55 protein-coding genes and 3 tRNA genes (2 of these 58 cut by a window edge) are annotated in these 57,671 nt (G+C 32.8%); 25 read left to right on the forward strand and 33 right to left on the reverse strand.

The features are described from left to right. From DG435_RS07405 to tgt, 6 genes are all read right to left on the reverse strand, one after another. On the reverse strand, positions 1–1,082 hold the 5' portion of the coding sequence (locus DG435_RS07405; protein ID WP_369871770.1) for an asparagine synthetase B. Its footprint begins 244 nt before the window's first position; only the first 1,082 of its 1,326 coding nucleotides appear in the window; the start codon lies at positions 1,080–1,082; its stop codon lies beyond the left edge, outside the window. Continuing rightward, positions 1,057–2,604, reverse strand: coding sequence for a replicative DNA helicase (gene dnaB, locus DG435_RS07410; protein ID WP_106792628.1), 1,548 nt, complete (start codon positions 2,602–2,604; stop codon positions 1,057–1,059). Before dnaB ends, DG435_RS07405 begins: the two co-directional genes overlap by 26 nt. 170 nt (positions 2,605–2,774) lie before the next feature. Further along, positions 2,775–3,728, reverse strand: a complete 954-nt coding sequence (locus DG435_RS07415) for an acetyl-CoA carboxylase carboxyltransferase subunit alpha (protein ID WP_024768721.1) — start codon at positions 3,726–3,728, stop codon at positions 2,775–2,777. 51 nt (positions 3,729–3,779) lie between these two features. Further along, positions 3,780–4,712, reverse strand: coding sequence for a DMT family transporter (locus tag DG435_RS07420; RefSeq protein ID WP_106792627.1), 933 nt, complete (start codon positions 4,710–4,712; stop codon positions 3,780–3,782). Beyond that, positions 4,699–5,769, reverse strand: a complete 1,071-nt coding sequence (locus DG435_RS07425) for an LptF/LptG family permease (protein WP_106792626.1) — start codon at positions 5,767–5,769, stop codon at positions 4,699–4,701. Before DG435_RS07425 ends, DG435_RS07420 begins: the two co-directional genes overlap by 14 nt. 1 nt (position 5,770) lies before the next feature. Next, entirely contained in the window at positions 5,771–6,901 is a 1,131-nt protein-coding gene (gene tgt, locus DG435_RS07430; RefSeq protein ID WP_024768724.1) for a tRNA guanosine(34) transglycosylase Tgt, read from the reverse strand. Between the two features lie 176 nt (positions 6,902–7,077). On the opposite strand from tgt, the gene DG435_RS07435 reads away from it, so the two are divergent. The 4 genes from DG435_RS07435 (at position 7,078) to DG435_RS07450 (ending at position 10,508) form a co-directional block, all read left to right on the forward strand. Next, on the forward strand, positions 7,078–7,923 hold the full coding sequence (locus tag DG435_RS07435) for a transketolase (RefSeq protein ID WP_106792625.1): 846 nt from the start codon (positions 7,078–7,080) through the stop codon (positions 7,921–7,923). A 10-nt stretch (positions 7,924–7,933) separates the two neighbouring features. Next, positions 7,934–8,638 carry a hypothetical protein gene (locus tag DG435_RS07440; protein ID WP_159025572.1) on the forward strand — a complete coding sequence of 235 codons (705 nt, stop codon included), beginning with the start codon at positions 7,934–7,936 and terminating at the stop codon, positions 8,636–8,638. Continuing rightward, positions 8,635–9,588, forward strand: coding sequence for a transketolase family protein (locus tag DG435_RS07445; protein ID WP_106792623.1), 954 nt, complete (start codon positions 8,635–8,637; stop codon positions 9,586–9,588). Before DG435_RS07440 ends, DG435_RS07445 begins: the two co-directional genes overlap by 4 nt. A gap of 335 nt (positions 9,589–9,923) precedes the next feature. Further along, positions 9,924–10,508 carry a porin family protein gene (locus DG435_RS07450; RefSeq protein ID WP_106792622.1) on the forward strand — a complete coding sequence of 195 codons (585 nt, stop codon included), beginning with the start codon at positions 9,924–9,926 and terminating at the stop codon, positions 10,506–10,508. A 49-nt stretch (positions 10,509–10,557) separates the two neighbouring features. Here DG435_RS07450 and DG435_RS07455 read toward each other — a convergent pair whose 3' ends face one another. Next, the gene (locus tag DG435_RS07455) at positions 10,558–11,532 is read right to left on the reverse strand and encodes an FKBP-type peptidyl-prolyl cis-trans isomerase (protein WP_106792621.1); all 975 of its coding nucleotides are present in this window, start codon (positions 11,530–11,532) and stop codon (positions 10,558–10,560) included. A 90-nt stretch (positions 11,533–11,622) separates the two neighbouring features. Between DG435_RS07455 and DG435_RS07460 the strand changes: the two genes are divergently transcribed. From DG435_RS07460 to DG435_RS07470, 3 genes are all read left to right on the forward strand, one after another. Beyond that, a complete protein-coding gene (locus DG435_RS07460; protein WP_106792620.1) occupies positions 11,623–12,027 on the forward strand; it encodes an RNA-binding S4 domain-containing protein in 405 nt (134 codons plus the stop codon). Further along, positions 12,024–12,608 carry a methyltransferase domain-containing protein gene (locus DG435_RS07465; RefSeq protein ID WP_106792619.1) on the forward strand — a complete coding sequence of 195 codons (585 nt, stop codon included), beginning with the start codon at positions 12,024–12,026 and terminating at the stop codon, positions 12,606–12,608. The genes DG435_RS07460 and DG435_RS07465 overlap by 4 nt, the downstream gene beginning before the upstream one ends. Positions 12,609–12,697: 89 nt before the next feature. Continuing rightward, positions 12,698–13,198, forward strand: a complete 501-nt coding sequence (locus DG435_RS07470) for a phosphoribosyltransferase family protein (protein WP_106792618.1) — start codon at positions 12,698–12,700, stop codon at positions 13,196–13,198. Here DG435_RS07470 and DG435_RS07475 read toward each other — a convergent pair. Next, positions 13,190–13,711: a shikimate kinase gene (locus tag DG435_RS07475; protein WP_106792617.1), complete on the reverse strand. Its 522-nt coding sequence runs from the start codon at positions 13,709–13,711 to the stop codon at positions 13,190–13,192. The genes DG435_RS07470 and DG435_RS07475 overlap by 9 nt on opposite strands. Before the next feature lie 134 nt (positions 13,712–13,845). Here DG435_RS07475 and DG435_RS07480 point away from each other — a divergent pair. The 5 genes from DG435_RS07480 to DG435_RS26045 all read left to right on the forward strand — a co-directional run bounded on the left by DG435_RS07480 (position 13,846) and on the right by DG435_RS26045 (position 16,827). Further along, positions 13,846–13,918, forward strand: a tRNA-Lys gene (locus DG435_RS07480). 66 nt (positions 13,919–13,984) lie between these two features. Next, a tRNA-Lys gene (locus DG435_RS07485) sits at positions 13,985–14,057 on the forward strand. 64 nt (positions 14,058–14,121) lie between these two features. Then, positions 14,122–14,205 (forward strand) — tRNA-Leu (locus tag DG435_RS07490). Positions 14,206–15,104: 899 nt separating this feature from the next. Continuing rightward, complete coding sequence (locus DG435_RS07495) at positions 15,105–15,488, forward strand: BlaI/MecI/CopY family transcriptional regulator (protein WP_106792616.1); 384 nt, start codon at positions 15,105–15,107, stop codon at positions 15,486–15,488. Continuing rightward, positions 15,481–16,827, forward strand: a complete 1,347-nt coding sequence (locus DG435_RS26045) for a M23/M56 family metallopeptidase (RefSeq protein WP_106792615.1) — start codon at positions 15,481–15,483, stop codon at positions 16,825–16,827. The genes DG435_RS07495 and DG435_RS26045 overlap by 8 nt, the downstream gene beginning before the upstream one ends. Before the next feature lie 85 nt (positions 16,828–16,912). Here the strand turns inward: DG435_RS26045 and DG435_RS07505 are convergent, their stop codons facing one another. Together DG435_RS07505 and DG435_RS07510 are read right to left on the reverse strand one after the other, a co-directional pair. Then, complete coding sequence (locus DG435_RS07505) at positions 16,913–20,155, reverse strand: TonB-dependent receptor (RefSeq protein WP_234387093.1); 3,243 nt, start codon at positions 20,153–20,155, stop codon at positions 16,913–16,915. An 83-nt stretch (positions 20,156–20,238) separates the two neighbouring features. Next, positions 20,239–21,405, reverse strand: a complete 1,167-nt coding sequence (locus tag DG435_RS07510; RefSeq protein WP_106792614.1) for a FecR family protein — start codon at positions 21,403–21,405, stop codon at positions 20,239–20,241. An 88-nt stretch (positions 21,406–21,493) separates the two neighbouring features. Between DG435_RS07510 and DG435_RS07515 the strand changes: the two genes are divergently transcribed. The 5 genes from DG435_RS07515 (at position 21,494) to DG435_RS07535 (ending at position 26,026) form a co-directional block, all read left to right on the forward strand. Then, positions 21,494–22,051, forward strand: coding sequence for an RNA polymerase sigma factor (locus DG435_RS07515; RefSeq protein ID WP_106792613.1), 558 nt, complete (start codon positions 21,494–21,496; stop codon positions 22,049–22,051). Between the two features lie 216 nt (positions 22,052–22,267). Beyond that, positions 22,268–23,164 (forward strand): MerR family transcriptional regulator, encoded by an 897-nt coding sequence (locus DG435_RS07520; RefSeq protein WP_106792612.1) that lies wholly within the window; start codon positions 22,268–22,270, stop codon positions 23,162–23,164. Between the two features lie 19 nt (positions 23,165–23,183). Then, positions 23,184–24,680 carry an NAD(P)/FAD-dependent oxidoreductase gene (locus DG435_RS07525; protein ID WP_106792611.1) on the forward strand — a complete coding sequence of 499 codons (1,497 nt, stop codon included), beginning with the start codon at positions 23,184–23,186 and terminating at the stop codon, positions 24,678–24,680. A gap of 30 nt (positions 24,681–24,710) precedes the next feature. Further along, on the forward strand, positions 24,711–25,550 hold the full coding sequence (locus DG435_RS07530; protein ID WP_106792610.1) for a squalene/phytoene synthase family protein: 840 nt from the start codon (positions 24,711–24,713) through the stop codon (positions 25,548–25,550). A 26-nt stretch (positions 25,551–25,576) separates the two neighbouring features. Beyond that, positions 25,577–26,026, forward strand: a complete 450-nt coding sequence (locus DG435_RS07535) for a beta-carotene hydroxylase (protein ID WP_106792609.1) — start codon at positions 25,577–25,579, stop codon at positions 26,024–26,026. Positions 26,027–26,029: 3 nt separating this feature from the next. Here the strand turns inward: DG435_RS07535 and DG435_RS07540 are convergent, their stop codons facing one another. From DG435_RS07540 to DG435_RS07605, 14 genes are all read right to left on the reverse strand, one after another. Next, entirely contained in the window at positions 26,030–26,590 is a 561-nt protein-coding gene (locus DG435_RS07540) for a TlpA disulfide reductase family protein (protein ID WP_106792608.1), read from the reverse strand. A 237-nt stretch (positions 26,591–26,827) separates the two neighbouring features. Then, a complete protein-coding gene (locus tag DG435_RS07545) occupies positions 26,828–27,778 on the reverse strand; it encodes a hypothetical protein (RefSeq protein ID WP_369871772.1) in 951 nt (316 codons plus the stop codon). A 30-nt stretch (positions 27,779–27,808) separates the two neighbouring features. Continuing rightward, positions 27,809–28,477, reverse strand: a complete 669-nt coding sequence (locus tag DG435_RS07550; RefSeq protein ID WP_024768743.1) for a Crp/Fnr family transcriptional regulator — start codon at positions 28,475–28,477, stop codon at positions 27,809–27,811. Positions 28,478–28,610: 133 nt separating this feature from the next. Continuing rightward, positions 28,611–30,056, reverse strand: coding sequence for a nicotinate phosphoribosyltransferase (locus tag DG435_RS07555; protein ID WP_106792607.1), 1,446 nt, complete (start codon positions 30,054–30,056; stop codon positions 28,611–28,613). 110 nt (positions 30,057–30,166) lie between these two features. Further along, entirely contained in the window at positions 30,167–31,213 is a 1,047-nt protein-coding gene (locus DG435_RS07560; RefSeq protein WP_159025571.1) for a hypothetical protein, read from the reverse strand. Positions 31,214–31,397: 184 nt separating this feature from the next. Then, the gene (locus tag DG435_RS07565; protein ID WP_106792605.1) at positions 31,398–32,126 is read right to left on the reverse strand and encodes a metallophosphoesterase; all 729 of its coding nucleotides are present in this window, start codon (positions 32,124–32,126) and stop codon (positions 31,398–31,400) included. Position 32,127: 1 nt separating this feature from the next. Continuing rightward, positions 32,128–33,036 (reverse strand): ADP-ribosylglycohydrolase family protein, encoded by a 909-nt coding sequence (locus tag DG435_RS07570; protein WP_159025570.1) that lies wholly within the window; start codon positions 33,034–33,036, stop codon positions 32,128–32,130. A 35-nt stretch (positions 33,037–33,071) separates the two neighbouring features. Further along, a complete protein-coding gene (locus DG435_RS07575) occupies positions 33,072–33,620 on the reverse strand; it encodes a 2OG-Fe(II) oxygenase (protein WP_106792603.1) in 549 nt (182 codons plus the stop codon). Positions 33,621–33,683: 63 nt separating this feature from the next. Further along, on the reverse strand, positions 33,684–34,229 hold the full coding sequence (locus DG435_RS07580) for an RNA 2'-phosphotransferase (RefSeq protein WP_106792602.1): 546 nt from the start codon (positions 34,227–34,229) through the stop codon (positions 33,684–33,686). Continuing rightward, the gene (locus DG435_RS07585; RefSeq protein ID WP_106792601.1) at positions 34,216–34,734 is read right to left on the reverse strand and encodes an O-acetyl-ADP-ribose deacetylase; all 519 of its coding nucleotides are present in this window, start codon (positions 34,732–34,734) and stop codon (positions 34,216–34,218) included. Before DG435_RS07585 ends, DG435_RS07580 begins: the two co-directional genes overlap by 14 nt. Then, complete coding sequence (locus DG435_RS07590) at positions 34,731–35,366, reverse strand: DUF4291 domain-containing protein (protein WP_106792600.1); 636 nt, start codon at positions 35,364–35,366, stop codon at positions 34,731–34,733. The genes DG435_RS07585 and DG435_RS07590 overlap by 4 nt, the downstream gene beginning before the upstream one ends. After that, complete coding sequence (locus DG435_RS07595) at positions 35,363–35,821, reverse strand: nucleoside 2-deoxyribosyltransferase domain-containing protein (protein ID WP_106792599.1); 459 nt, start codon at positions 35,819–35,821, stop codon at positions 35,363–35,365. The genes DG435_RS07590 and DG435_RS07595 overlap by 4 nt, the downstream gene beginning before the upstream one ends. Positions 35,822–35,870: 49 nt before the next feature. After that, positions 35,871–36,698 (reverse strand): ribose-phosphate diphosphokinase, encoded by an 828-nt coding sequence (gene prs / locus DG435_RS07600; RefSeq protein ID WP_106792598.1) that lies wholly within the window; start codon positions 36,696–36,698, stop codon positions 35,871–35,873. A gap of 139 nt (positions 36,699–36,837) precedes the next feature. After that, positions 36,838–37,518 carry an NUDIX domain-containing protein gene (locus DG435_RS07605; protein ID WP_106792597.1) on the reverse strand — a complete coding sequence of 227 codons (681 nt, stop codon included), beginning with the start codon at positions 37,516–37,518 and terminating at the stop codon, positions 36,838–36,840. A gap of 239 nt (positions 37,519–37,757) precedes the next feature. On the opposite strand from DG435_RS07605, the gene DG435_RS25490 reads away from it, so the two are divergent. Then, positions 37,758–37,943 carry a hypothetical protein gene (locus DG435_RS25490; RefSeq protein ID WP_159025569.1) on the forward strand — a complete coding sequence of 62 codons (186 nt, stop codon included), beginning with the start codon at positions 37,758–37,760 and terminating at the stop codon, positions 37,941–37,943. 87 nt (positions 37,944–38,030) lie between these two features. Here the strand turns inward: DG435_RS25490 and DG435_RS07610 are convergent, their stop codons facing one another. From DG435_RS07610 to DG435_RS07635, 6 genes are all read right to left on the reverse strand, one after another. After that, entirely contained in the window at positions 38,031–40,298 is a 2,268-nt protein-coding gene (locus tag DG435_RS07610; RefSeq protein WP_106792596.1) for an aconitate hydratase, read from the reverse strand. A 323-nt stretch (positions 40,299–40,621) separates the two neighbouring features. Next, on the reverse strand, positions 40,622–41,056 hold the full coding sequence (locus DG435_RS07615) for a hypothetical protein (RefSeq protein WP_234420904.1): 435 nt from the start codon (positions 41,054–41,056) through the stop codon (positions 40,622–40,624). Between the two features lie 202 nt (positions 41,057–41,258). Next, a complete protein-coding gene (locus tag DG435_RS07620; protein ID WP_106792594.1) occupies positions 41,259–42,215 on the reverse strand; it encodes a MoxR family ATPase in 957 nt (318 codons plus the stop codon). A 6-nt stretch (positions 42,216–42,221) separates the two neighbouring features. Beyond that, complete coding sequence (locus DG435_RS07625) at positions 42,222–43,694, reverse strand: peptidylprolyl isomerase (protein ID WP_234387092.1); 1,473 nt, start codon at positions 43,692–43,694, stop codon at positions 42,222–42,224. Then, positions 43,687–44,535 carry a peptidylprolyl isomerase gene (locus tag DG435_RS07630; protein WP_106792592.1) on the reverse strand — a complete coding sequence of 283 codons (849 nt, stop codon included), beginning with the start codon at positions 44,533–44,535 and terminating at the stop codon, positions 43,687–43,689. Before DG435_RS07630 ends, DG435_RS07625 begins: the two co-directional genes overlap by 8 nt. 200 nt (positions 44,536–44,735) lie before the next feature. Continuing rightward, positions 44,736–46,724 carry a peptidylprolyl isomerase gene (locus DG435_RS07635; RefSeq protein ID WP_159025567.1) on the reverse strand — a complete coding sequence of 663 codons (1,989 nt, stop codon included), beginning with the start codon at positions 46,722–46,724 and terminating at the stop codon, positions 44,736–44,738. A gap of 136 nt (positions 46,725–46,860) precedes the next feature. Between DG435_RS07635 and DG435_RS07640 the strand changes: the two genes are divergently transcribed. The 3 genes from DG435_RS07640 (at position 46,861) to DG435_RS07650 (ending at position 48,207) form a co-directional block, all read left to right on the forward strand. Next, complete coding sequence (locus DG435_RS07640; RefSeq protein WP_106792590.1) at positions 46,861–47,313, forward strand: SRPBCC family protein; 453 nt, start codon at positions 46,861–46,863, stop codon at positions 47,311–47,313. Between the two features lie 42 nt (positions 47,314–47,355). Further along, positions 47,356–47,595, forward strand: coding sequence for a hypothetical protein (locus DG435_RS07645; protein ID WP_106792589.1), 240 nt, complete (start codon positions 47,356–47,358; stop codon positions 47,593–47,595). A 90-nt stretch (positions 47,596–47,685) separates the two neighbouring features. After that, positions 47,686–48,207 (forward strand): OmpH family outer membrane protein, encoded by a 522-nt coding sequence (locus tag DG435_RS07650; protein WP_106792588.1) that lies wholly within the window; start codon positions 47,686–47,688, stop codon positions 48,205–48,207. Positions 48,208–48,258: 51 nt separating this feature from the next. On the opposite strand, the gene DG435_RS07655 is transcribed toward DG435_RS07650, so the two are convergent. From DG435_RS07655 to guaB, 3 genes are read right to left on the reverse strand one after another with little or no spacing between them, the layout of a single operon-like run. Beyond that, entirely contained in the window at positions 48,259–49,098 is an 840-nt protein-coding gene (locus tag DG435_RS07655) for a tetratricopeptide repeat protein (protein ID WP_106792587.1), read from the reverse strand. Then, a complete protein-coding gene (locus tag DG435_RS25830; RefSeq protein ID WP_199852672.1) occupies positions 49,070–50,173 on the reverse strand; it encodes a hypothetical protein in 1,104 nt (367 codons plus the stop codon). Before DG435_RS25830 ends, DG435_RS07655 begins: the two co-directional genes overlap by 29 nt. A 9-nt stretch (positions 50,174–50,182) precedes the next feature. Next, positions 50,183–51,658 carry an IMP dehydrogenase gene (guaB, locus tag DG435_RS07665; protein ID WP_106792586.1) on the reverse strand — a complete coding sequence of 492 codons (1,476 nt, stop codon included), beginning with the start codon at positions 51,656–51,658 and terminating at the stop codon, positions 50,183–50,185. Positions 51,659–51,954: 296 nt separating this feature from the next. On the opposite strand from guaB, the gene DG435_RS07670 reads away from it, so the two are divergent. The 4 genes from DG435_RS07670 to DG435_RS07685 form a co-directional block, all read left to right on the forward strand. Beyond that, positions 51,955–52,722 carry a phosphatase PAP2 family protein gene (locus DG435_RS07670; RefSeq protein ID WP_106792585.1) on the forward strand — a complete coding sequence of 256 codons (768 nt, stop codon included), beginning with the start codon at positions 51,955–51,957 and terminating at the stop codon, positions 52,720–52,722. Positions 52,723–52,987: 265 nt separating this feature from the next. Continuing rightward, positions 52,988–53,323 (forward strand): hypothetical protein, encoded by a 336-nt coding sequence (locus tag DG435_RS07675; RefSeq protein ID WP_106792584.1) that lies wholly within the window; start codon positions 52,988–52,990, stop codon positions 53,321–53,323. Positions 53,324–53,768: 445 nt separating this feature from the next. After that, positions 53,769–56,606, forward strand: a complete 2,838-nt coding sequence (locus tag DG435_RS07680; protein WP_106792583.1) for a T9SS type A sorting domain-containing protein — start codon at positions 53,769–53,771, stop codon at positions 56,604–56,606. Between the two features lie 396 nt (positions 56,607–57,002). Then, on the forward strand, positions 57,003–57,671 hold the 5' portion of the coding sequence (locus DG435_RS07685) for a sensor histidine kinase (RefSeq protein WP_106792582.1). Its footprint extends 369 nt past the window's final position; only the first 669 of its 1,038 coding nucleotides appear in the window; it begins with the start codon at positions 57,003–57,005; its stop codon lies off the right edge, out of view.

Consider the following 57,671-nt stretch of genomic DNA (forward strand, 5'->3'; position numbering starts at 1 on the left):
TTAGGGTTATATGCTGTAGTTTGCCCCATAAATCCTTTAACCAAAGCCGTATGATTCTGGCAAAGCATAGTTGGGATAGGATCCCATTTTGCAGAGAAATCCATAAGCGTAAAATAATCTGTTGTTTTGGGGATACGGCGTTTTCTAGTCATATCTATTGAAGAAAACTCATATACATTTGGGCTACGCTCTAGTGTAAAGTTCTTAAACGCAAAAGTCTTACTATAATCTATCTTAGATTGGTATCCCGGTTCACTGGGATCTCCATCAAACATAGGCTCACAAACATCAACTCCTTCTGCAGCTATAGCAATCTCAAAACTATCTGTAGCACTACACATGGCAAACATAAATCCACCGCCAACAACATAATCTCTAATTTTTAAAGCGACTGCTAGTTTCTCTTGTGAAACTTTTGAATATCCAAGTTCGTTGGCTAATTTTTCTGCAGCAGCTTTTTCTCTAATATACCATGGAGCGGCTCTATATGTAGCATAAAACTTACCATATTGTCCTGTAAAATCTTCGTGATGTAAATGTAGCCAGTCATATAAGATCAGGTTGTCTTCTAGAACTTCTTTATCATAAATTGTTTTATAGGGAATTTCTGCAAATGTCAATACCATAGTAACCGCATCATCCCAAGGTTGGTTTCCTTTGGGAGAATACACTGCTATTTTTGGTGCTTTTTCTAAGACTACGGCCTCCATATTCTGTGAAGGACTACTTATTTCTTCTAAAATTTCGTTAGTTTCAGCATCGCTAAGTACTTCATACGAAACCCCTCTAATGGTACATTCTTTTCTAATATATTCTGTATCTGGCAATAAAAAAGATCCTCCTCTATAGTTTAGCAACCATTTCACTTTAAGATCTTTACTTAATGTCCAATAGGTAATCCCATAGGCTTTTAAGTGATTTTGTTGGCCATCTGCATCCATCGGAATTAACACATAAGATGCATAAGATTGAAATGTAAATAAAAAAACCAATATAACTACACCAGGGCGAAGCCATCTTTGTTGTAGTACGAAAGATTTAAATATCTGCGTTATTTTAGAAAGGTACTTCGTCGTCATCATCGCTAGAGTCATTTATGCTACTCCCAAAGGCTTCATCTGCACTAGGAAGATGACTTGTACTAAGTGGCTCATCTTCACTACCATCATTCATTTTTGAATGAAACTCAAAAGGAGTACTAAAGTCATCTAAGTTATCAAATTTACCCAAGTGACCAATAAATTTTAACCTAATATTTTCTAAACCACCGTTACGGTGTTTTGCCACGATGAATTCTCCTTGCCCTTGAGTAGGAGATCTTTCTTCATCATCCCATTCGTCAATTTTATAATATTCAGGTCTAAAAATAAAGGCTACAATATCTGCATCTTGTTCAATCGCTCCAGATTCACGAAGGTCACTAAGTAGTGGTCTTTTACTTCCTCCACGAGTTTCTACCGCACGAGATAACTGGGATAAAGCGATTACAGGAATACTCAATTCTTTTGCTAAAGCTTTTAAGTTACGTGAAATAGTCGAAATCTCTTGTTCACGATTTCCATTTTTCCCTGATCCTCCTGCCGTCATTAATTGCAAATAATCAATAACTATCATTCTAATACCATGCTGCGATGCAAGACGACGTGCTTTAGCTCGAAGATCGAAAATTGACAATGACGGGGTATCATCGATAAATAATGGTGCTTTTTCTAAATCTTTAACTTTTACATTAAGTTGTTCCCACTCGTGTTTTTCTAATTTACCGGTACGTAGTTTTTCTGAAGAAAGTCCTGTTTCTGAAGATATCAAACGAGTAATCAACTGTACAGAGGACATCTCTAAAGAGAAAAAAGCAACAGGAATATTGCTTCCTACTGCCATATTTCTTGCCATAGAAAGCGTTAAAGCGGTTTTTCCCATACCCGGACGGGCAGCCACAATGATTAAATCACTTGGCTGCCAACCCGAAGTAAGTTTATCCAGCTTATCAAAGCCAGATGGAACTCCACTCATCCCTTCTTTGTTTGAAATTTCCTGTATTTTTTTCTTTGCCTGTATAACCAGATTTTGTGCAGTCTCTGTAGATCGTTTTATATTTCCTTGTGTAACTTCATACAATCTGGATTCTGCCATATCGAGAAGGTCAAAAACGTCTGTAGTCTCATCGTAGGATTCTTCAATAATTTCATTCGAAATTTTAATTAAACTTCGTTGTATATATTTCTGAAGAATTATTCTGGCATGAAACTCTATATGCGCAGAGGATGCCACTTTTTGGGTTAATTGTACCAAATAATAATCCCCTCCGGCCAATTCTAATCTCGAATCCTTCTTTAGCTGGCTAGAAACCGTTAATAAGTCTATTGGCTCAGAGTTTTCGAATAGTTTAAATATTGCTTCAAAGATGTATTGATGTGCTTCTCTATAAAAAACATCGGGATTAAGTATGTCAATAATTTCGTCGACCCCTTTCTTATCAATCATCATTGCTCCAAGCACAACTTCCTCTAAATCAACCGCTTGAGGAGGTATTTTTCCTTTTTCAAGCGAAATTACGTTCCCCCGATCGTAATTTATTTGCTTAGTTTGCTTTACTTTTTCCATGACTACGAATGTAAAAAAATTGTAAAAAGATGTACCTAAATACAAAGATACGAATGTCCACCAGTCTTCAACAAATGAACTGTTAATAACTTAATTTTATTGTTAATAAGCATAAAAAAATCTGAAGCTTACAACTTCAGATTCAGGCAGTAAGTGATTTCCTTTAGGGGTTAGTCTTTAAAGACTCCCATATTAGCATACTTTTCCATTCGCTTTTCAACCAATTCTTCTGGTGATAAGTTTTTTAATTCTTCAAAAGATGCCAATATTTTATCCCGTACTGTTTTAAAGGTAGTTTCTCGATCACTATGTGCTCCTCCAAGCGGTTCTTTAACGATTTCATCAACCACTTTAAGATTAACACTATCTTTTGCTGTAAGTTTTAATGCTTCTGCTGCTTGTTCTTTCTGATCCCAGCTTCTCCATAATATAGAAGAGCAATTTTCTGGAGATATCACAGAGTACCATGCGTTTTCGAGCATCAATACTTTATCTCCTACTCCTATTCCTAATGCCCCTCCACTAGCTCCTTCTCCTATAATCACTACAATAACCGGTACTTTAAGGCGAGTCATTTCGAGTATATTACGAGCAATTGCTTCTCCTTGACCACGTTCTTCTGCTTCTAATCCAGGGTAAGCTCCAGGAGTATCAATAAAAGTAACTACCGGAATATCAAATTTTTCTGCACTTTTCATTAAACGAAGTGCTTTACGATATCCTTCTGGGTTTGCCATTCCGAAATTACGGTATTGTCTGGTCTTGGTATTGTATCCTTTTTGTTGACCAACAAACATAAAACTTTGGTCTCCTATTTTTCCTAAACCACCAATCATGGCTTTATCATCTTTCACATTTCGATCGCCATGCAGTTCTAAAAAGGATTCACCACAAATTGCATCTACATAATCTAGAGTATATGGTCTAGAAGGGTGCCTTGACAGCTGAACTCGTTGCCATGGCGTAAGGTTTTTATATATTTCTTTTTTAGTTTCTTTTAGCTTTTTTTCAATTTGCTTACACGTATCGGTAACATCGACTTCGCTTTCTTCACCGATAGCGCAAGCCTTCTCAAATTGTTCTTCGAGTTCCTTAATGGGGAGTTCAAATTCTAAATATTCCATATCAAGAATATATTTTATATTAACTAGGGTTAGCCGACAAATATAAAAACTTTACTTCGTAATGTTATGCAAAGTTCCTTCTCTTTTTCTTTTTTTAGCATTTTTGAATATTCCGTTTAAAACAACTGTGCCAAGAATAATCGCTGCACCATAGTAGAATTGGGGGTTCATCTTTTCTGCTTCTCCAAAAATCAGGAAAGCTAATAGTATCCCATATACAGGTTCTAAGTTAGTCGTTAACATTACTGTATATGGAGTCAAATATTTCATTACCTGTACAGAACCTATAAAAGCATAGGCCGTACAAACCGACGCCAATAATAACATATACATCCAATCTGAAGTTGTTAATTGAAAAAACGAAACTGTAAATCCATCGGATGTTGTGCCAAATATTGTTGCCCCTAACAAATATACAGTTACAACCCCTACACCACTTAATAATTCATAAAATGAGATTACAGATGGATTATATTGTTGTGCTACCTTACCATTTATCAAGGAAAAAACCGACGATAAAAAAGCAGAACACAATGCATAAACAATGCCTATAAAGTAATCTCCTTCAACTTTAAAAATAATATACAATCCTGTAATCACTAAAAGCCCGAAAAGAATTTCATACCATATTACCTTTCTTTTATAGAAAATGGGTTCCAAAATCGAAGTAAAAAAAGCTCCTGTAGACATCATGGATAGTGTTATAGATACATTAGAAACTTTGATTGCTGCAAAAAAAGTAATCCAGTGCAATGCTATGACAATTCCCGCCAAAAAAAGTGTGAAAAATAATTTTCTTGAAACCGCTATTGGTAATTTTTTGAAATAAATGTAAACATAAATAAATATTGAAGCCAGAAGCATTCTATACCAAACCAGTGGTAATGCTTCGATAGATATCAATTCTCCAAGAATAGCTGTGAACCCCCATATAAACACTATAAAATGTAAATGCAGGTAATTAAAAAGTTTAGCGTTTGGCATTGTATAAAAGATAAATCGCTAAGATTCCAAAGGATATATTAGGGAACCATACAGCAACTATTGGTGGAAAATCAGATTGGTTGGCCATTGTACCTAAAACTTTATCAAAAAAGATAAAAACGAATGCTAATGAAATACCAACAGCCAAGTTAACTCCCATTCCTCCTCTTCTTTTCATAGAAGAAACAGCTACACCGATAATGGTAAGAATAAATGCAGATACCGGTATACTCCATCTTTTATAAGCAACAACTTTATATCTATTAATATCAGACGACCCTCTTTTACTTTCTTTTTCGATAAATTTACTTAACTCTGCGTAATTAAGAGTCTCTGCCACATACGTAACCGGGGTAAATTCATCTATATTAAAAGGCAAGACAGTATCCTTTGTTTTAGCCTTTTCAATAATATCTTTATTTTCTAATACAGTTCGTTTTACATAATCTCTCAATTCATAGATACTATCTCTAAACACGATTCTTCTTGCCGAAATCTTTATCTTTAATCTATTACCATCAAAATATTCTAATGTAAAATTAGTAGCCGATTTATCTAGAGGTTTAAAGTTATTGGCATATAAAAACATACTATCATTAAGCTGTCGATATACGTTTTTAGTTTCCTGTACTTTTTTACCTTTTTTAAGGTAAGAATATTTAAATTCATTAAATCCCTGACTGGCTTTTGGAGCCAAAAACAATCCCATAGCTAATGCTCCAAAACAAATAATAATTGCACCTATCATATAGGGTCTAAGAAACCTCCAAAATGAAACTCCTGAGCTTAAAAAAGCTATAATTTCTGTTTTGTTAGCGAGTTTAGAAGTAAACCAAATTACAGATAAGAATACGAAGAGAGGAAATAGTAAATTGGCAAAATAAACGGTAAAGTCAAGATAATACTCTATTACGGCATCAAGAGGAACCTGATGTTCCAGCATATTATCTATTTTTTCTGAAAGGTCTACTATTATTCCTATAGGGATAAAAAGCAGAATCATTGTAAAAAATGTTCCCAGATATCTTTTAAGTATGTACCAGTCCAGTATTTTCAATCTATAATCTTTTATCCATTTGTTTAACCATCATATTCTTCCAGGAATTAAAATCACCGGCTAAGATATGTTTTCTAGCTTCGCGAACCAACCATAAGTAGAAACCTAAATTATGTATTGTTGCTATTTGTTTTCCTAATAATTCATTTACTGAAAAAAGATGTTTTAAATACGCCTTAGAATACTCTGTGTCTACAAAAGTGATAGCCATGTCATCTATTGCCGAAAAATCATCTTCCCATTTTTTATTTTTTATATTAATAGTTCCATGTGCTGTAAATAACATCCCGTTACGCGCATTACGAGTGGGCATTACACAATCAAACATATCTACACCAAGAGCAATATTTTCTAAAATATTAATAGGTGTTCCTACTCCCATTAAATACCTTGGTTTATCTTCTGGCAAAATATCCGTAACTACTTCTGTCATCGCATACATTTCTTCTGCCGGTTCTCCTACAGACAATCCTCCAATTGCATTACCAACGGCTCCAGCATTCGCAATATATTCTGCCGATTGTTTTCTAAGATCTTTATAAGTGCTTCCCTGTACTATTGGAAAAAAAGCCTGATCATACCCATACTTAACCGGAATTTTTTCTAAATGTTGCATACAACGATCTAACCACCTGTGTGTCATATGCATACTTCTTTTTGCATATTGATAATCACAAGGATAAGGTGTACACTCATCAAATGCCATGATGATATCTGCCCCAATAGTACGCTGAATTTCCATTACATTTTCTGGAGTAAACACATGAAATGAACCATCAATATGGGACTTAAACTTCACTCCTTCTTCTTTTATTTTTCGATTAGCTGATAAAGAATATACCTGATAACCTCCACTATCGGTAAGGATATTTCGGTCCCAGTTCATAAACTTATGTAATCCTCCCGCTTTTTCTAAAATAGGAGTTTGAGGTCGTAGATATAAATGATATGTATTTCCTAAAATAATATCGGGATTAATATCATTTTTTAATTCTCTTTGATGTACTCCTTTTACGGTAGCAACTGTTCCTACCGGCATAAAAATCGGTGTTTCTATAACACCGTGATCTGTACTTATTTTACCTGCTCTCGCTTTACTTAGAGAGTCTTTGGACAAAAGGTCAAATTGCATAATTCCTGTTTGATGGAGCGCAAAGATAACTAACTAAAATCACATTGGTGAACTTAGGTTTTCTAAAACTTTTTGTTATTAACATTAGTTTCTTAATTAAAAGCAGTCTATACATTTTGTCACCGCATACAAAACCTGTACTTTTGGGGCTTTATTATCAAGAAATTAGCAATATAATGCCAAAAACAAAACAATTAGAGGATTTTGCAACACAAGTACGTAGAGATATTTTACGACAAGTACACAAAGTTAATTCTGGTCATCCAGGAGGATCTTTGGGATGTACAGAATTTTTTGTTGCCCTGTTTCAAGAAGTTTTAGATCGAAAAGATGATTTTGATATGGATGGTATCGATGAAGATATCTTTTTCTTATCCAATGGTCATATTTCACCAGTCTATTATAGTGTATTAGCACGAAGTGGGTATTTCCCTGTAGAAGAGCTAAACACGTTTAGGCTAATTAACAGTAGATTACAAGGACATCCTACAACTCATGAAGGGCTTCCTGGTATTCGTATTGCTTCTGGATCATTAGGACAAGGAATGTCTGTAGCTTTGGGTGCTGCACAAGCAAAAAAATTAAATAATGACTCTCATCTTGTATATAGTCTGCATGGTGATGGAGAGCTTCAAGAAGGACAAATTTGGGAAGCTGCTATGTATGCTTCAGGAAAAAAAGTAGATAATCTTATCGCTACCATTGATTATAACGGTAAACAAATAGATGGTTCTACAGACGATGTTCTTCCGCTAGGAGATCTAAAAGCAAAATTTGAAGCTTTTGGCTGGGATGTTATGGAAATTAAAGAAGGTAACAATATTTCTGCTGTTACTGAAGGTCTGAAGGAAGCAAAAAGTAGAACAGGTAAAGGAAAACCTGTTTGTATATTAATGCATACTGTAATGGGGAATGGAGTTGATTTTATGATGCATACACATGCATGGCATGGTAAAGCTCCTAATGATGAACAGCTAGAAATTGGATTAGCACAAAATCCTGAAACCCTAGGAGATTATTAAAAATCATAAAATGAAAATAGCTAAACTAGCATTCTTTATATTGTGCTTATTGACATCTGTCTCTTCTTTTAGTCAAAAAATAGTAATCGATTATTTTGTTGATTATGAAATTGAAACTAAAAAAAAGAAAGATACTATCACTATAGGGTTTAGTAAAAACGGTGATTATTTGTATACTGACTCTGATGCTCTGGTAAAAAATTTCCAAAGGTCTGTGTTTAAAAGACGAGATGCAGATATTAAAAATTCTGAAATGCATATTGTTTTTGATATCAAACAACAGTTTGTCTATTTTCTAATGAGTTTTGATAAAAATGAGTTTTTCATGAAAATGAATGTTAATGATTTTATTCCTTCTACAAGAGATAAATCCCCATTTGATGGTATAACACAATTTATTCTTGAAAAAACAGAAGATAACATTCAAATTGAAAATACAGATTACAATATTCACCAATTGTATCCTGATAATGAGCCTGAAGAAAAAATCAAAATTGTTTATTCAGAAGATATGAAATTTAACAATTCTATCCTTATGAATTCAATTTATACTATGCTGTCGGGTTCTAATGTATCAGAAGATATTAAAATACCAAAAATTAATGGGGTTATATTATATCTTGCCAGTAAAAATAAAACTTTAATCAAGGCAGTAAAAACAGATAGTAATCCTAAAACTTTAGATATTAACTTTAGTTATAAAATAACAGAATGAAAAAATATATAGACACAGGAAAAAAAGATACTCGTTCTGGTTTTGGAGCCGGTTTAGAAGAATTAGGTAAAACTAATGAAAATGTAGTGGCATTATGTGCCGATTTGATCGGTTCTTTAAAAATGGATGCTTTTATCGCTAATCATCCCGAACGTTTTTTTCAGATTGGTATTGCTGAAGCAAATATGATGGGAATCGCAGCAGGGTTAACTATAGGTGGTAAAATCCCTTTTACAGGAACGTTTGCAAATTTCTCTACAGGACGTGTTTATGATCAAATTCGTCAATCTATAGCGTATAGTGATAAAAATGTAAAGATTTGTGCTTCGCATGCTGGTCTAACACTAGGAGAAGATGGAGCAACACACCAAATTCTGGAAGATATTGGCCTTATGAAAATGCTACCAGGAATGACAGTAATCAATACATGTGATTATAATCAAACTAAAGCTGCTACTCTGGCAATAGCGGATTACGAAGGCCCGGTTTATTTAAGATTTGGAAGACCAAAAGTTGCTAATTTCACTCCAGAAGATCAAAAATTCGAAATCGGAAAAGCAGTTCTACTACAAGAAGGAACCGATGTAACTATAGTTGCTACTGGTCATTTGGTATGGGAAGCTTTACTAGCAGCAGAATCATTACACAAACAAGGAATTAGTGCAGAAGTCATCAATATACATACAATAAAACCACTTGATGATGAAGCAATTCTAAATTCGGTAAAGAAAACAGGGTGTATTGTTACTGCAGAAGAGCATAATTTCTTAGGAGGTTTAGGAGAAAGTGTTTCAAGAGTTTTAGCACTGCACAATCCTGTACCACAAGAATTTATTGCAACAAATGACACTTTTGGAGAAAGCGGAACACCAGATCAGTTAATGGAAAAATATGGCTTAAATGCAGAAGCTATAAACAAAGCTGTGTTAAAAGTTGTAAAAAGAAAATAATACTTTTAAATAATATTAAGAAAACCTTCTGATTTATTTCAGAAGGTTTTTTGTTTTTATAAAAAATAAAACAAGAAGACATTCGTTCTCTATAGACTAGCCTTTATACCAAAATCACTCAAATTATTTATTAATCTTTAAATCTGGATTACGCAATAGATAATCTATTACAGTTTGAAGCAACTTCAAACCCTGATGATGCTATACCATATTTTTTTAGTGTAAATGCATCTAACGCTATGTAAAACTAAGAAAGCATCAGGTTTTATTGCATTTTAAACCCTAATAACAAAGTTCTATTATATAATCCCGATTGAAGCAAAAATTATTTTACAATGAAAAATGTATTTATCTTTTTTATGTTATTTACTTCTTGCGCCTTACTAGCACAGGAAAAAAGAGTAACTTTTGGAGTAAAAGGAGGGCTTAATTATGGAGATAATGGTAAAATCGAGATTACCGATGTCACAAGAACAACAGCAGATGATAGGGTTGGGTATCACTTGGGGGTATTCTTAAGAGGAAAATTAACCGATAATATTTATCTCAAACCAGAATTACAATACACAGTCAACAACAGTACCTACAAACTTGCAAATGCAGAGCTCGATTACACGATCAAGAAATTAGATTTACCCATTCTTTTAGGAATTTCTGTTTTGGGACCAATACATGTCTTTGGAGGCCCAGCATTACAGTATATTGTTGAAACAGATCTGGAAGATGTAAGGCTTGGTGATGTTAAAAACGAGTTTACTGTTGGATTACAATTTGGTGCCGGTGTACAATTTGGCAGATTTAACGCAGATATACGTTATGAACGTGGACTTAGTAAAAACACTGCAGAATCAATAGATAAAAGCATAAGAGTAGATTCTAGACCGAATCAACTCATTATAGGTCTTTCTCTGGACTTATAGATCTAAATTTGTTTAAAAAAAAACTCCGATTTTTCAATCGGAGTTTTTTTTATTCATTTTTTAAATCTCTATCATCAGCATCCAGATGATTCTTTATACCATCGCCGTCATCATCATAAAATGTAATTTCATCCAAGGTAATAAACCCATCATTATTACTGTCATTAACTGTTATCTCATCTTTGGTTAATGTACCATCTCTATCATCATCATTATCTAAATAATCTGGAGCAGTATCTTGATCTGTATCATCATTTGCATCCCTTAATAACAAACGATCACCATCTATATCTTCTAAATAAGACGGCAAACCATCTCTATCATGATCAGCCTGATTAACTTTATACAATTGAATGTTAAAAATTAATGGAGAATATGCTGGGATACTTGGACGAGCTTCATTAAAATAAGCTAAACCAGAAGGCATAAACACAACCAGGTTTCCATAACCTGTATGTGTAACTGAACCATCACCATTCTGAACAAAACTCGAAGCTCCTTTAAAATCTACTAACGATTCTCTAAAACCCTCTACAACAGACACTAAATCAAACCACACAGGATTTACTGCATTATCAAACACCCTATTAGAAGCCGTTGGCTTATACAGCAATTCTCCCTGATATGTCACCAGAGTAGAATCTGCAAAAGTTGGTTGATGTGTACCTTCGCCTTGATTTAGGTTTAAAATGTACAACGTGTATTCAACATCGTTCCTTGTAATCTTTTTAGTTGTTAAAAGAGGTGAATCCAAAATTGATTGCTCTCCTATATTTGCATCAGCTATTGTATCTAACTTTGCAAGTTGGTATTCTGGTGTAGCGTCATTATTTATAAACACATCTTCAAGAGTATAAAAATGTGTTCTCAAATAATCCTGAAGTGCTGCATCATCAGTTATTTGTTGTTCTCCCCTATCTCTTGGAGGAACGGCAGTTCCACCACCATCATCATCGTCTTTTTTACAAGCATATAAAACCACCAAAGCTAGCACAATGGCACAGCTATATTTTATTACATTCATGTATTTACTTTTTTGAAGGCGCAAGATACGATTTTCTTGTACTTTTGTTTCACAATTATTTAATATAAAAACGCATTTTAATTATTTTTTATGCGAGTTGACAAATATTTATGGTGTATTCGATACTTTAAGACACGAAGTATTGCTACAAAAGCATGCAAAGATGGTAAAATTCGTGTTAACGGAAATATCATCAAACCTTCCAGAGATATCTATCCTATGGATAAAATTACTGTTCGTAAAAATCAAATTAATTATGAACTTATGGTACTCGATACACCAGACAATCGAATTGGAGCTAAGCTCGTCGATATCTATCGTAAAGACACTACTCCAAAGGAAGCGTTGCAAAAATTAGATCTTTTAAAATATTCTAAAGATTATTATCGAAAAAAAGGTACCGGAAGGCCTACCAAAAAAGACCGAAGAGATATCGATGATTGGTATTCTGATGATGAAGTAAATGATGGCGAAATAAATGATAGTGAAGAATGATCCCGAATAAAGAATATTGGAAATATCGTTATCAAAATAGACAAACGGGATGGGATATTGGTTTTGCTTCTCCTCCTATAACCAATTATTTTGATCAGTTGAAAGATCGTGATCTTAAAATTCTGATCCCGGGTTGTGGAAATGCCTATGAAGCAGAATATTTGTTTAATCAGGGATTTAAAAACATCTATATATTAGACCTTGTAGAAGATGTATTACAAAGTTTTAAACGACGATTACCTGAGTTTCCTTCTGAAAAATTAATTTGTGCCGACTTTTTTAAGTATAAAGGAACATTTGATCTAATCATCGAACAAACTTTCTTCTGTGCTTTATCCCCAGAACAGCGAAGAGATTATACGAATAAAATCTCAAACCTTCTTTCTCCAAAAGGAAAACTGGTCGGAGTTTTATTTAATAAATATTTTGAGCATAAAGGACCTCCTTTTGGAGGAGATAAAAAAGAATATGAACTTTTGTTTTCTGAGTCTTTTACTATAAAAACATTAGAAAACTGTTATAATTCTATAGAACCACGTATGGGTAACGAACTCTTTTTTATATTTGAAAACCCGTTATAAATTTTTATAAAACTCTATTTATAATTAAAAACAATCATTAGTAATAGTTTATTTACACTATTATAAATAGCAATCAACAATTCTGAAATATGCAAACCGACAACAATATAATTCTTACCCACGAACAAATACAACACAAAATAAAACGTATTGCATATCAGATTTATGAAACTAATGTTGATGAAAAAGAGATTATAATTGCAGGGATAGCAGAGAACGGATATATATTTGCCAAGCGCTTAAAAATCATATTAGAAGATATCTCTGACTTAAAAATAACGTTATGTAAGGTTACAATGAATAAAAAATCTCCTCATAACACTGTAAAAACTTCAATAGAGGCATCTGATTATCAAAACAAACCTGTAATTCTTGCAGATGATGTACTAAATTCTGGTACTGCTCTTATTTATGGTGTAAAGCATTTTCTTGATGTTCCTCTTACCAGATTTAAAACTGCGGTTTTGGTTAACCGAAACCATAAGAAATACCCAATTAAGGCCGATTTTAAAGGAATCTCTTTATCTACTTCATTACATGAGCATATTATTGTAAAGTTTGGAGATGAAGATCTTGCTATTTTAAAATAAAAAAGTTTTAATTTCTTCACTTATTTGATCCTTACTTTTTTGATCAGTAATTACTTTGTAATCAGCTTGATTATAGTAAAAAGATCGCTCAAACAAGTGTTTACGAACAAAATCCTTAAGTTCGTTTGGTGTAGTAACATGAGAAATCAATGGTCGTTTGCTCCTTTCTGCAAATAACCTTTTTGTTAGTTCATCTAACGAGGTTTGTAAATATATACTTTTTGCATTTTCATTATTTGCTACAATTTCTAAGTTACCTGCAAAACAAGGTGTACCTCCACCAAGAGAAATAATGGTGTTTTTATATGTCTCTAACACCTCTTTAAAGTATAAAGATTCCTTTTTCCTGAAATATATTTCACCTTGATCGTCAAAAATCTTTCTAATTGATTTTTTTTCTTGAATTTCTATAAAATCATCCAAATCAAGATAACTCAATTTCATTTTAGCAGCCAAGTCTCTGCCTACCAGGGATTTTCCGCTTCCCATATACCCCATTAAAACTATATTCATACTGTAAAAATTAAATAGATATTGCTCAAAAAAAACATCATTTTAAACAAAATACAAATTTATATGAATTTCTTCTTGAAAAATAAATTAATGATAGTATATTTGCACCCGCATTCAAGGAAAAAAGAATGTCTGACCTGGTAGCTCAGTTGGTAGAGCATCTCCCTTTTAAGGAGAGGGTCCTGGGTTCGAGCCCCAGCCCGGTCACAAATAAATAATAGTTGATTATTATTTATTCAGTTCTTAAAAATATCTGATAATGAAATTATCAATGACCTGGTAGCTCAGTTGGTAGAGCATCTCCCTTTTAAGGAGAGGGTCCTGGGTTCGAGCCCCAGCCCGGTCACTAAAAAGTATCGTAATTTTTACGATACTTTTTTAGTTTTATGTTATATTGTAGTATTCATACTGCCCAGGTGCTGGAACTGGTAGACAGGCATGGTTGAGGGCCATGTGTCCATTAGGGCGTGCGGGTTCGACTCCCGCTCTGGGCACACTATACTGTATAGTGCACATCTTTAAAAGTAATAATACACAATATTCTTCCTTTCTTAGAGAATTACATTCTTCAAAACTACCAATACCATTTTTTTATTTATCAAAATATTCAATCACAAGAAAATCCTTTCTCTTTTATTCCATATACCTGAATATAAAATTACGTATTTCCACGTATTTGGAAAGACAATAACTCTAATTACCTTTGATTCATAATGTTATGATTAAAACTCATAACTATAGCCAATTAAATATTCAACACTAAAAAAAATATTATGAATCTTTTTAGAACCAAATTCAGATTTAATTTCAAAGTAGTCCAAAATTTTTTATCGAGTCTTCCTGGGGCCTGTAGTCATGCTATTCATAGATAAAGCTATTACGCTTATAAAAAATAGTTTTTCCGCATCTAATTTGTATAATACTAAAACGATCAATCATGAAAACTAACCTAAAAATTAATAGTTATTTCTTTGCAAAACTCTGCCTATTATTTAGTGTAGCTTCACTTCTTGCTGTTATAATGATGATTTAAAAAAATAGACAGGGATAAATTTATCTCTGTCTATTACTGTACTAAACTAATAATACAAACTCAACTATAGGCTAAAATTAATTCTTGCAAATAAGAATCTTCCGATATATCCAAATTGTGATGTTCTTCGGGAATACACTAATTGATCTCTGATAGCCCCTCCTACTCGATTCTCATCGGGATAGATATCTCAATAAATTACTGACTTCTATTTTAATATTAGTATTTTTTGTCATTCTAAAATCTATACAATACCTGACCCCTCTTTATACATGTGTTTTCTGAAGCTTCATTACTATAAAAATAGTAATAAAACTATATTTTTAGTAATATTACTAAAAATATAGTTACATTTGCCGTATGAGAGATTTAACAAAAGCTGAGGAGCAAATAATGCAATACCTCTGGAAGCTAGAAAAAGCATTCCTAAAAGATATAGTTGATGAGTTTCCCGAACCTAAGCCAGCATACACAACAATATCAACAGTTATAAGAACTTTGGTTACAAAAAAATTTATAAACTATAACTCATACGGTAGGATTCGTGAGTATTTTCCTTTGGTATCGAAGGAAGTATATTTTAAAAATCATTTTAAGCAGGTTATTGGTAACTTCTTTAGTGGCTCTATAAGTAAATTTGCTCTCCACTTTGCTAATGACGAAGATTTAAACTTATCTGAATTAGAAAAAATGAAGTTATTAATTGAAGAAAAAATAGAAAAACTAAAAAAAGAAAATGAATAATTACTTAATACACACATTAGAAGTAAGCTTTTGTTTTTCAGCTATGTATATAGCATTTCATTTCTTTTTACGGAAATTAACTTTTCATAAAATCAATAGAATTATACTATTAATTTTATTACCACTTTCGTTAATACTTCCTGTTTTAAACGAGGCTGAACTACCGTTTAAAAATAATCCTATTGACATCCCAAGTTTTGACGAATTCATATCATTTAATCATCTAACAGTACCAAATCATAAAGAGAAAATCATAACTCCGAAGAGCAATAGGAATATAATTGATTATCTATTTATATTTTACTGTATCGGCTTTGTAATATACATAATACGATTACTGATTCCTATACTACAATTATATCGTATAAAGAGAAAATCAAAAACTTATATCAAAGAAGGTTACCATTTTATCACTGCTGATGTACCTACAATATTCTCTTTTTTTAATTGGATCTTTATTCCAGAGAGTAAAATAAATGATTATGAACAACCAATCATTGATCATGAAAAAGTTCATAGTAAATCTCTACATACTATAGATTTAATTTTTACTGAAATTTATATCGCTTTACACTGGTTTAATCCTTTTGTATATTTTTTCAAAAAATCAATTATAGCTGTCCACGAATTTCAGGCAGATCAGGCTGTAATCAATACACAAATTAAAAAATCATATTATTTAGAACTTTTATTTAAAAACATAACCGCAAAGCAATCTATTAAATTATATAGTTATTTCAATCAATCAATTATCAAAAAACGAATAGACATGATCACAAAAAACCATTCTACTAAAACAAACATTATACGATATATAATATTAATTCCTGTTCTTCTTTTTCTTCTAATGGCTTTCACAAAACCAATACATGAATCAGAAGATGAATTTGATTATACTATTGTACAATCCATAAATACTGAAATAGACAAAAAAGACCCTCCTTCCATTTTTCCTGTAAAAGATGGTTCTATCAAAGATATTACAGCATCTTTTGGCAAAAGTTTTACACATCCTATTGAGAAGAAAAAAATAGTTCACGGAGGTATTGACATTAGAGCAAAACAAGGTGTTCCTGTTTTAGCAACAGCAGACGGCATGATTGTAAACACTTCCTCAAAAGAGGATTGGGGTAATTTAATAGTAATATCTCATGCAGATGGTTACGAAACCTGGTATGCGCACTTACAAGGTTTCAATATTAAAAATGGTGAAAAAATTAAAAAAGGCCAGATTATCGGGTATGTAGGAAGTACTGGTAAATCAACAGGATATCATCTTCATTATGAAGTACGATTAAACAGAGAAAGAGTAAATCCTATGGATTACTTTAAAAAATAAGGTACCAGATATAATAGATTGTTTAAAAGACAGGGATAAATTTATCCCTGTCTTTTACTGTACTAAACTAATAATACAAACTCAACTATAGGCTAAAATTAATTCTTGCAAATAAGAATCTTCCGGTATATCCAAATTGTGATGTTCTTCGAGAATACACAAACTGATCACCAGCAGTTCCTCCTGCTCTATTATCATCGGGATATACATCTAATAAATTGTTAGCTCCTATGGTAATATTAAGGTTTTCAAAAACCTTTGCAGAAACAGAAAGGTCGGTTATCACTTTTCCTCCATAAACAGCATCATCACTAACTATTGTTCCTTCGACTCTTGGGTCTCCATTAAAATCATCTGGATCGGTTACCTCTCCAAAGAATACGTTTCTTAGTAGCACATTATATCTTCCGATAGATAATGCATTGGTAAGGCTTAATTTTGTTCTTGGTTGTGCCAACGTTAGAAAAGCCTCTTCCTGGGCATCAAAGAAGTTACCTCCCTGACCTGCACTAGCAATTCTAGCCGGAATTCTAATCTCCTCTACCTCAGTTTCTGCAAATGTAGCAGACAGATCACTTTTTAAAGTTGCATTTTCGCCAAAGTCAGCTTTATGAGAAATCACAACATCTATACCTTGAGATTTTGTATCAATTGCATTCACAAAGAAACGCGCACTGGTAGCTCCTGCATCCTCAAATATCTGAGTAAGCTCTGCATCTCCTCCGTTTCCAAAACTACCGCTATACACTATTCTATCATCGATAGTAATCAAATAGGCGTCTGCAGTGATTGTGAAATTCTGAATTTTTGCTGTAAGACCAAGACTATAACTATTAGAAGTTTCTTCCTTTAATTTCGCTATCCCAATTAAAGTCGCTGCTCTACTATCATTGGTAAACGTACCTTGCTCAAAAGGTTGATTATCCACAAAAACTGTGCTGGTTCTACTAAAAAATTGCTGGTGTAACGATGGTGCTCTAAATCCAGTACTATTAGCCCCTCGTACAGAAAAATTATCTGATATCTTATACCTGGTTGCTAGTTTATAGTTAAAAGTATCTCCAAAATCAGAATAGTTTTCATATCTCCCTGCCAAGCTAACTAACCATTGCTTTGTAAAATCAACTTCCAGATCGATATAGCCCGCAATACTATTTCTATATTTATCGGTTTCGTTATTCGGATCATATCCTCTAAACACTTGTGAACCTCCACCAAGTACAGCTCCCGTGAAATTATTTTGAACTAATTCATTATCGGGAGTAGTACTGGTTACGGGGTTTCCGTTAATATCATAACTGGTATAAGAAGCTTCCTCTCCTGCTGTAATCGAGTAGTTCTCTACTTTGTACTCTGCTCCCATTGCAACATTAAATCCTTCAAAAATATCTTCATGAAATTTGCTAATATCCAGATTAGTAGTATTCTGCATAAAACTTAATGCTCCTGCATCAAAAGTTCTTGGTGTTGCAACACCCAAGGTTCCATTACTAGAATTACCAACAGTGATGTCAAAAGTATTGATCCCATATGTATTCGAGAAATCTACACTCCAATCTTTAATCTTACCTTTAATTCCCAGTGCGATAGATTTGTCAACAATATCTGTTCCTATATTAGGTAAGAATCCATTAGGAAATGCTGGTGTATTAGCTCTACCATCTCCTTGTGCTGGTCTTCTGTAAAACCCAGATGCCAATCCTTGTCGATAACTAATACCACCAAAACTATAAATCTCGGTATCATCACTTAGTGGGATAGACATATTGGCAAAGAATTTCCCTTCTCTTAATTTGGCTGTACCTACTTTAAATCTAAAATCCGTACGAGTTAATCCACGAGCTGTCAATTCTGCCTCATCGACATCTATATCCAATAATCCCCTGAAAGTATCTACATCTGCAGGATTATTAACATCTAAAGCTGCGATCTGGTCCTTAACACTCTGATCCAGGTATGTGATTCCTTGAGCAGCAGTTTGATAATCTGCAAGTGTCATTTCTGCTACATTTCCTCCTCCTGCTGCAAAAACACGTTCTGCTCCATGAAATCCTTTAAAAATATCTCCTTGATAATCGCGATTACGTAATGCTGGTTCTCTGGTAGAAAGTGATCCTGTAAAATTGATAAATCCTCCATTTTCTCCTAGCGCCAATCCATAATTTGCTTCTAATTTTACTTTCTCTCCATCACTACCTCCATCAAACTGATTAGAGTTTTCACTAAAATTAGCTCCAGTAGTAAGCGTAAGATCTAATTTACCTGTTGCCTTTTTCAATACAATATTAATCACGCCAGCAATGGCATCAGAGCCATATTGAGCAGCGGCTCCATCTCGTAATACTTCAATTCTTTGAATAGCAGCAGTAGGAATTGCGTTCATATCTGTACCTACACTACCCGCTCCAACGGTACCATTTACATTAACCAATGAAGTATTATGCCTTCTTTTTCCATTAATTAATACCAAAACCTGATCGGGTCCTAAACCACGTAAAGAAGCTGGATCGATATGATCTGTACCATCAGAAACAGTTTGGGTCTGTGACGTGAATGAAGGAGCTGCATAATTTAAAATTTCATTAATCGAAGTCTGTGGTCCCTGAGTAGCCATCTGAGTGATATCGATAACATCAATTGGCACCGCAGTTTCTGTAGCTGTACGACTAGGATTTCTAGACCCTACAAGAATTACATCATCTAATTGCGCAGCAGCATCTTGTAATACTATCTCAATAAAATCTTTACCCGTTACATCTACCTCTGTAGTTTCAAAACCAATATAAGAAACAATCAAAGTATTGTTTTCGCCTGATAAATTAATCGCAAAATTACCGTCAAAATCTGTTTGAGCCCCAGTTGTAGTTCCTTTAACCAACACATTTGCGCCGGGTAATGGGTTTCCATTAAAATCTTTGACATTTCCTTTAATCTCACGTTGTAACTCTATCTTCTCTTTAAGTAAATGAGTTTTTTTCAATATCACTTGTTTCCCGATAATAGAATATGAGATATCTGTTCTATTAAACAAGAGTTGCAGAACTTTATCCAGAGTTTCTTTATTAACCTGGATTGTAGTCTTTTGACTTAGATTTACTTCATCATTAATGTAAAAAAACTTATATGATGTTTGGTTTTTAATTTCTTCAATGACTTCAGATAATGGTGTTTCCTCGAAATCAAGTTCTATTTTGCCTTGTGAAAAGCCCGAAGTTGCCATCATCTGAAAGATGGAAAAACTAAATAGAACCAGTGTAAGTTTCATTTTTAATACAATTGATTGGTACGCTACGTGTGAAAATAGCGCATGATTACCCTTTTTTTTCATATTTTTGAAAAGTTTGATTGTTAAGTACTCTGTTAAATAATAATCGAATCAGTAAGGGAAGTGTAGCAGCACTTCCTTTTTTTTTACGGATTGATTGTAATGTTCTTACCTTTTATTTCATATGTAAATTTTAAAGTTTCTGAAAATGTTCTCAGGATTTCTTCGATATTCTCTACATCAAATTCTCCTGTAAAATGTGTGTTATTTAATGTTTTGTTATGACTTGTTATCGAGACATCATAGCTGCGTTCTATCCTTTTAAATGCATCTATAAAGGATTCATTTTGTAGTATAATCTTTTTATCCATCCAAGAAGTGTATAAGGATGTATTTACCTTTTGTTTATGCATAATTTTTTTATGCTTACTAAAAATTGCTTGATCGTTTGGTATTAGTTGCAATGAGCTTGTATTCTCATTTTGATCGTTGACAACCACAGCACCTTCTACCAATGTTGTTTTTACCGTAGCATCTTCAGCATAAGAAGATACATTAAACTGGGTTCCTAAAACTTCTACATCTACATTTTCTGTTTTTACTATAAACGGCTGCTCTTTATTTTTGGTAACATCAAAAAAAGCTTCTCCTTTTAGATAGACCATTCTATTTTCTTTTGTAGGCATAAAATGTTGAGGGAATTTTAAACTACTCGCCGCATTTAGCCATACTTTGGTTCCGTCGGATAATGTGAGCTGAAATAATTTTCCTTTAGGAATAGAGATTTCAATATACTTAGCTTCGGTCACCTCAGTACCTGGCTGAACAATAAATTGATTCTGATCTTTTTTACCAATCAAACTACCACTAGCATTTATGATATCCGCTTTATCATTAAAATCAGTATACGTAACGGTACCATCTGCCTGAACAATTTTGATTTTATCCACGGGTAGAGTATTTGCCTCAACAACAGTAGAGTTTGTTTTAACAGTAGAAACATTCTGAGTGGTATAATAATATCCTCCTAGAAGTATCCCTCCTAAAACTGCAGCATACTTTAATACCGTTGACAGAGATTTTAGACTAATCACCTTAACCTTCTTTTCCTCAATAGTGTGGATAAAACGTTCATAAGCAGAGTTTGGATCTGCTGGTAGCTCTTTGTTTGTAGCATACCATTTCTTTATTTCTTGCTTAAAAAGGATTTCATGGTCAGGATTTTCAGCCAACCATTGTTGTAATGCCTGTCTATCTGAGGACGAAATGTCTCCTTCTAGGTACTTCTTAATTATTGTTAAATAATTATCCATTCTTCATTTTTTCTATTTAAAAGATGCAGAAAAACCACAAATCCCCTACTTTATTTTATTTTTTTTAATTTAGTCGGTGATTTTTATAATGAAAAAAGATAGTAGGGACATAGAAAAATTACTGATTCAGGGGCTTACAGACGGAAATCGAGACAGCTATAAAATAGTATTTAATCAATACTATTCCTGGCTGTATAACTACGTTTATAAGCTTTCTAATAATTCGTCATTGTCTGAAGATCTGGTGCAAAATGTTTTACTTAGACTTTGGGAAAAAAAATCAACTTTACGAATTACTTCATCTTTAAAAAATTATCTTTTCAGATCTTGTCATAATGAATTTCTAATGCATCTACGGAAACAAAAAAAGGAATACGACGCATTAGATTCTCTAAGATGGGAAGCCATATTCGAAATGTATACTAGCGAAGAAGAAAACCAATTAGATCTAAATTGGTTAAAACTTGAAAAGGCTATTGAGCAACTTCCAAAAAAATGTAGAGAAGTATTTAAACTTAGCCGTTTAGAGCAAAAAAAACATAAAGAAATAGCCGATATTTTAGGAATCTCTACTAAAACCGTTGAAATTCATATTAGCAAAGCTTTGCGTTTCCTAAAAACAAATGTTTCTATTTTTTTCTTTTAAATCTTCTACTGTAGAATACACAATGAAGTAGTATCAAGCTATACTATAACACTAAGTATCAAAAAACTATATCAACACTACGCCATCAAACCCCTTATCATTAACAAATTGCTAAAAAATGTTTGTTTTTTAACAGTTAATGATACTATTTTAACATTTTTTCAAAAAATAAATGTTTTCTTTTTCTTAGTTTTGTTTAACGATTTATAAAAAAAAGTGAACAATATTAAACAAACATTTAGTATTAAAGATCTGGAGAATCTTTGTGGTGTAAAAGCGCACACCATAAGAATATGGGAAAAAAGATATAATCTACTTTCTCCTGATCGTACTGATACCAATATAAGAACATACAATTTAAAAAATCTTCAAAAACTACTTAATGTTACCTACTTGGTAAACAGTGGTTACAAAATATCTAGAATTTCTAAATTAGGTACACAAGAAATTAATGAATATGTAAGAAGTATCGTATCTGACAATAGCATCAAAAATCAGGCTATAAACTCCTTTAAAATTGCGATGCTAAATTATGATCTTGAGCTATTTTTAGAAACATATTCACAACTAGAGAGCAAAAGAAATTTTAAAGAAATATTTGTTGATTTTTTTATTCCTTTATTAAAAGAAATAGGATTATTATGGCAGACAGATACAATCAGCCCTGCACATGAACATTTTATCTCTAATTTAATAAAGCAAAAGTTATTACTAAACATTGAAAAACTTCAATATTCTAAACCTACCAAAACGGATAGAGCTTTTATTTTATTTCTTCCAGAAAACGAAATACATGAATTAGGTTTATTATATATTAATTACGAAGTACTCTTACATGGATATAAGGCTATTTATCTAGGCCCAAGTATTCCTTTAGACAGTCTGCCTAATATGCTTTCTTTTCATGATGATGTGGTGTTTATATCCTATTTTACCATCAGACCAGAAAAAGATAATATAAAAAAATACCTCGAAGATTTTAATACAATTGTATGTGCCAATAGAGTCAATGAGTTATGGATATTAGGCAAACAAATCATGCATATTTCTAATAACACAGGACACAACCATCGTTATTTTGAATCAATTAGCTCATTAATTTCTGAGCTTTAATTTTATAAGTATTTCAGTTATGTTTAAAAAGATAGCAATCATCGGTTCTGGATTTTCTTCGCTTTCTGCTTCGTGCTATCTGGCTAAATTAGGATACGATGTAACTATTTTTGAAAAAAATGCAACTGTTGGTGGTAGAGCCGGGCAATTAAAAAAAGAAGGGTTTACATTCGACACTGGCCCTTCCTGGTATTGGATGCCCGATGTATTTGAACGTTTTTTTAGGGACTTTAACACATCTGCCTCTGATTATTACACCTTAGATAAACTACACCCTGCATACAAAGTTTTCTTTAAAAACAATGAAAGTATCACGATAGGTGGTTCATTAGAAAAAATATATGAAACTTTTGAAGCAGAAGAAAGAGGCAGTTCGGTTAAACTACAAAAGTTCATCAAAACTGCACAGAATAATTATGAAATTGCAATTAAGGATTTAGTCTATCGACCAGGAGTTTCCTTATTAGAACTGGTAACAAAACAAACAATTCTAAGAGTAGGTCAATTTTTTAGTACTATTTCTAAAGAAGTTCGTAAAGAATTTAAAAGTAAAAAGTTAATCCAAATTCTTGAGTTTCCTGTACTGTTCTTAGGTGCTAAACCAAGTGATACTCCTGCTTTTTATAGTTTTATGAACTATGCTGATTTTGGGTTGGGAACTTGGCATCCCAGGGGAGGAATGTATAGTGTAATAGCAGGGATGGAAGAATTATCCAGATCACTTGGTGTAACAATTCACACCAATGCAACTGTCGAAAAAATAGTAGTCGAAAACAGTCATGCAAAAGGCATTATTGCAAATGGTAAAAAAATAGATGCTGATATTGTATTATGCGGAGCAGATTATCATCACGGAGAAACATTATTAGCACCAGAGTATCGACAATATTCTGAAAAATATTGGGAGCGTAAAACTTTTGCTCCTTCTTCTCTAATTTTTTATGTAGGGTTTGATAAAAAATTACAAAATATCAACCATCATAATTTATTTTTTGATACCGATTTTGAGCAACATACAAAGGATATTTATGACACCCCAAAATGGCCTAACGATCCGTTGTTTTATGCTAATTTCACTTCTTTAACAGATCCAGAATCTGCTCCTAAAGGCAAAGAGAATGGTTTTTTTCTTATCCCGTTAGCTCCTGGAATAGAAGATACCGATGAATTAAGAGAGCATTATTTTGATAAAATCATGACTCGTTTTGAGGCACTTACAAATCAAAATGTTAAAAATAGCATTATCTTTAAAGAGTCCTTTTGTATTAAAGATTTTATAAAAGAATATAATTCTTACAAAGGAAATGCCTATGGAATGGCTAATACACTTTTACAAACTGCATTCCTAAGACCTAAGTTAAAAAGTAAAAAAATAAAAAATCTATTTTTCACCGGGCAACTTACTGTTCCCGGTCCAGGTGTACCCCCATCTTTGATTTCAGGAAAACTAGTAGCCGGATTAATCGAAACTCATTATAAGTATGACAAGACGTTAAAACCTAGTACAACAATATAACAAACTCAATTAAACCTTAAATCCTATCTTATGAAGTCTATTTTTGATACTGTATCGCAAAGTTGTAGCAAAATTGTTACGAATTCCTACAGTACATCATTTTCGCTTGCTTCAAAAATGTTATCAGATTCTATACGACAGGACATTTACAATATTTATGGTTTTGTAAGATTTGCAGATGAAATTGTAGATACATTTCATGAATATGATAAAGAAAAATTATTTAATGATTTTGAAGAGGAAATGTACAAAGCAATTAAAAATAAGATTAGTCTAAATCCTATTCTTAACTCTTTTCAAAAAACAGTTCATCAATATAATATTAATCCGGAGTTGTATGAATCATTTATGAAAAGTATGCGATTAGATTTGCATAAAACCAACTATCTAACAGATCAGGAATACAAAGATTATATTTATGGATCGGCAGATGTAGTTGGATTAATGTGTTTGAAAGTTTTTGTGAATGGAGATGCCGAAAAGTATGCTAATTTAAAGCAAAGCGCAATGCATTTGGGTTCTGCTTTTCAGAAGGTTAATTTCTTACGGGATCTAAAAACAGATTTTGAAGATCTTAACAGGACCTATTTTCCGAATCTAAATTTAAATGAACTCGATGAAGAATCTAAACTTAAAATTATTAAGGAAATAGAAGAAGATTTCGATAAAGCTTTACAAGGTATCTTAAGACTTCCTGTTGAAGCAAAATTTGGAGTATATACTGCATTTATTTACTATAAAAAATTATTAAATAAACTTAAAAAAACTCCGTCTTTAGAAATAAAAAATACACGTATACGAGTATCGAATTATCAAAAATTTGGATTATTAGCAAAATCCTATTTTGACTATCGATTAAACTTAATTTAGCTGTATTTTTGTATAAAACCACTTTTGTGAAAGTTTTTGTCCAAATATTAGTTTTTCTTGCCGCCTTCTCTATTATGGAGTTTATGGCTTGGTTCACTCACAAATATGTAATGCATGGTTTTTTGTGGTCATTACACAGAGATCATCATCATAAAGATCATGACAGTTGGTGGGAACGCAATGATTTATTCTTTGTATTCTATGCTATAGTAAGTATGTCTTGTATTTTGTTTCACGATTCGCATACATTTTGGATCGGAAGGGCTATAGGTCTAGGCATTCTAGCTTATGGTATTGCCTATTTTGTAGTACATGATATTTTTATACATCAGCGTTTTAAAGCATTCAGAAATACGAGCAATTGGTACGCCAAAGGAGTACGAAGAGCTCATAAAATGCATCATAAAAATATAAAAAAGGAAAAAGGAGAATGTTTTGGTATGTTAGTGGTTCCTTTTAAATATTTTAAGAAATAGATTTTATTCGGCTAATAGATTATCGATGGTTTCTCTTACTTTGGTGCTATTCCAATCTGCTGCACCAACTTTATCAATAATAATGTTTCCTTTTTTATCCAACAGATAAGTTGCAGGTATTGTTTTACTCACAAAAGGTTTTGGGTGCTCTGATAATGATCTATAGATAGGATAACTATAGTTTTTATTCTTCATAAACTTATTTAATTCTGGATCATCATCTGTAGTTACAAAGAGAAATACTACTTCATCTTTATAATCATTATACAATTTTTGTAATGAAGGCATTTCTGCTATGCAAGGAGGACACCATGTAGCCCAATAATTGATTAGAACAACTTTATCTTTTGCTATATTAAAATTAGTAGACGCTGTGTTTACTCCATGTAATTTCCAGTCATATGATGCTACCTGTGCTCTTTCTTCTACTTTTACTATTCCAGGGCTAAAAGAGAAAATTCTGGTTAAAAATATCTGCATCATTCCTCTGGTATTAGGAATAAAAAATAATATCAATATGATTGCAAAAATCACATTGGAGATGTTCTTTTTATTAAACTTCATCTATCTAAATCTTTTGTTTTTCAGAACTCATATCATGAACTCATTTGATTTTTTTATCTATAGTCACAGATATTTTGATTAGTAACAAAATCCTGAAACACCTTACAAAGTTATATAAATAAATGGCACTACATCTAAGATAGATATAGACTTAATTCTTGAAATACAGTTTTCTTAAATTAATAAAGCGCAATCTTTGATTGCGCTTTAAAACTAACAAAAAATAACAATGAACTATTATCTTGTTACACTTCCCGAAGGAAATGAAGCACTATTAAGCTCAAAGGTATAACTAGTAGGTGCGGTATCTGTACCTGCTGTACCAACCAAAGGTTTCAACAAAAATGGTGCTGCTGCATTGTCTGGAAATGGTTCTACAGAAATCACAACCGTTTTTCCTCTTACATCTAATGGAAATGTTACTCCGTCTGGAGCGTTTCTAAAAAAGTCTTCTCCTGGTAATTGTGGTCCATTAGAAGCGGTTTCACTAAACCCATTAATATCTCCAACATTATCATCTGCAGTATTATTCATTGTAAATGTTCCTGTAGAAATAGGTACTCCATCTGCTACCACCCATCCTTCATATTTCCATCCTGCATCAAGAACTGGTAAGGTTAAATTCGCTGCCGGAGGCATTCCTGGGGTACCAAACCATACTCCAAATTGATCATTACCATTATTAGCAGTTCCCGAAGCCTCATCTGTTGGGGTTCTTAAGAAAAACCCTCCTGCCGAAGCTGAAAAATCTCCTTCACCTACAGGTCCCAATCCTACTGTTGCTGTATTACCGGTTCCAAAATCACCTTTTAATAGTTTTGTATCTGATGGTGCCGGGTTTGGATCAGGATTTGGTTCTATTGTTAATACAAAAGCTGCCGCTGTCTTAAGTGATTCTGTATTTACCATAAAAGAAGTACTAGATAATTCTCCTGCACTATTTACAGAAAATGTTCCTGTAGAAACTGGAGCTTCATTAACGATAATCCATCCTTCATAAAGATAATCGCTTCCTAAGTCTTCTAATCCACTAAGATTAAGTGTTACATTTGATTCGGTAGGTACATTACCAGAGTCATCATCATTACTACATGAAGAAACAATACATCCGATAACCAGAGTACCTATAATTGCTTTTTTAAACATTGCTTTTTTTTTATGATTATTAGACCATAAAATTATTAACATTGAAGTTTTTAAAATGTTAGCCACCTAACATTAAGCAACATTTTTTAAACGAATCTCTTTTCTATTAAAATCTATGACGTTAGATTCCTTTAATTCGTTTAGAATAATATTTAGGGTTGGTCTCGATGTACCGATAAGATGAGCTATGTCTTTTTGGGTATAAGGATGCTCTATTACCATATCTCCTGTATAAGGACAACAGTGTCCATAGTCTTCTTTAAGCTCGTTTAAGAACTCTAATAATCTTGTTTTGGTATCTTTAAAGAGAAGTAATTGTAGCCTTCTTTCCAGGCGCTTAAATCGCATACCTATAAATTTATAGATTCTAAGGCTAAAAGATTGATTCTCGCGCATGAGTCCATGCATGGTTTCTACACCGATGGGACAAATAGAAGTTGTATTATCGACAGATTGCGCAAACTCTGTTCTTTTATTCTCTCCAAGAATAGCTTTTTCACCAAAAATCTCTCCCCGGGTAAGAATAGCTTTTATGACCTCATATCCATCTTCTGCATAGTATCCAATTTTTACCTTTCCTTTTTCTATAAGGTATACTTTGTTTGCAGAGTCTTCTTCAAAATAAATGTAGTCGTTCTTTCGGTAAGCATCAAAGTCGTGATCCTTTTTATACCTTTTAAACTTATGAGGGCATAATACCTTAAAGAGATCTGAATCCTCAAAAAACCAGATTGCACTCATGATGATTATGTTTTATGATGTTAGTTTATCTACTTATGTCGTAAAACACTCAAATCCCTTACATTATTGTATTAGAAACCCCTTAAAAGCTTAATTTTAAGGAGTTTTGCGAATTCTATGATATAAACTTAATTTATTGAGCAATTCTTTTACGAATTGTAGACAAATTATCTTCTATTAGTAATTCTCCATCTTTAAAAACAGTTTCTAATAATCCTTGATTCTCTTCTTGTTCAGAAACCTGATCTTTATACACTATTTTCCCTTGTTCTTCATATAATTGAATACGCCCTTTTGCAGATTTTTTAGTACCATCATCTGTGATCGGATCTTTAAATATTTCTCTTCCTTCTCCCTGTACTTCTACATAAGTAGCTTTCATTGCAAATCCAAAAGTGTCTCGGGTATTGTATTGATATGTAAAACTCCCTATTCCCAAAACCACATTAGTAGAAGCAAAACCTTTAGCTTTCAACTTTTTACAAATCTGGGTTGCTCTTTCGATTGTAATACTATCTCCATAGATAGCTCCTATTTTTGGATTCAACACTTTGTACCCCTGATCATTTATCGTTCCTCCAAATTCATCCCAAAGTAACTCTATAACACCCTTAGCAACTATTGGATTCTTATGATCACATCCGCAAATAATATCCACAGGATCACCAGAATCTGGTCTAATGACAAGTTTTCCTTCTCTTTCGAGAATTTCATTTTTTAGTTTAGGTAAATATTCTGTTAGCACTTTCCAAAGATCCCAGGTATCAGATACTACAGATAATATTCCTGTTGGATATGTTTCTAATAACCTTTTAAAAGTTCCTATTTCATCATCCTTACTTCCTGCACACATCACGCTATGTTCTGTAGCATTTACACTACCGATAACCAATTCTTTGGTAACATCTGCATTATAATATGTTTCAAAAGCTTTTGCTACAGGCAATGTATCACTCCCAGAAAAGGATAATGCATGTCCCATACCGCTAAGAATTGAAGATTCTGTACCCGACATTCCTCGCATCGAGAAATCGTGACCCTGCCAGGTAATAAACTCTATATTATCACGATCTGTTTCTATTGCAAAAGAGGATAAAATACTTTGATATTGTTTTGCAATAGTAGCAGAAGTACAAGGTTGCCAAATAATATTAGACAATAAAGTTTCCAGATAATTGGTAAGCCAGAAAAACTCTGGTTTGGTGTTCATTACTGTAAACATTGGTACTCGAATAGGAACTTCTGTTCCTTCAGGTAAAGATTTGATTTTGATAGGTAAATATCCTAAATCGTGTAATTCTTCGATATGTGTAATATCATAATCTATACCCAGATAATGATCTACATATTTTTTATATTCTGCAGTCACTTCTTCTTTGGGAAGATTAAAAAACCGTTCGTTGAATTGTTTGATTAAATATTCTTTAATAAAATACTGCAACCCAAAAAACACTACATTATCAATTCCTTCTATTCTACTTTTCCTAGGTGTCCAGTTAGAATACACAAAAGTAGTTCCGTTTGGATATTGCTCTTTGTGCCCTAATTTATAACCGTCTGTTAATAGTAATGGATTCATCTTTATTTTATTTTGCGTTATTTATACGCAAATATAGTTTTTATTTTTAAACTGATAAAATCTTAAAAGAATTTTTTTCTGGATTACTTCAAAAACTAGTAGAAAACATGCTAGTTTTCATACTTTCGATTCATGAATTCCTTAAATACTTTTTGAAAACCACTAAGATCTACTTTAGCATTTTTAACTTCAGAACTGTTTTTGTATTCTATGTAATATGTGTTTCCCGGTTTCTCAAAGAAACGTATCCCTTCTATTATTTTACCATTATCTCCTGTGAGAATGTATCCTCTAAAAATTTCAGGATCTTCTGGACGTTGTTTATCTTCTTTATGCATTTCATTAATGATGATCTCTATAAACTCATCAAAAAAAGATTGCATATTCTTATTGATAAAAATCTCTGGTTTCTCAAAATAGATTTTCTGTATATCTACCAAATCTAACTTGGTCGAATATTCCTGAAAACCACTGGTTCCATAACCATATGTTCCATCACTTTGATCATATATAAACATGGTGCTATTCGCAGGTAAAACATCTACATTTCCTTTCATAAAATATTTAACACCAATTTCTTTTTCATTTATAGTATATGAAGCCTTCCAACTCTTATTTTTCCTGAATAATTGTATTTCCAACTTCTCCCCTGCTGCAGCTAAGGTAGGCGATCCTATAATAATACTATCTCCTTTCTGAATTATCAAAGTTCGCTGATAATAGTGCTTAGCAAATATATCTATATGTAATGCTGTATATTTTTTATTCTCTATTTTTTTAGAGAATATTCCCGAAGGCGCTTCTTCATATTCATATCCATCTATTATTTTACCATTCTTATAAACAGATTTGATGTTTAATTTTGGTTTATACAAATCTCTTATATATACTTCATAATCTTCTTCACTCATCACTTCTCCTTGTTGCTCTTGTAAACCTTCTATTTCAGAAGTTTCTGCTCCTAATGCCATTTGATAAACATCTAAAGAATATTGAAATTTTGCTTCTCCATTCTCATAATAATCAACTCTGGGAAATTCATCGTTTCCTTTTGAAAAATATCCATTATATGGTTTTCCATATTTATAAAATCCTTTATATATTTTTTGAGGTTTTTCGACAATTACAAAAGAATCTTGATCAATAACATTATCCATATTTTGAGATTTTACAAGATTAAATGAAAGCATACACAATGACAAGAGTAAAATAATCTTGCTACTCCAGCTAATTCTACATCTTAATAAGAATTCGATCTTAATCATTACAAAATTTTAGAAGATAAAAATAGATCCAATTTATGTTAGAAACTACCCTGTTTTCCGTTAAAGTTAGAAAGTCTTAGTTTCTTCCTTTTTCATCAAGGTATAAAGAAGGCAATGGATCACTTTGCCAACATTTTTTAGTATCAATATCTAGTATGGTAAGTTTTCCCTTGAAACCTGCTCCTGTATCTATATTCCAGAGATTATAAGCTTTTATAGGAGTATCTTTACCATACTCAATAGTAGGGGTATGCCCGATATAAATCTCGGAATAATGACTAAACCGTTTTGGCGGATCATCTTTTAAAGCTACCTCTCCAACTTTATCGGCAAGTAACGCTGATTCCCATAATGTTCGATCCCAATAATAATTAGAATCATACTCCTCTTTTCCTACTCCATGCATCGATGTGAATCCTGCATGTACAAAAAGCCTACCCTCTTTATCCAGATAGTAATCTTTCAGCGTATTAAAAAATGCTTTATGAGTTTCTTTGGTAAGTAACCCTGATTGAATATAGCTATGGATTGTTTCTTTTCCTCCATGTGCCAACCATACAGGATTGGTTACTCCTTTTTCTAGCCATAACCCGCACCACAGGTCATGATTTCCTCGTATAAAAACACATGTATTGGATATAGAAAGATGTATAAGTTCTTGTATTACAATAGCCGATTCACTCCAACCATCTACGTAATCTCCCAAAAAAATCAGGGTATCTTCTGAAGTTACATTTGCTCGTTCTAAAACCTGAAGTAAAGCCCTATGACCACCATGTATATCACCGATTACCAGGGTTCTCATTTTACAATTGTTTGCTTAACCTATTAACAATATTATTCATCCAAGAATATTCAGGTAATTTCTTTAAATTATCTTTCAAATATTTAGGTATACCATTATAACCAATATAAGTTCCCACTATTTGCCCTGTTATTGAACAATTCGTATCAGTATCTCCTCCGCTATTTATGATTTCATCGAAAATAACATCAATAGGTTTTTCTTTTATCATATTTGCAGAAAAAATCGAAAAAGGAACTGAATTAACAACATACCCATCATTCCCTAAACTAGCAATTTCTGTTATTGATTTTGTTTTAGACAAAATATCTAATTCCAGTAACCTATCTTTTACTTTTGAATCTGGCAAATCCGAAGTAATTAATTTCATTAAACTTATTTCATTTATCCAATTCTCTTCTATAATAGTTTTAATTGCAAAAACTACTGCCAAAGCTCCAATATATGCCTCAGAATTATAATGTGTTATGGAACATATTTGTTCTATTCGTTCTCTTGAAATATTTTTAAAAAAAGCTATTGGGGCAACACGCATTGCCGCTCCATTACCTGCAGAGTATTCTCCTCTTCTACCGGTTTGACTCCAATCCAAGCCAATTTGGAGTTCTCTAATGGCTTTTAACGTTGATGCTCCTATTCCTCTAATCATTCCATTAGCAAAATAAGAAACAAAATAATTAGATAGTATTTCTGGATCCAAAAAAGGGTCTTCAATCAATGCTTCACAAGTCGCTAATGTTAATTGCGTATCATCTGTAATATCCCATTCTGGTATTTTCTCCTCTGGTTTTCCAAAAGGGTAAAAGATATTCTCTTCGATTTGTTCTACATTTTCATATCCGCTCCCTATTGCATCACCAATAGCTCCTAAGAACATTGAACCAAGAAATCTTTCTTTATTAGTAATCATCTTATTTTTTTGTAACACATCTTTAGACTCTATCACTACAATAGTCCATACATTATATCTGTTCTTAAGACATATTTAATTCCTTTAATAATAGGCTTACCTTCATGGCGTAACGGATGATGAAATACTAAAGCATCACCTAATTTTGGATTAACTGTAATCCCTTCTTCAAAATAAGTCTCTCCTCCTTTGAAATCATCATTAAGATATATCAAAAACGAGAAGAAACTGCATTCATTTTCACTTCGTTCATAACTTCCATCTCTATGCATTTTAAAGCGTTGCCCTTCGCCATATTTGTATATCCTAAACATTTCGTTAAGGCCAATTGCTCTGTAATTTCCAAAAGTTTCAACCACTAGAGGTTCTATTTCTGACCATATTTTTTCCCCAAGTATTTCATCCTTAAACAAAATACGTTGGTTATTTCGAATCCCCTTTACCATTATCTGCTTGCCATCAATATTAACTTTTGCTTCTTCAAATGAAACCTGCTCTCCTTTTTCAATAAATTGATCACACATTTCTTTAGAGAGAAAATTTTCAATGAGACATATTTCTGGATGTAACTCTTTCCTTTTCATTTAGATTATTCTTTATAATTGCTTAAGACCTCACAGGTTTTAAACTTGTGAGGTCTGGTTATATTATGATTTAAACTCAATATATTCTGGAGCGACTACATCGGTTAGCCACACTTCATTATAGGATTGATAAAACTCTATTCCTTTGGCATACATGTCGCCTGATCTCACGGTTAGAATAATAGGTTTTCCTCTTCTGGATCCTACTTTTATAGCTGTTTCTCTTTCTTTGCTTAGATGTACATGATGCCTGCTCATTTTTAGCAACCCCTTTTCTCTAATGGCATCCATAAATTTGGCCACTGTACCGTGATACAAGAATTCTGGGGGTTGTTCGGGTTGATACTCCAAATCTACCTTGATTGAGTGACCTTGACTGGCTCTAATTCTGGTATGATCTTCATTAAATGCAAAGCGTTGCTTATCACAGGATGCTACAACTTCTTCTAATACATCCATATTTAATTCAGGTCGATATCTTTTTACTTTTTGCAGTAATTCCTGTACATCTGCCCAACCATTTTCATCGAGTTGTATCCCCACTTTATCAGGGTCATGCCTTAGAATAAGGCTTAAAAATTTACTTATATGTTTATTATTTGTTTTCATTTTTTAATAATTCATTATACAGCTCAAAATTTTCCTGATCAAAACAAACAAAGATTATCTCTTCAATCTTATCTTGATTAAAATTTTTAACCGCTTCGACGGCTATTCTTGCCGCAATGTTTTTAGGGAATTTATAGATCCCTGTACTTATATTTGGAAAAGCTATCCTTTTTACTTCATTCTCAATTGCTAATTTTAATGAATTGATATAGCAGTTTTTTAATAGTTCTTCCTTTTCTTTCCCTCCATTATTCCAAACTGGTCCTACGGTATGAATAACATAATTTGCAGGAAGATTACCTGCAGTCGTAACCACAGCTTCTCCCGGATTACATTTACCTTGCTTGGCTCTAACAGCCCTACAAGCATCCAAGATAGCAGATCCGCCTTTGCGATGAATTGCTCCATCCACTCCACCTCCTCCCAAAAGAGAAGAATTTGCTGCGTTAACAATAGCATCTGCTTTAACAGTAGTGATATCAGATTGGATTACTGTTAGTTTCATTTCAGTTTCAAATATGCATTCAATTTTTCATCCTTAAATACCAGTGGTCTCTCTGCCGGAGTGATCAGGTTTTCTAAATCTTTATTTTTGACAAATTCATATTGCTCACTAACAAAATCAGAAACATCTTCAATCCCCAAAATATCATCTTTTGCATAGCTTTTTATATACTTCTTTCTTAATCCAATCTGGATGGCTCGTCTTTCTAATTTCACTCCATATGGATCATGATCGGGGTCCCATTGTAATCTCACATTAGAATTTGCAACATCTTTCTGCCAGGCTTCATACGACGTATATAGCTCTGGTTTAAATGATGAATACACTGCATTCTTTACATAATTCTCAAAAGCTTCTTTTTTGAGGTGTATCGCTAATACTACTTCTTGTCCTTCTTTTGTTCCCCAACCATTTCTGTACATCATCCACAAGAAATTAGGTTTAATCCATGTCATTCGGTCTAAGCTAAAAGCTCCTCCAAAAAATTGATGTTTTACAGCAAAAGTTCCTATTTCAGGCCGATAAGATTGGTATACTATTATTTTCTCATCATCATATTGCGCCATGATATGATACCCACTTTGGGGCCATTTTTTCTCTTGTTCTTTATATTTTTTAAGTTGTAATTTCATTTTAATTTTTTCTTTACTTCATTAATCAATTCCTCTAAGCTATTCACTTTTTGTACTCCGTATTGCTCACAGACAACATCTACATTTCCTTTTCTCCAAAATCCTTCTGGGCAACATACTACCAATTTATTACTCCTTGCGTACAATCCTAACTCTAGCAATGTTATAGGTGATTTTGTCTTTTTATCAAAATACATGATGATCATATCTGCTTTTTCTAAAGCTTCTAACTCCCAAAGTACTTGCTCTTTAAAAACTGGATTATCTATCTTTTGTTCCCAACTGGCATCCCAACTCGATCTTCTGGGGTTTAACAGTGTGACATTTTCTTTTGATAGTTTCTCTACCACCTTATCCTGCCATCTTTGAGCTACATCTAATTCTATACTTCCTGCCAGAAAAACACTTAGGTTTTTATTCAATTCTGGGATAATTGGTGGTACTATTAGATTCATTTTCTGTTATTTTTGGATCGTATTCATTATTCGCAAAATAGGTTCTGGTCTACTCTGGAATAACAGGAATTTGTACTACCTTTTCTTCATTTATATCTCTAAAGGAATTTGTTGTAAAAATGGTATCAAATGATTTGGTTAATTCTTCATACCCTTTACTAAAAATACCATGACTGATAATTAAACTTAGTTTACCTGCATTTTTTTCTTTTAGCGCTGTTGCCAATCCCAGAAAGGTTCCTCCTCCATCACAAATGTCATCAACAATTACACAATGTTTTCCTTCTAAATCATTTTCATATACTCTAAAACCAGACAAGGCTCCTGTTTTTACATCTCTTTTTTTAGAACATTCTACTACTTCTACTCCACCCAGAAATTCAGATACTTTATAGATTTTTTTTAAAGCTCCACCATCGGGAGAAATTAATACTACTTCTTCTTTGATGAAATTTAAACATTGTTTGACAAATTCATAATTCTGAATCACTGTCACATGATCTAATAACGCAGGAGTTACCTCAGAATGTGGATCAAAAATTGTTACCTTATTATAGTTTTGCGCATTAATACTATCGGTATATACTTTAACACTAAGTGATTCTCCTGCAACCATCACCCTATCTTGCCTAGCAGCAGGAAAATATGGAATAAACACATCAATCTCCTTTACATTCATTCTACGTAACGCATCGGTAGCAATCAACAACAATCCTAAATCATTAAACGAATTGATTCGTTGCGTAATCGTGATACTGTTTCCTATATCTTGATCCAAAATATTTATATGCGGTTCTCCTCCATTAAAAACAAATGACTTAAAATCAATAGATTCCTCAAAAGGTGTAAACGATGGGTCCAAATGTAAATATTTCATAATTGTGTTATTTTTACGCAAATTTATAATAGAAAGATGACACCACAAAATATTTTGCGTAAAAATTACATTATTTTAATATAATGCGCCTTCAAATATATCTTTCTGAAGGCCAGCAGTATTGATTGTAGTGATGATATTATTTAATATCGAAGAGAAATCCTTCTTCTTTAAGTTTGAAGTATTGCTTTTTATTGAATTTAAAAAGGTTTGCTGGTCTACCTCTTCCTTCAGAGATTTTTTCGTCTAACTCTTCAAGGATTCCGAAGCTTAGTATTTTTTTTCTAAAATTTCGACGATCAATTACTTTTTGCAGAATAGTCATATATAGCTTTTCGAGATCCGAAAACAAAAACTTATCAGCAAGTAAATCAAACCCTACGGGTTCATATGTAAGTTTATTCTGTAATCGCTTTTTTGCTGTTTCCAAAATATGAATGTGGTCAAATGCCAAATCCGGAAGTTCGGTCATATCAAACCATGCAACATCTTGAGCATCGGTATCTGCTTTGATTGCATAGTGTTCTGGTTTTACCAAAGCAAAATAAGTAACACTTACTACTCTATTTCTTGGATCTCTCCCTGGATCACCAAAAGAATACAATTGTTCTAAATAGTCTATGGTTACATTAGTCTCTTCTTTAAGTTCTCTAACCACAGCCTGTTCTAAACTTTCGTTTTCTAAGACCAAACCACCCGGTAAAGCCCAAGAGCCTTTAAAAGGGTTTATATCTCTTTTTATCAATAGGACATTAAGTCTCTTGTCTTTATATCCAAAGACTACAGCATCAACAGCTACTTTTATATTTTGGCGTACCATATACGCAAATTTACATATTTATGTTTTGGAATAAAAAAACTTATCAAGTTATATTAAGAAATAAAGAAGTTCAATATCAACTTATTCTTTTTTCAAATTATAAATAGCATCTATTCTTCTTCAAAATTAGCATTATAGTAATACCAGCTATAGTAATTGAATACAAAAAAGTAGTATTTTTATAGATAAGCTCATATCCTGAGAGCTATATAAAGTTCAGGATTATTACACAAAAAATTATGAAAAACACGCTTTTAAACCTAGGAAAAAAATTATCCAGAACAGAACAAAAACAAATTAATGGTGGCGGCAATCCATGTGATACATACAACGGCCCAATAGTTGTTACCTGTAGCCAATACGAACAGCTTCCTCCTCAGCACAAATTTTGTGTAATGGTTAGTGTAGACTGTTTTCCTCGTTAATTCATTTCCAATTCAAGCAAAAAAAACTCCCAAAAAGATTAATCTTTTTGGGAGTTTTTATATTTAAAATTACTCTTTTACAATGCCTTAAGCATTCTGCTTCTTGATTAAATTTAATGCAGAACCTTCATTAAACCATTCTATTTGTGAATTATTATAGGTATGATTTAACATAGCAGTATCTATAGACCCATCTGCATGAACAATTTCTAATGTTAATTGTTTTCCTGATGCAAATTGGTTAAGATCTGTAAAATTAAAAGTATCATCTTCTTGTATCAAATCATAATCACTTTCATTAGCAAACGTTAATCCAAGCATACCTTGTTTCTTAAGGTTTGTTTCGTGGATACGAGCGAATGATTTTACAATTACTGCACACACACCTAAATGACGTGGCTCCATTGCAGCATGTTCTCGTGATGAACCTTCTCCGTAGTTATGATCTCCTACAACAATAGTAGGTACTCCTGCTGCTTTATATGCTCTTGCTGTATCTGGCACACCACCAAACTCTCCTGTTAATTGGTTTTTAACAAAGTTTGTTTTTTTACCAAATGCATTTACAGCTCCAATTAAACAGTTATTAGAGATATTATCTAAATGACCTCTATAACGTAACCATGGTCCTGCCATAGAAATATGATCTGTAGTACATTTACCAAATGCTTTTATTAGCAATTTCGCTCCATTAATTTCGTTACCTATGGGCACAAATGGTGTTAACAACTCTAACCTTTCTGAAGTCGGACTTACTTTCACTTCTACACCACTACCATCTTCAACTGGAGCTAAATATCCATTATCTTTTACTTCAAATCCTTTTGGAGGTAGTTCCCATCCTGTTGGTTCATCGAACATTACCTCTTCACCATTTTCGTTAATTAACTTATCGATTAAAGGATTAAAATCTAGTCGCCCTGCAACTGCAATTGCTGCAGTTAATTCTGGTGATGCAACAAAAGCGTGTGTATTAGGGTTACCATCTGCACGCTTAGCAAAGTTTCTATTAAAAGAGTGAACGATACTATTTTTCGGAGCATTTTTAGGGTCATTATATCTTGCCCATTGTCCAATACAAGGTCCACAAGCATTGGTAAATATTTTAGCATCTAGTTTTTCAAATATCCCAAGGATACCATCTCTATCTGCTGTATATCTTACTTGCTCAGAACCTGGGTTGATTCCTAATTCTGCTTTCATTTTTAAACCTTTATCCAACGCTTGTTGTGCGATTGAAGAGGCACGAGATAAATCTTCGTAAGAAGAGTTTGTACAAGAACCTATTAATCCCCATTCTACTTGAATTGGCCAATCATTAGCTTTTGCTTTTTCTGTCATTGTACTACCAACAGCCGTCGATAAATCTGGAGTAAAAGGTCCATTTAGCAATGGTCCTAATTCAGATAAATTAATTTCGATTACTTGATCAAAATATTGTTCTGGATTTGCATATACCTCAGGATCTGCTGTTAAGTGCTCTTTTACTTTGTTTGCTGCATCTGCTACATCTTCTCTTTCTGTAGCACGCAAGTAACGCTCCATAGATTCATCATAACCAAAAGTAGATGTTGTAGCTCCTATTTCGGCACCCATATTACAGATGGTTCCTTTTCCTGTACATGACATTGATGTTGCCCCAGGTCCAAAATATTCTACTATGGCACCAGTTCCTCCTTTTACTGTAAGAATTTCTGCTACTTTTAAGATCACATCCTTAGGTGCAGTCCAACCAGATAATTTACCAGTTAATTTTACTCCTATTAACTTAGGAAACTTCAATTCCCAAGCCATACCAGCCATAACGTCTACCGCATCTGCTCCACCTACACCAATTGCAACCATTCCTAAACCACCTGCATTTACAGTATGAGAATCTGTTCCAATCATCATTCCACCTGGGAAAGCATAGTTTTCTAATACTACCTGATGAATAATTCCAGCTCCTGGTTTCCAGAATCCGATTCCATATTTATCAGATACAGATTCTAAGAAGTTAAATACTTCACTACTAATATCATTAGCATTTTTTAAATCTGTTGCTGCACCATCTTTTGCCTGGATCAAGTGATCACAGTGCACTGTTGTTGGTACTGCCACTTTATTTTTACCAGCTTGCATAAACTGTAATAATGCCATTTGAGCTGTCGCATCCTGACAAGCGATACGGTCTGGTGCAAAATCAACATAATCTTTACCCCGTGTGAACGCTTTTTTTGTTTTTACGTCCCACAAGTGTGAATACAAAATTTTCTCTGCCAAGGTTAAAGGTTTACCTGTAACTTCGCGTGCTGTATTAACACGGTCGGCTACCTGACTGTATACCTTTTTTATCATATCGATATCGAATGCCATCTCTAATTATTTTTTAGTATTGAAAAGTCTTGCGAAAATACGAATTTTAAAGGATTTTCTTAAATGAATACATTTAATCCCTTCTTTTTGCATTTTTAAAAAAATATGAGGCTTCATTTATTGAAATTCATAAATTAGAATTACGAAAATTACAATATCGCTAAAAATTAAGATAAGAAAATACTTCGCCATTTCTTCAATTCACGAAAACGTTATAGTCATTCTTCAAAAAACGATCTAAAAAAGGTGAAAACTGGCATAAAATGAAAAAGTGAAGCCGTATAACTTCACTTTTTGCAAATTCAAAACTTCTAATTTTGATACTAATCTTTTCTTTTTCTATGTTTTCTCTTGTTATGTTTTCTTTTTCTTATTTGCTCATATTGTTCTAATTGAGCTTCTGAGAGCGATGCTTTAAACTTTTCATTTTCATCTTTCATAATGGCTTTATGATTTTCACGCATCTCTTTTTGCGCCTCGCTAAGGGTAAGTTTCAATGCTTTTCTTTTTCCCTTTCTAGAAAGATCTTCATTTTTTACAATCGCCAACTGTTCTTTGGTAAAACTGGCATGCATCACCTTTCTTTGCTCTTTTCTAAGTTCTTTTTTGTTTTTTAATTCATTTTTCTGACTCTCAGAAAGACTTTCATAAAATTCTTTTCTTAATGCCTTGCGACCCATATGATTTTCCTCGGGTTGGGCTGATACTACTATAGCTCCCATAAACAAAACCATGGCACATATTATATTATTTTTCATTTGTTTCTTTTTCAATTTTTCTATATTAAACAATATTCTCTGTTGAACGTTCAATACTATGACCGTTAAACATGAAAAAGGTTTAATCTTAATAAAGAAAAATAATTTCTGATTATACAGGATTGATTATACACACCTGTATTGAAGATTAACTATATCAGAAATCAACAAATCCTTTGAAAGCTTTTTAATGAAGTAGTTATTAAAACAGGCTATTAATCACATCTTCTACACTAATGCCTTCTGCTTCTGCTTTGTAGTTTTTTATGATACGATGACGAAGAATCCCCATAGCTACAGCCTGTACATCTTCTATATCCGGAGAATATTTGCCTTTGATAGCAGCATTAGCTTTGGCTGCCAGAATTAAATTTTGAGAAGCTCGCGGTCCTGCTCCCCAATCTATATAATTTTTTACTAATTCTGTTGCTGTTTCTCCATCAGGTCTTGTTTTACCCACCATGCTTACAGCATATTCAATTACATTATCTGCCACCGGAATACGGCGAATCAAATGTTGAAAATCTATAATCTCCTTAGCAGTAAATAATGGGTTAACAGTAGCGCTTGTATCTCCTGTAGTACTCTTTACAACATCTACTTCTTCCTGAAAGCTTGGATATTTAAGCTCGATAGCAAACATAAATCTATCCAGTTGCGCTTCTGGTAATGGATATGTTCCTTCTTGTTCAATTGGGTTTTGGGTTGCAAGAACAAAATATGGTAAGTCCAAAGTGTAATGATGTCCAGCAACTGTTACAGATCTTTCCTGCATTGCTTCAAGAAGTGCTGCCTGGGTTTTTGGCGGAGTACGATTAATCTCATCTGCCAAAATGATATTAGAGAATATAGGGCCTTTAATAAATTTAAAATGTCTAGTTTCATCCAGTATTTCACTTCCTAATATATCACTAGGCATCAAATCAGGAGTAAACTGAATTCTTTTAAAATCTAACCCTAAAGCTTGAGAAATGGTATTAACCATAAGGGTTTTAGCAAGCCCGGGAACACCAATTAATAATGCGTGACCGCCAGAAAAAATAGAAATAAGTATCTGATCGATAACTTTTTCTTGTCCAATAATGACTTTGGATATTTCTTTTTTGAGTTCTGAATGTTTTTTTACTAGTTTTTCTATAGCCGCTACGTCGTCTGACATATTATTTTATTTTTTTAACCAGTTACCACTATACTCACAGTCTCTATACTCTCCGTTTATTTTTATATAGGTATCCATTATCTTCTCACTCTGCCACTTACGAATCGCATCAATTTGTTTTTTTCTTAATGCCAATTCCTGTATTTTAAGATAGTCATTTGCGTAATCAGCTATATGTTCATCAAACCGGTTAAGTACTGTTATTAATTTATACTTTTTTCGACCTTGACGATCCTGATCAGGAATTACCAGAGAAACTTCATTCATTTTTAGTTTAGATACTTGATCGTACAATATAGGGTCAATTTTGGTAAGTTCAAAACGAGTATCTCCTGTAGTGGGGTTAAGTAGTTGCCCTCCATCTTCACGAGTTTCTTTTTCATCACTAAATTTTCTTGCCGCCTCTTTAAATTTAATAGAACCCGAAACAATACTTGTTCGTATAGAATCTATTAACCTTTTGGCTTCATCAACCGTTTTTCTAGTTACTTCGGGAGAGAGTAGTATGTGTCTTACGTCGATTTCTTCTCCTCGTATTTTATCAACTTTTACAATATGCCATCCAAAATCAGTTTTAAATGGTTCGCTTACTTCTCCTTCTTGTAAGCTAAAAGCTACATCTTTAAATTCTTTGGCAAAGTTTGTTTTGCGATCAAGAGTATATTTTCCCCCAGTAGATTTAGAACCTGGATCCTGAGAGTACAATACTGCTTTAGTAGCAAAGCTACTACCGTTCTCTACAATATCTTCTCTAAATTGATTTAATCTATCGATTACTTTTTGCTCTTCTTCCTGAGGTATTTCTGGTTCTATTACAATCTGAGCTAATTCAAGTTCTGTACCAAAAAGTGGTCTTTCTTCTTTTGGAATGTCATCAAAAAATTCTCTGATTTCTTCTGGAGTAATCTCGATATCTTTGATGATTTTGGTTCTCATCTGTTCTGATAACCTATTTGACTTATTGATTTCAAAAAGTTCTTTTCTGAAATCTACCACATTATCCTTTTTATAAAATTTTAATACTTTTTCTACCGTTCCCAACTCATTTGTCATATATGCCAATTGCTGGTCAACCATAGAGTTAACTTCTGCATCTCTAACTTCTATACTATCCTGAATAGCATGATGGGCATACAATTTGGCCTCAAACAAACTACCTGCAAGTTCGCAACGGCTTACATCAGAAGCAGAAACACCCTCACTAATCAACTGTCTATAGGCAATATCTACATCACTATCCAAAATTACATTTTCTCCAATCACCGCAGCTACGCCATCTATTTTTGTCTTTTGAAACGGTACTTTTACAGTTTCTATCGGCGCATTTATAGAATCATTTACCATGATACTATTCTGTCCATTAATGGTATCCTGGGTTACTATAGAATCTTGTGCTACTTCTTCAATAATCTCTTGTGCATAAAATTGTGTATTTATACTAAAAGTAAGTATAGCACAAAGTACTGTAGTTTTAATCATAAACTTCAAATTGTTTGTTCTCAACTGCATCTCTTGTAATGTCTTTTTCTATTTTTTTTATTAGCTCCAACTTTCTCTTATTTAATATAATCTGCCTTATTGTAGGCTTAATATATTCTAGTGGTGCTATTTCATTACGCTTTAATACGTCTTCTATTTTCACCATATATACTCCTGTAGAATCTCTAAGTTGCATATATTTCCCATTTTTTAAGAGTTTTGACCTATCTTGTTTTTTGAGAATTGGAATCTTACTTAATACCTGATCTAACTTGATCCAAGCAGAATCATTTAAAGAATATGTTAGGTATTCTATCTTTTTTCCTCTCAACTCTTCTATATCCTCTTCATTAAAACGATTGAATTGTTGCTTCGTTGCAACAATATTCGCGTAATCAGGTGGCAAATGTAAGTAACGTAATTTTACTAACTCCTCATTAAGATTAAAATTTTTCAAATTTTGATCATAATATGATTGAAGATCTTGTTCTGTGATCTCCATATTAATAGATTTATTGATCACTGCATTCTTGTAAGCATTGATATATAAGGTACTTTGATAGTTTTCTACCAAATCATTAAATTCTTCAAGTTCTTCTTGGGTAAGATTTAGTTTAGCCTTGTCAATAAACAATTGACGAGTAGCCCATGTATTAATATAGTTATTAACAATATTAGTACTATCGCCTGTAGACACATCCTTTGGTACTAGTTTTTTAACATCATCTTTATATAGATAGGTATCATTTACTCTGGCAATAGCTTCTTTTTTAATTTGATTCTTAAATTTTTGGCAAGAAACAATAATTAGCAATAGCAGTATTAATTTATAATATTTCATCTGTTTATATATAATATTCTTTAGACGATCAGACTTATGTTGATATAGATATATGAAATAACTATCTAGCTTGTAAAAAGTCATAATCATTATATCTTATTCACGCATTCCCACTTTTTAATTATCTATAAAGAAATTAATAACAGCATCTTAGAGCATGTACAATTGTACTGCTCTTTAATCAAAAATTTATTAATTTTTTAAATTGATAATTCTTTTTTAGCTTTTTTTAAGGTTTTCTCATTAACCTTTACCGGGTATTTTACTCTTAAATGATCTAGCCATTTATTTTCTATACTTTCCTGAAAATCATTAATCACTTCGCCCTTAGTTTCTTCAAAAGTTTTAATTCTTGAAGGTAAGATTTCTCTAACCATAATCAAAGTCTTAAAATTCTCTTCTTCCAGGAACACAATCTCCCCTTTTTCTGCAGAAAAATTCTTGGGTAATATTGCGTCTCCTTTAGCTAATTCTTCTTCTGAAAAAAGGACTAAAGCTATATCTCCTTTATTGACTTCAGTTTTTATTTCTTTAATCGACTTTTTCTTCTTCAGTAATTTCTCAACCTTACTAATCGCTTCTTGTTTTGATGAAGAAGCTTTAAGAACTTTATACGCCTCATTTTGTGTATACTTACTTTTTTGAGTTTCATAATATTTTTTAAGTCCAATAGAGTCTGTTTTAGACACATTCCATATTTTAGATTCCATAAGATCAAAAAGTAAAAGCCCATCACGATACTCCCCTATTACATTTGCAAAATCTTTATTATCCTCTTCAAGGTGCTCTTCATAATATCGAAGTAAGGTTGTTGATTCGAATCGGGTATACATTTCTTCAACAAAAGCAGAAACATCTGCATATCCTTCTATTCTTGTTTGATTACTCTTCAAAAACCCAGCAAAGTCCTTGTATATATATTTCTCTTTTTTAAGATTAAAGAGTTCCTTTTCCAGATTTTTATCTTCGGGTATGCTCCATTCCTCTTTAGAAAATGTAGCTGGAAGCATTTCTTTAAAATATGCAACTGCTTTTTCATTCTTGGTAATAGCATATTTTTTCTTTAATGAATTAATAAACGAAGTAGTCACTAATTTTGATCTGCTATCCCTTTTTACTTTTTTGGTAAGTTCGTTTTTTTGTTCTTCAAAACTCTTGAGAGGATGTTTATCTATAAGTTGTATGATATGCCAGCCATACTTAGTTTGTATTGGTGCAGAGATTTCGCCTTTTTTTTCTAAATCAAAAGCGGTTTTTTCGAATTTCTCAGAATTTAATGCTCCTTGTCCAAAACGTCTAATCTTCCCACCCTCTATTGCTGTACTTGGATCATCACTATATTGTTTTGCTAATGAAGCAAAAGAAACTCCTTGCTGAAGTTGCTGATTGATTTCTTTTATCCTTTTTTCTGCTGCTTCTGATGTTCTATTATTATTAATAGCTACCATAATATGAGCTACAGTAACTTCTCCTAATTTTTTCTCTCTACCATTAACTTTTACAACATGGTAACCAAATTGTGTTCTGAACGGTTCTGAAATCTCCCCTACTTTGGTTACATATGCAGCTTTTTCGAATGGATACACCATTCTGAACGCAGAAAACCAACCTAAATTTCCATTGTTTTTAGCAACAGAAGGGTCTTGACTATAGGATTTAGCAACAACATCAAAAGATTCTCCGTTTATAATCTTATTTCTTGCTTCAACAATTTTTTGATATGCGGCGATAGTATCCTTTGCTGATGCATTAGGTTTTACCATAATCAAAATATGACTTGCATTTACTTGCTCAAGAGAGCGATCATAAGCTTCCCTTATTAATGCATCAGAAGTTCTGGTATCTGTAAGATATCCTTTTGCCAGTTGTTTTCTATACCCCTCTAATTCTTCTAAATACGTTTGTTTTTTGTCTAACCCAAGGTGTTTTGCTTCTCTTAACTTTAACTTATAATTAATAAACAAATCAAGATACTCGTCTATATTCTTTTGCGAATTGTCTTTAACTAAATCTATGTTTTTAAGATACACTCTCTTAAACTCTGATATATACACAGGAGATTCGTCAATAGTAAATAGCACATCTTTTGATTGTTGTGCATTTGCAAGTGTAAACAGAATACTTCCTAAAAAAAATAATAGCCCCTTTTTATACATAATTTCTACATGATGAAGTTCTAAATCGAACAAAAATAATAATATTAAGATGTTTTACAAGTTCCTTGTTCTAACGATGTAAACACCTCCTATAGTATTAACTTTTAATTTTTTTATGATCTATGTATATTGTAGCCACTTTACAAAACTCACTAACAACAATCTCATCATGGAATATACACTCGACATCGAAATAAAATTACCTAGAAATCAGGTGATTGAAAAATTTAATAATGAAGAAAACATAAAACACTGGCAAAAGGGCTTTGTAAGTATGGAGCACTTAAGTGGCATAAAAGGAAAAACCGGAGCAATTTCAAAACTTACTTATAAAATGGGTAAGCGAGAAATTGAAATGATAGAAACAATCACTTTATTTGATCTTCCTGAGTCATTTCATCTTACTTTTGATGCGAAAAACGTATATAACATTCAGGAAAATTATTTCGAAGAACTCTCAAACGGAAATACGAAATGGGTCTCTAAAAACGAATTTAAATTTAATGGTTTTATGAAACTCATGGGATTTCTTATGCCAGGTGCTTTCAAAAAACAATCCTGTGCATACATGGAAGATTTTAAAGCTTTTGCAGAAGAAGGAAAAAGCGTATTAGACAATTAATTCACAAAAACATTTTTGACGACTATAAAATTGACGACTATTTTGGAACGAAAAATAAAATTAATTTGGGATTTTAGAGGTCCTGCTGCAAGTAAAACTGCCCAACATCACGAAATCCATCTTAAGGAATATATTACTTCAGAAAAATTAACTCTTGATATTACGGGATATCAGGATTTCAATGACCTACATAGTTTGGCCTATATGGTTGTTACCGATTCTGAAATGAAAAAGGTACGTGATGCTTTAAAACCTCATCGTGGACAACTCTATGAAGGGTAGATTTTTAAAAAAAATAATTCGTGGCACGTATATTGTCTAAGACCTTATATATTTGCAAAAAAATAGAAAATAAAAAAACAAAAAAGTAAAATGAAAAAAATAATATTATCAATCTTAATATTGGTCGTTAGTTTTCAATTAAATGCACAATCCAAAACCGGAACTATAGATTCTGAATATATTCTTTCTCAAATGCCAGAACTTACCAAGGTTCAGGAAGATTTAAAAGCTTATAATGGCAAAATGGAAGGTGATTTAAAAGTAAAGGTAGAAGCATACCAAGCTAAAGTGAAGGAATATCAAGACAAGGTAGCTTCTTTTACCGAGGCTATTAAAAAAACAAAGCAGGAAGAAATCATTGCTTTAGAAAATGATATTGCAAAATTTCGTCAGAATGGTAGTAAATTAATCCAAATAGAACAAAATAGATTACTACAACCTCTATATCAAAAAATTGGACAAGCACTAGAAGAAGTTGCTAAAGCTGAAGGATATGCTCAAGTATTTACTATTACCACAAGTGGTTTGGCATATGTTGATCCTAAATTCGATGTAACCAAAACAGTAATGACAAAATTAGGAATCACTATAAAAGAAGCTCCTAAAAAATAAAATACAGCATTATATTATTATAAAAAAAACGTATCAATTGATACGTTTTTTTTATAACTCGTTACTAGCAATTTCTTTTAATTTATCCTCTACCTGCATCAAGTATATCTCATTATACACTTCCTTATAAGGATCAGAAGCTTTGTATCCTTGTTTGATTAGTTTTTTTGATTGTTCTATTGCCAATATTGCCTCTTCTTTATTGTCCATTTCTAATAAAGCAAGTCCTTTATAGTAATATCCCATAGAAGATTTGTCATATAACTTAATCGCCATATCAAAATCGGCAATAGCTTCTTTGTACATTTTTTGATGCGTATAACTAATCCCTCTATATACATAAGCAGATACTTTTACATAATCTCCTTCTTCATCTATTGCATTCGTAAATTCTAGTATTGCCTCTTCATGTCTTTCTAACGCTTGTAACACTTCTCCTTTTAATGAATTAACATTCTCTCCCCAGGCATAATCTGTCTTATCAGGAGTATAATCATCATATTGATTAAGGTATTGTAAGGCTCGATCATAATCTTTATACAAATCTGTCATTAACCAAGATGTATAGTATAATGTTTCTTTTGGATCAAGTTCCATTGCTTTTTCAAGTAAAGGAATAGCGATATGATAATCTCCTATCTTACTGTTTGCAATTGATTTTTCGATATAATAATCTGCGATATCAGGATTTAGAGCAATTAACGTATCTAAATATGCCTGTTCATTTATCGCTCCTTGAAAAGACCGTTTCTTTTCATACTCCAAACGTTTGGTTTCTTCAGACTTTTGTTCTTCTGTCCATTCTGAATAGTCCACAACTTTCCCCTCTCGACAAGAATACATCAAACTGATAAGACAAACATTAAGGATATATACGAATAATCTTTCCATTTTTAATTCTAAAACTTAAGTAAATATAGGTATCTATGGCTTTATTACTTTTTGGTTTTCTACCTGGTATCCAATCCTGTAAGCCTTTTGTAATTTCAAGAATCTGATTAGCTACTTCTTCCGAAAACTCCTTATGTTGATAATCAGTATCAAATGCTTGTGTTTCATACATTCCAGCCTTTCCTTCGCAATTAACTACAAATCGAACCTGAAATATCCCCGATTCTGTATTACCATCGGGCTTCTTATAGTACTCTTTAAAAATCTTTCTTATATGATAAAGCCCTCCCTTATATGCTGTGCCCTGATAATAATATCTATCTCCAGGGAAATTCTTGTTAATGTATTGATTACAAAGCTGAAATGAAACTGGTTTTATCTCGGCATCTGATCTTCGAACAGGTATGTATTGTATTTTTTTAAACTCTCCATCCCTAAAACCAAAGGTATAGATACTATTTTCGTCATATGAAAGTACTTGTTCCCAAAATTGATAATTCTGATCACATGCTAATTGATTTCCTTTCTTGATAAGAAATAATGCATTCTGAAAAGTAATGAATTCATAACAATAGGTATAATACTCATCACTATTGGTATTTATAAATTGTAGTTGTTTTTCTTCTTTACTAAATCTGAAAATCCCAGTTTCTTCATTTATTTTCCAATCTTTGGATGACAAAAAGTCTTCAAACTCCTGAACATTAATTGTCTTTGTAGTAATCAAACGATGTGCCTCGATTTTATCAAGAAAATTTAACTGATCATTTTTTATATAAAATTTACGAATAGGATAAGAAGTCGTATCTAGTGTAATAGAGTCCTTAGAAAATTGTATCCTGTTTTTAAAGAATGTAGTACCGCTCAATTTTTTGAAGTGAAGCGTATCCTTTTTAAATTCAAGCACATAATTACTAGGCAAATAAAAATCCCTATCATATATAAATGCTCCACCTATCCAAGTCCCTTGAATCGAGTTTTCGTCAATAGGTAATGTTTCTTTTTGTTTACAGGAGTTTAGACCAATAATAAATATTCCCAAAAGGAGATATATTATTTTGTCTTGGTATTTCATATTTAGCTACTATCTTCTGCTATAATTAGGTGCTTCTTTGGTAATAGTTACATCATGTGGGTGACTTTCATTAATACCACTAGCAGTAATCTTCACGAAACGACCATTTTCCTGTAGTGTCGGAATATCTTTTGCTCCACAATATCCCATACCGGCACGTAATCCTCCTATAAATTGATGTATACTCTCTACAAGATCTCCTTTATAGGCTACTCTACCTACTATACCTTCTGGAACCAGTTTTTTAATATCGTCTTCAACATCCTGAAAATATCGATCTTTAGAACCTTTCTTCATAGCTTCTACAGACCCCATACCTCTATAGGTTTTAAATTTTCTTCCTTCGTAGATCACTGTTTCTCCTGGAGATTCTTTCGTTCCTGCAAGAAGTGACCCTAACATAACTGTATCTGCTCCTGCCGCTATAGCTTTTGGAATATCTCCGGTATATCTAATCCCTCCATCTGCAATCACAGGAACTCCAGATCCTTTTATTGCATTAGCTACTTCTAATACTGCAGAAAACTGAGGAAATCCTACACCTGCCACTACCCTTGTAGTGCATATAGATCCAGGACCAATTCCTACCTTAACTGCATCAGCACCTGCTTCTACCAAATATTTTGCAGCTTCGCCAGTCGCGATATTCCCTACAACTACTTCTAATTCTGGGAATTTTGCTTTTACTTCTTTTAATACCGCAACTACACCTTTGGTATGCCCATGTGCTGTATCAATAACCACAGCATCTACTCCAGATTTCACTAAGGCTTCTGCTCTCTCTACAGCATCACCGGTAACTCCAATAGCAGCTGCTACACGCAAACGCCCTAACTTATCTTTATTTGCATTTGGTTTTAAGGTCAGTTTAGTAATATCTCTAAAAGTAATTAAGCCAACCAAAGTGTTTTCCTTATCTACTACTGGTAGTTTTTCGATCTTATTATCTTGTAAAATTACTTCGGCTTGTTGTAATGATGTTCCTTCTCCTACTGTAACCAGGTTTTTACTAGTCATTACTTCAGATATAGGTCGTTGATCATTTTTCTCAAAACGAAGATCTCTATTGGTAACAATACCAATCAATTTATAATGATCATCTACAATCGGAATCCCACCAATGCTATGCTCTCGCATATTGTTTTTGGCATCAATTACTTTGGCGTCCAGAGGTAATGTTACCGGATCGATAATCATACCGCTTTCTGCACGTTTTACTTTGCGTACTTTAATTGCCTGTTCTTCGATAGTCATGTTTTTATGTAACACTCCTATCCCACCTTCTTGAGCCATAGCAATAGCCATACGACTTTCTGTAACAGTATCCATTGCTGCAGAAACGATAGGAACATTAAGTATAATATTTTTTGTAAACTTAGTTCTGATACTTACCTCTCTAGGTAGAATTTCAGAAAAAGCTGGGACTAGAAGAACATCGTCATAGGTTAAACCTTCTCCAACGATTTTGGATTCATGTGCTGTCATCGCAATTAAAATTTAATTGCGTGCAAATGTACGTCTTTTTTAAGGAATATTAAACCTATACCTTTTTATTTTGATAATCAAGATCACTTATATTACCGGTTTACTTTAATAAGTAACGTACAGAGTAATCGACAAAATGTTAAAGTACTAGTATTTTTGCAGAAATTGTTAATTATTTATTAACAAAATTAATTTTATTAACATAATTTTAGTAATTATACCATATATTTAGTTTGTTAGATTGTTTTGATACCAAGTATATCAAAACAATCTACAGCCCCAAAAAGAATTATTGTATGAGAACTATGCTAACCCTGGCATTGATATTTTTATATATCAATATTGCCAATGCTCAATTTACTGATGCCCCACTTACCAATTCAACATTTACGAATTCTAGTCAGATAGAATTTAAACCAGAGAAAACTTTATTTAGCAAAAGAATTATACCCGTAGCCTTAATTGCTACTGGTATTCTTTTATCTACAACTAGCTTTGAGAAATCATTTCAGAAAGATCTTAGGAATATGGTCGGTGATGATTTTTATTTCGGCATGGATGATTACACCAGATATGCTCCCGTTGTAGAAATGTATGCTGCCGATATTTTAGGAGCAAAGTCAAAAAGTCATTGGTTTGATCAAACCAAAAACCTTATTCTTTCATCTCTCATAAGTAATGGTGCATCTTCATTGTTAAAGAGAGAAGTTCACAAATACAGACCGGGAGGTTCTACAAATGCTAATTCTTTTCCATCGGGGCATACTACTACAGCATTTACTACAGCCACGGTATTATATGAAGAGTTTAAAAACACTAATCCTCTTTTAGCATATAGTGGTTACTTTTTTGCTATTACTACAGGAAGTTTAAGAATGCTTAATAATATGCATTACCTCTCTGATGTTTTGGTTGGAGCTGGTATAGGAATATTATCTGTAAAACTGGTATATCATTTTAATCATCTTATCTCCTGGAATCCTTTCAAAAAACTGGATGGAATTGCTTTTGCTCCACAATTCAGTGAAAAATCTGTAGGGTTTTATCTTTCGAGAACTTTCTAAGATAAGAGAAGTTCATATAAAAAATGTAAAGATTTTAAAAAAACAAATTCCACATTGTTTTAAATAAGTCAAAGTAGTATACAAAATGTATTATTTGCATGTGCTTTGATCTTAATTATCATATCATACAATTATGGATGATCCGTCCCATAAGGGGTAATATCCCCTACTCAGAATCCGTGTTTTCCCTCTATTTTGATAACACCTAATACACTACTTTTGAATAAACAAAACAGTCTAACTCATATTTCAAAATCTATAAATAATGATTGTTTCACACAAAGTAGAAAGTTATAGTCTTCAAATTGTTAGTAATTATGCTGGCGGTGGCGGTTACCAAATGGGGTTTGTATACCTTCATGGTCAGAGTCAAGAATATATAGGACATTTAGCTATTATTAAAAACGAAAAGACATTGCCAGAAAATAAACAACATAGCAATGGTAGTATAGTACTCTATTTTCATGAAACAAAATTACAATCTATTCTTGAAACCCTTAGAAGTGAAAGTCCTGTATCAATTAAATTTAATACTAGTTCTAAATGGGGATCAATCGAAACAGGCAAAGAAACAGTAGGAAATGGGGAGCTTGCTGCTTAGTACCCAAAAGATCTGAAAAACAACAAAGTACCATTACTCTCAATTAACACATGGGCCAACCAGAAATGAGAGTTCTAAAAAATACAAATTGTGAAGAATGTAATTGGTTCGCAATCTGGTGACAGTGGAAGTGTGTTAAATTAAATGGAATCTACAGTTTTTCAGGTCTCTTGGATACTTTATCTTCTAATAACGATAGGTTCTTTTCTTAAAAAAAGTGTCGTATACAAACTAATCTATTGATCTCTGTATAGATTTAGAAATACAATTTCTTAATCAATTGGTTATATTTACAAAAATGATTTTTGTTTATAATGATAACACATCAAAGTGAATTATTTTAACACTCTGTTGTTTAGCACATTATACAGCACACAATCAATATTCTTAATGTAAACTACATTAAGGGTACTGATATAATAAACCAAACCTTACACTCTGTAGAATGAAAACACAAACCACAAAACATCGCATAATTACAATTATGTTAACTATAATCCTATGTGGATGGGTATTACATTATAATTTAAAAACTTCTAACCTAAGAGAAGAACATGAAGCTTTTTTGAACGACACCTATCAAAAAGCATATGCAACACCAGGAGAATTAAATAGCAAAAAACCTGATAGGCCAGATTTTGCTGCACTTCACGAATATCTTACTACTCTAGATCCGGCAACAAAAAATGTACCTAAAGAGCGTTTATTAAAATCATTTCAATTTACCAAAGCACAAGCACTTAAGAGTAAATTATTACAAAAAAGCAGTAGTGATCAAATACAATGGAAAAATATCCCTGCTAACATATCGGGTAGAATTCGAAAAATAGTCTTTGATCCTTCAGACGCAACACATAAAAAAATATGGGGCGGATCGGTTACTGGTGGACTATGGTATAATAATGATATTACAAATCCAGAATCTTCCTGGGAAAATGCATCTGGTTTTTTTGAAAATCTGGCTGTAGGTGCCATTACTTTTGATCCTGATAACAGTAATACGATGTATGTGGGAACGGGAGAATCTTATACAGCTGTAAATATTTATCGGGAATCCTCTGGTCGTGGTACAGGTATATGGAAATCTGTTGATCATGGTGAAACCTGGCAGCTTTTACCATCAAGTACTGATTTTGCTTATATAAACGACATTCTTGTTAGAAATGAAGCAGGTACAAATGTACTCTATGCAGCAGTTGCTTCGGGAACTTATAAAGGAGCTCCACATGGATCTAATACTACTAATGGACTGTATCGATCAATAGATGGCGGTACCAATTGGGTACAAGTGCTTCCGAATATAGTAGGAGATACTACACCATATGCTCCATCAGATATACAAGAAGTCGATGGAGGAAAACTTCTCGTCGGTACAATGCGAAATGTAGATGAAAATGGAGCAGGCGTTATACTTAGTTCTTTAAATGGAACTGACTGGACTATTGATGATTCTTTTGCAACAAGCAGATTTGATCCTTCAAGTGACCTTTATCCAGGTAGAGTAAAATTTGCAGTTGCTCCTTCTAATCCAAAGAGAGTTTATGCTATTATAAGTGGAGGATTCAAATTCCCGTCGGGATTCATAAGAGACTCTAGTAATTTTTGTATCCTTTTACAATCTTCTGATGCCGGTAGCACATGGTCAGAATTTGCAGGTCCAAGTAGAGATCTGGGCTGGGGAGGCTGGGGATCGCTTACCTGGCATGCCATGGCTATAGGAGTAGATGCTGTTGACGAGAACACTATTATTATAGGTGGTCTCAATAGTTTTAAATTAACAGGAACCGATACTGCTGATACTACAGATGCTAGTGCATTACGCTGGCAATCGATTTCTTACTGGGTAGCAAATCGTCATAAATTCCCAAAATATGTTCATGCAGATCAACATACTATTCTGTATAGACCAGGCTCTTCTGATGAAGTTCTTATTTCTACAGATGGAGGTGTATTTTATTCAAATAATATGACTACTTCTAATGTAGCCGAATTTGATAACTTTTTAAATATATTTCCTTCCTTTTTTGACGTAAATAAAGGCTTAAATACTATTCAATACTATACTATTGGTATTCACCCGGGAAAAGGAATTGATGCTTATTATGGAGGAACGCAGGATAATGGTACACTGCGATATGATGGTAATCCTATTGATGTTACCGATATGGTAAGTGGTGGGGATGGTGTATTTGCGTTTGTTGATAAAAACGAACCCCATATTAGGATCACTTCGGTATATCATAATCAATATTTTATCAGCAGGGATGCTGGCGAAAATTTTACTTATGTTGGTCAATTAAGTGGTACTTTTATCAATGCAACAGATTACAACTCTCAAACCAATACAATTTTTGCAAACGCAATGGGGCTTGGTGGTGCAATTAGCTCAACAGATAATCAACATATTGATGAGTTATTAACAGTTGAGATAAAAAGTGATACTATAATTTCAAAATTTACACCGCTAAACACAGGATCGACTGTACCCTACTCTAGCGTAAAAGTATCGCCATATGACAAAACAAGAACTTCGACATTATTTATTGGTACTCAATCTGGTAAATTATTTAAAGTAACAAACGCGCAGAGTGATACCCCTACAGTTATAGAGATTGGCAGTAATTCATTTCCTCCTGCCACTATATCCAGTATTGATATCGGTGAAACAGAAGATGAAATTTTGATTACTTTTTCTAATTATGGTATTAGTTCTGTTTGGTATAGTGATAATGGTGGATCCTCGTGGATTGAAAAAGAAAATAACTTACCTGATATGCCTGTACGATGGGGATTATTTAATCCTTTTGATAGGTCTCAGGTACTATTAGCGACAGAAATTGGTGTGTGGGCTACCAATGATATAAAATCAGATGAAGTGGAATGGTTTCCCAAAAATGAAACTCTTGCCAATGTAAGAACAGATATGATTGCCATACGAGAATCAGATGCAAAAATTGTAGCAGCTACTCATGGCCGGGGAATGTTTGAAGCAACATTAAATGTAAAAGACAATCCAACTAGTCCTCCTATTGTAGAGAAGGAGATTTTTTCTATTTACCCTAATCCAGCCCAAAGTACATTCACAATTAACTCGACATTAAAAAGTGTTATTGCTTATGAAGGAGAAATTTTTACGGTAGATGGCAGACTGGTAGAAAGATTTTCCTATACTTCTGGCGAGGAATTCGATATTAATATTAGTGGCTATAAGTCTGGTATTTATCTTGTAAATCTGGAAGGAAATGATGGTTCACAAATTGTAACCAAAATGGTAAAACAATAGAATTGATTTTTACAGTAACAGGTATTACATTGGTTCTTATTTCATTATCCTCCTATGCCCTTTTTTTCATAAAAACAAAAAAACGGAGTAAGTACTTAAACTTACTCCGTTTTCAAAAATGGTTTACGTTTAGTTATATAAAATGCAATTATAACTAAGCAGCAAATATAGTTTTTTATCAGGGAATCATATAAAAAATACGACCTAAGAAAGAAATAGCAAGTGTAACTAACCTTTATTATATAGGCTATAAACACATTACATCAACATATATTTCTATATTTCATCGAGCAAGAGGTGTTGTTGAGAGAAAATAATAGTCAAATACTCATAATTTAACGATATTACGATCCATTTTATCCTATTTGGGATATACTTAAATGCATCTACATTACTATGACAACTTCTATATTTTTTAAAAATCGAACCTTAAAACATATCGTTTTTTGGATTCTTTATTTATTGATTTGGATAGTAATGGATGTAATGTATGGTGCTTCTTTGATAAAAGCTTCTTATAAGTACCTGGGTTGTTTACTAGAAATCCCATTTTATTATATACACATGTATTACTTATGGCCTAAGTATATTAGTACCAAACGCTATGCATATTATTTTCTGACTTTCATTCCTCTTCTTATTATAAACTCATTACTTGTAAAACTTTTTCAATATTACTTTGTCTACCCGGTTTTATTAGACATACCAAAACTTCCTTCTGATTATTTTTCTTTTCCCAGAATACTGGATTTTGCAAGAGCAATATTATTATGGTTTGGTCCTCCTACTGCTATCAAGATTTTACAAGATCACTACGAAAATAAGATCAACTTAGAAAAAATAAAAAAAGAACAAAAGATCAGTGAATTGAATTTTCTGAGATCACAAATGAATCCTCATTTTCTCTTTAATACGTTAAACAATCTGTACTCATTATCATTAAAGGGTTCAAAAAAAACTCCAGAAGCTCTATTACAACTATCAAACTTATTATCTTATACTTTATATGAAGGTAGTGAAGACAAAATTTCTTTAGAAAAGGAAATACATCACTTGCATGATTAT

It is taken from the genome of Aquimarina sp. Aq78 (genome assembly GCF_900299525.1).
GTDB lineage: Bacteria > Bacteroidota > Bacteroidia > Flavobacteriales > Flavobacteriaceae > Aquimarina.

Excerpts from the sequence above, each read along its gene's own strand:
- DG435_RS07560 (WP_159025571.1), bottom strand. The coding sequence starts at position 31,213 with ATGGATAATGTTATTGATCAAGATTCTTTTGTAATTGTCGAAAAACCT.
- DG435_RS07455 (WP_106792621.1), bottom strand. The coding sequence starts at position 11,532 with ATGAATGTAATAAAATATAGCTGTGCCATTGTGCTAGCTTTGGTGGTT.
- DG435_RS07580 (WP_106792602.1), bottom strand. The coding sequence starts at position 34,229 with ATGAAAACAAATAATAAACATATAAGTAAATTTTTAAGCCTTATTCTA.
- DG435_RS07650 (WP_106792588.1), top strand. The coding sequence starts at position 47,686 with ATGAAAAAAATAATATTATCAATCTTAATATTGGTCGTTAGTTTTCAA.
- DG435_RS07590 (WP_106792600.1), bottom strand. The coding sequence starts at position 35,366 with ATGAAATTACAACTTAAAAAATATAAAGAACAAGAGAAAAAATGGCCC.
- DG435_RS07615 (WP_234420904.1), bottom strand. The coding sequence starts at position 41,056 with ATGAAAAATAATATAATATGTGCCATGGTTTTGTTTATGGGAGCTATA.
- DG435_RS07595 (WP_106792599.1), bottom strand. The coding sequence starts at position 35,821 with ATGAATCTAATAGTACCACCAATTATCCCAGAATTGAATAAAAACCTA.
- DG435_RS07470 (WP_106792618.1), top strand. The coding sequence starts at position 12,698 with ATGCAAACCGACAACAATATAATTCTTACCCACGAACAAATACAACAC.
- prs (WP_106792598.1), bottom strand. The coding sequence starts at position 36,698 with ATGAAATATTTACATTTGGACCCATCGTTTACACCTTTTGAGGAATCT.
- DG435_RS07515 (WP_106792613.1), top strand. The coding sequence starts at position 21,494 with ATGAAAAAAGATAGTAGGGACATAGAAAAATTACTGATTCAGGGGCTT.
- DG435_RS07625 (WP_234387092.1), bottom strand. The coding sequence starts at position 43,694 with ATGATTAAAACTACAGTACTTTGTGCTATACTTACTTTTAGTATAAAT.
- tgt (WP_024768724.1), bottom strand. The coding sequence starts at position 6,901 with ATGCAATTTGACCTTTTGTCCAAAGACTCTCTAAGTAAAGCGAGAGCA.
- DG435_RS07630 (WP_106792592.1), bottom strand. The coding sequence starts at position 44,535 with ATGAAATATTATAAATTAATACTGCTATTGCTAATTATTGTTTCTTGC.
- DG435_RS07445 (WP_106792623.1), top strand. The coding sequence starts at position 8,635 with ATGAAAAAATATATAGACACAGGAAAAAAAGATACTCGTTCTGGTTTT.
- DG435_RS07670 (WP_106792585.1), top strand. The coding sequence starts at position 51,955 with ATGAGAACTATGCTAACCCTGGCATTGATATTTTTATATATCAATATT.
- DG435_RS07555 (WP_106792607.1), bottom strand. The coding sequence starts at position 30,056 with ATGAATCCATTACTATTAACAGACGGTTATAAATTAGGGCACAAAGAG.
- DG435_RS07655 (WP_106792587.1), bottom strand. The coding sequence starts at position 49,098 with ATGGAAAGATTATTCGTATATATCCTTAATGTTTGTCTTATCAGTTTG.
- DG435_RS07585 (WP_106792601.1), bottom strand. The coding sequence starts at position 34,734 with ATGAAACTAACAGTAATCCAATCTGATATCACTACTGTTAAAGCAGAT.
- DG435_RS07435 (WP_106792625.1), top strand. The coding sequence starts at position 7,078 with ATGCCAAAAACAAAACAATTAGAGGATTTTGCAACACAAGTACGTAGA.
- DG435_RS07550 (WP_024768743.1), bottom strand. The coding sequence starts at position 28,477 with ATGAGTGCAATCTGGTTTTTTGAGGATTCAGATCTCTTTAAGGTATTA.
- DG435_RS07525 (WP_106792611.1), top strand. The coding sequence starts at position 23,184 with ATGTTTAAAAAGATAGCAATCATCGGTTCTGGATTTTCTTCGCTTTCT.
- guaB (WP_106792586.1), bottom strand. The coding sequence starts at position 51,658 with ATGACAGCACATGAATCCAAAATCGTTGGAGAAGGTTTAACCTATGAC.
- DG435_RS07620 (WP_106792594.1), bottom strand. The coding sequence starts at position 42,215 with ATGTCAGACGACGTAGCGGCTATAGAAAAACTAGTAAAAAAACATTCA.
- DG435_RS07640 (WP_106792590.1), top strand. The coding sequence starts at position 46,861 with ATGGAATATACACTCGACATCGAAATAAAATTACCTAGAAATCAGGTG.
- DG435_RS07610 (WP_106792596.1), bottom strand. The coding sequence starts at position 40,298 with ATGGCATTCGATATCGATATGATAAAAAAGGTATACAGTCAGGTAGCC.
- DG435_RS07545 (WP_369871772.1), bottom strand. The coding sequence starts at position 27,778 with ATGTTAATAATTTTATGGTCTAATAATCATAAAAAAAAAGCAATGTTT.
- DG435_RS07420 (WP_106792627.1), bottom strand. The coding sequence starts at position 4,712 with ATGCCAAACGCTAAACTTTTTAATTACCTGCATTTACATTTTATAGTG.
- DG435_RS07415 (WP_024768721.1), bottom strand. The coding sequence starts at position 3,728 with ATGGAATATTTAGAATTTGAACTCCCCATTAAGGAACTCGAAGAACAA.
- DG435_RS07680 (WP_106792583.1), top strand. The coding sequence starts at position 53,769 with ATGAAAACACAAACCACAAAACATCGCATAATTACAATTATGTTAACT.
- DG435_RS07505 (WP_234387093.1), bottom strand. The coding sequence starts at position 20,155 with ATGAAAAAAAAGGGTAATCATGCGCTATTTTCACACGTAGCGTACCAA.
- dnaB (WP_106792628.1), bottom strand. The coding sequence starts at position 2,604 with ATGGAAAAAGTAAAGCAAACTAAGCAAATAAATTACGATCGGGGGAAC.
- DG435_RS07675 (WP_106792584.1), top strand. The coding sequence starts at position 52,988 with ATGATTGTTTCACACAAAGTAGAAAGTTATAGTCTTCAAATTGTTAGT.
- DG435_RS07565 (WP_106792605.1), bottom strand. The coding sequence starts at position 32,126 with ATGAGAACCCTGGTAATCGGTGATATACATGGTGGTCATAGGGCTTTA.
- DG435_RS07465 (WP_106792619.1), top strand. The coding sequence starts at position 12,024 with ATGATCCCGAATAAAGAATATTGGAAATATCGTTATCAAAATAGACAA.
- DG435_RS07605 (WP_106792597.1), bottom strand. The coding sequence starts at position 37,518 with ATGGTACGCCAAAATATAAAAGTAGCTGTTGATGCTGTAGTCTTTGGA.
- DG435_RS07540 (WP_106792608.1), bottom strand. The coding sequence starts at position 26,590 with ATGAAGTTTAATAAAAAGAACATCTCCAATGTGATTTTTGCAATCATA.
- DG435_RS07450 (WP_106792622.1), top strand. The coding sequence starts at position 9,924 with ATGAAAAATGTATTTATCTTTTTTATGTTATTTACTTCTTGCGCCTTA.
- DG435_RS25830 (WP_199852672.1), bottom strand. The coding sequence starts at position 50,173 with ATGAAATACCAAGACAAAATAATATATCTCCTTTTGGGAATATTTATT.
- DG435_RS07475 (WP_106792617.1), bottom strand. The coding sequence starts at position 13,711 with ATGAATATAGTTTTAATGGGGTATATGGGAAGCGGAAAATCCCTGGTA.
- DG435_RS07530 (WP_106792610.1), top strand. The coding sequence starts at position 24,711 with ATGAAGTCTATTTTTGATACTGTATCGCAAAGTTGTAGCAAAATTGTT.
- DG435_RS07510 (WP_106792614.1), bottom strand. The coding sequence starts at position 21,405 with ATGGATAATTATTTAACAATAATTAAGAAGTACCTAGAAGGAGACATT.
- DG435_RS07460 (WP_106792620.1), top strand. The coding sequence starts at position 11,623 with ATGCGAGTTGACAAATATTTATGGTGTATTCGATACTTTAAGACACGA.
- DG435_RS26045 (WP_106792615.1), top strand. The coding sequence starts at position 15,481 with ATGAATAATTACTTAATACACACATTAGAAGTAAGCTTTTGTTTTTCA.
- DG435_RS07440 (WP_159025572.1), top strand. The coding sequence starts at position 7,934 with ATGAAAATAGCTAAACTAGCATTCTTTATATTGTGCTTATTGACATCT.
- DG435_RS07495 (WP_106792616.1), top strand. The coding sequence starts at position 15,105 with ATGAGAGATTTAACAAAAGCTGAGGAGCAAATAATGCAATACCTCTGG.
- DG435_RS07570 (WP_159025570.1), bottom strand. The coding sequence starts at position 33,036 with ATGATTACTAATAAAGAAAGATTTCTTGGTTCAATGTTCTTAGGAGCT.
- DG435_RS07575 (WP_106792603.1), bottom strand. The coding sequence starts at position 33,620 with ATGAAAAGGAAAGAGTTACATCCAGAAATATGTCTCATTGAAAATTTT.
- DG435_RS25490 (WP_159025569.1), top strand. The coding sequence starts at position 37,758 with ATGAAAAACACGCTTTTAAACCTAGGAAAAAAATTATCCAGAACAGAA.